The organism is Paucibacter sp. PLA-PC-4 (assembly GCF_026241155.1).
Lineage (GTDB): Bacteria > Pseudomonadota > Gammaproteobacteria > Burkholderiales > Burkholderiaceae_C > Roseateles_E.
In genome coordinates, this window is record NZ_JAPFGP010000002.1 from 1 (window position 1) to 54,735 (window position 54,735).

Here is a 54,735-nt window from a genome sequence, read left to right on the forward strand (position 1 = left end):
TCGGGCGCAAGTTCCTGGGGTACGAACTGTGGGTGGCGAAGGGGCGGGAGGTGAAGTGTGCGGTGGCCGCTAAGGCCCTGAACGACTTCAAGGCTCGCACCCGGCAACTCACACGGCGGTCCGGCGGGCGCAGCATGGAACAGGTGGTGCAAGGGCTGCGGCCCTACCTGCTGGGCTGGAAGGGCTACTTCCGGATGGCGCAAACGCCCAACGTCTGGCGCGAGCTGGACAAGTGGCTGCGGCACCGGTTGAGGGCGATCCAGCTCAAACAATGGCAACAGGGGGCGACCATTTACCGCGAGTTGCTGGCGTTGGGCGCCAGACCTGCAATTGCCAAGCGCGTGGCCGGGAATAGCCGCCGCTGGTGGCGTAATAGTGCGAAGTCGCTCAACAACGTGCTCACGGTGGCTTGGTTCGACCGCCTCGGATTACCTCGCCTCTCATGACCTCAAGCTCTCGAACCGCCCGGTGCGGACCCGCATGCCCGGTGGTGTGGGAGGGGTGGAGTCGATAATGACTCCCCCCTATCCCGATTCAATCTCTCCCTACAATCCGCGCCACCCGTCCCTTCTTGCCCGCGAGACCGCCATGCCCGTCAACCTGAACGCCCCCGACCCTGCCTCTCTTTACCCTGTGCCCGGCGTACGCCTTGGCGTGACCATGGCCGGCGTGCGCAAGGCCAACCGCCGTGATTTGAGCGTGATCGCGCTGGATGAGGGTTCGTCGGTGGCCGGCGTGTTCACGAAGAACCGCTTCTGCGCGGCGCCGGTGCAGATCTGCCGCGAGCATCTGGACGGAGCTCAGGGCATCCGTGCCATCCTGGTCAACACCGGCAATGCCAATGCCGGCACGGGCGAGGACGGCCTCGCCCGTGCCCGATCAACCTGCGCGGCGCTGGCCGGCCTGATGGGCTTACGAGCGAGCCAGATCCTGCCGTTCTCTACCGGCGTCATCATGGAAGCCTTGCCGGCCGATCGCATCATCGCCGGGCTGCCGGCAGCCCTGGCCGCCTTGCGCGCCGATGCTTGGGATGAAGCCGCCGCCGGCATCATGACCACCGATACCCTGCCCAAGGCCGCCTCACGACAGGTGCAGATCGGCGGGCAGACCGTCACCATCACCGGCATCTCCAAGGGCGCCGGCATGATCCGCCCGAATATGGCGACCATGCTGGGCTATGTGGCCACCGATGCCAATATCCAGCCCGAGCTGCTGCAAACCCTGGTGACCGAGGCGGCCGATGCCAGCTTCAATCGCATCACCATCGACGGCGACACCTCGACCAATGACAGTTTTGTGCTGATCGCCACCCATAAGGCCGCTCACGCCCGCATCGAGTCGCTGAGCAGTCCAGAGGGTCAGGTCTTGCGCGCGGCGGTGATCGCCGTCTCTCAGGAACTGGCCCAGGCCATCGTGCGCGACGGCGAGGGCGCAACCAAGTTCATCAGCGTCGTCATCGAGGGTGGCCGCGACGAGGCCGAGTGCAAGCTGGCCGCCTATGCCATCGCCCATTCGCCGCTGGTCAAGACCGCCTTCTTCGCCAGCGATCCGAACCTAGGCCGCATCCTGGCGGCTGTTGGCTATGCCGGCATCGCCGATCTGGACCAGACCCTGATCGAGATGCATTTGGACGATGTGCACGTGGTGACCAAGGGCGGTCGCCACCACGAGTACCGCGAGGAAGACGGCCAGCGCGTCATGAAGCAAAGCGAGATCACGGTGCGCGTGAACCTGAATCGCGGAGCGGCCCAGACCACGGTCTGGACCTGCGATCTGAGCCACGACTACGTCAGCATCAACGCCGATTACCGAAGCTGAGCCGCAGACGGCTACCCGGCGCACCGGATGGTTGTCTGCGTCAGGCGCCAGGCTTTCTGTAGCAGGCGATGTAGTTGACGGACAGTCTCTTGCTCCACCGGGCACGGTGGACGACCGGTAGGTAGCTCATGCCTCGCAAGTCTTGCCGCAGCAAGCCGCAGTCCTGGGCGATCGCCTGCAACTCTTCGGGGCGGACGAACTGGCGCCAGCTGTGGGTGCCGCGCGGCAGGATGCGCAGCACATACTCGGCGCCGACGATGGCGTTCAGGAAGCTGCTCGGCGTGCGATTGATTGTCGAGACCAGCAGCAGGCCGCCGGGTCTGAGATGGCTGATGGCGTCGCGCACGAAGGCCGGGACCTGGTCCACATGCTCGACCACTTCGAGCAGCAGCAGCACATCAAAGCTCTCGTTCTCGCCCAGCGTGGCACCAGGCTCCCCGCAGCGGTAGTCGATGCGCAGGCCTGTTTCGGCCGCGTGCAAGCGAGCCGCTGCGATATTGTTGGCCGCCGCGTCCACGCCCACAACCTGTGCGCCGCGTGCAGCCAGCGGCTCGCACATCAGACCGGCGCCGCAGCCGATATCGGCCATGCGCAGCCCATTCAAGTCGCCAGCCTGGCGCCCGAAGCAGGCGCTGATCTGCGCCAGCACGTAGTCCAGCCGCAAAGCGTTGATCACATGCAGCGGGCGCATCGGGCCCGCGCTGTTCCACCAGGTCGCTGCGAGACGGTTGAAGCGGCGGACCTCTTCATCGCGAACGGTGGTCGCCGGTTCCATAGGGGGATGCTTGCTCGTCATGTTTCAAATTCGGTGAGAGACTTTCACGGCCAGGCGTGATCCGGTGGCGACGAGTTGCGTCCACAGACGCAGTGCAGCGCCGGCCGGGCGGCCGCAGCCAGACAGCAATTCTGCGGCCTCCTCGCGGTGCTCGATCTCGTCATCACGGAAGCTGCGCAGCACGGCGCGCAGCAGCTGCAGAGGCGAATCCTGGCGCTGAGGGTCGTGCCTGTCTATCGCCGCCAACTGCTCGGCGTAGTGCTGGTCAACAAAGGTCTCGACCGATTGGACGGTCGCATACACCGCCCGCGGCCCGACCATGGCAGGCAGTGCACCGGTCAGCCAGCCGGCGATGCGCCACAGCGGCAGCAGGCGGCTGCGCTGTGCAGGCGGCAGTAGCAGCGCGATCTGGGTGCAGTGGCCCTGCTCGGCCGCGAGATGGATGCGCGCAAAGCGTCTGACGTTGACATCGCGCGACACAGCCAGCATGCCTCGGTAGATCATCACCGCGCCAGCTTCGCCGGCGTGATCGGTACGCAAATCGGCGACCAAGAACGCCGGCCAGGATCTGGTCTTGCCATCGACGGGTCCAGCCACTTGCGTTCTCGCGCTCGGACTGTTTTGCGCCTCATCCATGGGTCGAGAGTGCAGCGTGGTTCGGGCGGGGGGCGAGCCCATATACCGCCCTGCAGCAGGGCTCGCTCCGGGACCTCAGCGCTGCGACCATGTGCTCGGCCAAGGCCAGCCCGCTGCGGTGAACCCGGTCGACCTGGCTGACCACGACGCTGTCACCGCAGATACCGAGTCGCGCCTGGCCATCCCACAGATAGCCGGTGCGCCGGGCGGTAGTCGCGGGCGTTTCCACAAATGCTTGAGTCCATTGATGGGCGCAAAGGAAGTTGCTGAGCACCGGGCGCCGCGCATGGGCGCAGAAATTCTCCAGCAGCAGGTCTGCCACCGTGTCGGCATCATGGTCGGCGTGCAGCGCTGACCAGCGGGCATCGGCCTCGACAAACCAGCGCTGCGTCGGGCAGCGGCCGCGACCGGGCTTGCTGTGCATGGCGGCAATCCGTTCTATCGGGCTGCCCTCGAATTCGCGATAGCCGGGTAGCCCGACCGAGCGCTCCGTTCCCAGCAGCAGCACCCAGCGGTTGCCGTAGCGCACTGCGCGCAGCGCCGCGTTGAGCATGGGCGATTCGCTGGTGAGCGGCAGCGCAGCCGGTGCCGGGATCGCGAGCACCAGGGCCTGAAAGCCCTCATCGATGTCAGCGCCGGCATCATCCGCCAGCACCCAGCGGCCGCCGCGCCGCCAGGCCTGCCCTATCGACATGCTCAGGCGAAGCTCCACCTCGCCGGCCACGGCATGAGCCAGCGCAAGCATTGAGGGCACGCCGACCGCACCGACCAGGCGCAGGGTGTGGCGCGCATCAAGATCGCTCTCGTCTTTGTCCTCGCCTCTGCGGTAGCCTCGGCTGCCCTCGTCGGTGGGCGCTTCGGCCACCGTCCATGGGTGGGTGATGGCCAGCTCGTCCGGCCGCTGCGAGGCGCAGCCGGCCAGGCGATCGACCTTGTGGATGACTTGGGCACCGTCGTCGAACCATCCGACCCGGGTGGCGCGAGAGCTGCAACGTCCGCCAGGGCGGTCGCTAGCCTCGAAGACGACGGGGTCGTAGCCTCGGCGATGTAGCTCGCGGGCGCAACTCAGGCCGGCGATCCCGCCTCCGATGACGGCAACACGCGGTAGGCCGCGATTGCTTTGTACACTGCGGCCGGTGTGGATGTTCTGCGCTTGCATGGACATTCCTTTGTGCTCTCAACCTCTCTTACGCCGGACAGACGACAGAGTTGCATGACAGTGCCGATATTTTTTCGACGCAAAAAGATGCTCGCGCACCCTGCAACTTCGCAGCAACTGCTGCGTATGGTCAGCATCGACCGCTGCGCGGCTTCACGCCGGGCTGGACTGCAGAGTTGGAGCCGCGCTTGAACGAAGCGATCTTGGCCGACGGTATCGATGCGGCGCTGGTCGCCCGTGCGAACCAGGGCGAGCCGATCGCTTTTGAGCTGCTGGTGGTCAAGTATCAGCGGCGGGTGGCCGCGACGATCCGGCGCCTCGTCAACGAGGACCGGATCACCGAGGAACTGACGCAGGAGGTTTTCTTGAGTGCTTTCCTTGCCTTGCCGCAGTTCAGGCCCGATGGCAATTTCGCCGCCTGGTTGCTGACGATTGCACGCAACGCCGCAAAAAGTCATCTACGCGGCCTGCAGAACCGGCTGGATGCCCGAGCTCATCAGACGCTGGACGAGAACGAGGAAGACCCGCGCTTCGGCTTGGCGCCAAGCCCGGAGGAAGAAGCCATGGCACAGCAGCTGTTCGAGCACATCGACGCTCAGCTGGCCGGGCTGCCCGATATGCAACGTCGTGCGTTGCTGATGCGCGAGGTCGACGGTCTCGACTACAAAACCATCGCGGCCTCACTCGGGCAGCCGGTCAACACCATCAAATCCCATATTTACCGGGCGCGCGAAGCGATCGCCACCCGTACCCGAGCGCTGTTGGCGCCAAGCCGCAAGCGGCGCTGGTAGGAGAGACGCAGTGAACGAAGCCTCACGACTGCTGGACGGAGATTTGACGGCCGCCGAGCTCACCACGCTGCTCGAGCGCTTGAAGGACGACGCCGCATTGCGCGACGAGATCTCGATCCATCAGCTGATTCGAGACAGCCTGGCAGGCGTGCGAAGCCTTGACGACGGCTACACCTTGCGCATCCTCGCCAGGCTGCGCCCGCAGCTCGATGCGGCTCGCGACGAGTAGCTGCGGGGGCTGATCAGCGGGGCGTTCCTGAGCGGCGGCTTGACGGTGCGACAGTAGCCTGAAACCTGCCAGACCCAATGCCATTATCGAGGCCGCGCCGGGCTTGGTACCGGCCGGGATGGCGCCGGTCAGGCAGTGGCAGATGCAGACGCTCACCGGCTCGCCGGCGACACGGCATTGAGCTGACCGCAGTTGCGGGAGGCGAGGCGTTGATAAGACGCTTGAGCGCTGGCTGTGATGGTTAAGAACGACCGACGATAGCGGCTATGGCCGTGGCCGCCAAGCTCAAGCGCCCCGCCGGCGTGGTCACCGGCGCCACAGCCGCCACCCCCCGCGCCCTTTGTCGGCAAACACCAGGGCCGCCGGCAGGCTGATTTCCACCTGAGTGCCGCCGGCCGGGCCCGCGCTGATCGCCAGCGTGCCGCCCAGGCGCCGGGCGCGCTCGCGCATCGTCCTCAGGCCGTAATGCCCCTCACGGTAGCCGCGCTCAAGGACGGGCGCGGCGATGCCGATGCCGTCGTCGCTGATGCGCAGACGCAGGCCCTGGTCCTCGAAGATCAGCGCCACCTCGACGTTGCCGGCACGTGCATGGCGGGCCGCGTTGCTCAAGGCTTCGCGCACGATCAGCAGCAACTCGTCGCACAGCAGCGGGCTGAGTCGGCGCCGGTCGCCGCTGACGCTGACACGGAAGGCGCAGCCCTCGGCGACCAGGGCCGCGCCCGCCAGCGCCAGCGCGTCCTCCAGCGCGGACCCGAGCTCGGGCAGCTGGCGCAGCTCGTGCATGCGCTCTCGGCCCTCTATCATCGAGGCCTCGGCGCGCTCGATGGCGCGTTCGATCCACTGGCGCAGCTCGAGATCCTGGATACGCTGCGTGGCCGCATGGAAGGACAGGATCAGCCCCTGGAAGCCCTGCAGCAAGGTGTCGTGCAGCTCGCGCGAGATGCGCTCGCGCTCGCGATGGCGCTCTTCCAGCCGCAGCCGCACCTGGGTCGCGATCGCGCGGGCCCGCAGCAGGTACAGGCCCCAGGCCAGCGCCAGCGCGGCCAGCACGGCGGCGACCCGGAACACCGAGCTCTGCCAGAAGTGCGGCGCAATCTCGAAGGCCAGCGTCGCGCCCTCGGCGTTCCAGACTCCGTCGGCATTGGCGGCGATGACGCGGAAGCGGTAGCGGCCTGGTCCCAGATTGGCATAGACCGCCTCGCGCCTGTGGCCGGCCTCCTGCCAGTCGCCATCAATGCCATCGAGCCGGTAGCGAAAGCGGGCCCGGTCCGACACCGCCAAGGTCAGCGCCGTAAAACGGATCGCCAGCGTGCGCGTGCCCTCTGGCAGGCGCATGCCGGCCTGCGGCGTCAGCAGCCGGTCGCCGGCGCGCAGGCTCTGGATCTCGACCGGCGGCGGCCGCTCATTGCGCGGTACATCGGCGGGGTCTATCCAGGCCACGCCGCGGTTGGTAGACACCCAGATGCGACCGGCGCGATCGCGCAGCGCAGTGGGCGTCAGCTGGGCCTGCTGGGCCACACCGGGCAGGCCATCGCGCCAGTCGAGCAGGCGGTAGTTGCGCCGGGCCTGTGGCCCGGCGAACAGCGCGTCCACATCGGCGGGAGCGACCCGCAGCAGGCCGCGGCCACCGTTGAGCCAGAGCTCGCCATCGGGCATCTCGATGATGCCGGTGACATGGGCGAAGGCCTCGTCCTGCGCGGCGCTGACGAGCCCGAAGCGCTGGCCGTCAAAGCGCGCGAAGCCGGCCTCGCCGGCCAGGTATACGCCTCCCCTGCGGGCCGGCGCTATCGTCGTGGCCCGGCCCACCAGCAGGCCATCGGCCGCCGTGTAGCGGCTCACGCGGCCGCCGGCCAGGCGCAACAGCTCGTCGTCGTAGCCGAACCAGACGCTGCCGTCGGCGCCGGTCGCGATAGCGGTCGGCAGCGCGCTGCCACGCTCGACCGAGCGCACGCGGCGCGCGCCGGCGCAGTCGACGTGGAAGATGCCGGCTTCATCCACGGCTAGCCAGGCGCCGCCGTCGGCATCGGGCGCCAGCGCCAGCACGCGGGGGGCGGCGCCCAGCTCGATGCGGCAGCGCCCGTCGGCGCTGCTGCGCCAGATGCCTTCGGTGTCGACCTCCCACAAGGCCCCATCGGGCGCGGCCGTGCCGGCCCGCACTGGCGCCCGGCGTGGGCGCACCTGGGGCGGTGCGGGCGGAGCCAGGTAGAGCGGCTGGTCCCAGTTGGTGGCCAGTACACCGTCGGCATGGGCCATGATGGTGAAGCCATGATGGGGCTTGAGCGCCAGCTCCGGCACCTCGCGCAGCCGCCGCTGCCTGAAGCCGCTGATGCCGTAATTGGTGCCGACCCAGACCTGACCCTCGGCATCCTCGACCAGGGGCACAGCAACATCGGCCGGAAGGCCTTGCTGACGCGTGAAGCGCTCCGGCAGATCGGCCGCCACCAGGGCTTGGCCGCTCGCGATGCGCTGCGGCGCCGGCAGTCGCAGCACGCCGCCGCGCACGTCTGTGAGCCACAGACTACCGTCGCCGGCGAACAGCAGCTGCTTGGCCTGCACTACAGGCTCGACCCCCGGGCCTGCGAGGCGGCGCTGCTCCGGCACCGTCCCCAGCGGGCGCGTGCCCAGCAATGCGTCCGACACCCAGATCCTCCCCTGCAGGTCCTCGGCCAGCACGGCGTGGCGCGAGACCACGGCGGCGCTGCGGCGGAACCGGCGCTCACCGGCCGGTAGGAACCACACCGTGTCCGGCGCCGCAACCCACAGCGTGCCGCGACGGTCGACGAACACATAGTAGGCCGCCGCCGCCGGGTAGGCCCAGTCCGCCCCGACCGTCTGCCAGCGTCCCTGCTCGTAGCGGGCCAGGCCGCCGTTGCTAGCGGCCCATAGCGTGCCATCGCCTGTTTGTGCAAAGCGCAGCACCCGGCCCGGCGGCATGCCCTGCGACTCGCCATGGGGGCTTGCGATGCCGTCGCGCAGCCGCACCGTGCCGCCGGCATACAGGCCGATCCAGACGTCGCCGTTGGGCAGCTCGATCAGCGCATTGATGTTGGTCGAGCGCAGGCGCTCGCCCTCGCGCAGCGGGTAGCGGTCAAAGCGCACCCCATCGAATCGGTAAAGCCCCAGCCCGGTACCCAGCCAGAGGTAGCCGCGCTGCGAGCGCGACAGAGTCCAGACATCTGCCGGCGCCCCTTCGTTGACACTCCAGGCGGTGTGCGAGAAGCGCTCCAGCAGGGCCTCGGCCGCTGCGCCCTGGCAGGCCGCAACGACCAGCAGCAGCGCGGCCAGCCCGCGCATCAGGAGCGGAACAGCCGCGAGTACTGGGCCTCGTGCTGGGCCGACAAGATGGCCAGCATCGGCGTGAAGGCCTGGCGCTGGCTGTCGGGAAGGCTCAGTGCGGCGTCGACGATGGCCGGGATCTCGGTACTCAAGGCCTGCAGCATGCGCTGGCCGGCGCTCTGGCCCAGCGGCACGGCCTTGATCGCCGCGCCCATCATGTTCTCGGCCCAGCCGAAGGCATGGGCTAGCATGGCCTCACGCAGCGGCGCTCCCGTTTGAGCGGCGGCTAGCGCGAAGGCGATGGGCCAGCTCGGCGCCGGTTGCAGCGCGGCCAGATGAGCGAGCTGGGCTCGGCTCAGCGTATCGTCCAGTCCCTTGTTGCGCAACCACTCCAGCAGCGAGCGTCCCATCTGCTCGCTCTGCAGGCGCAGCTCCTGGGTCTCGCGGGTCTGCAGCAGCCAGTCGTTGAGCTGGCTGACCCGTGCCAGATCTTGCCTGAGCCATGCCCGCATTGCGCTGGCGCAGGCCGGCAGGTCGGCTCGGCCCAGGGCCAGGCGCAGTTGGTCCAGCAACCACCGCGTGGCCGTGGCCTCGTTCGTGACCAGGCCGGACTCGACCGCCGACTCCAGGCCTTCCGAGTAGCTGAAGCCGCCCACCGGCAGGGCAGGCGAGGCCAGCTGCATCAGCTGCAGCCAGGCGCTGGCGGTGAGCGGCGCTGGTGCCGGGCGAACGCGCGGCATTGGTCTCAGTGCTTGCAGCCGGGGCCGTGCACATGCGGCGCGGGCGAGGCCGCCGCCACCGCAATGCCGATCGGCTTGCCACGTGCCGGCGCGGGCGCGGCATGACTATGTGCATGGCCATGATCATGGTGAGCATGGCCATGGCCTTCGGCCGCATAGGCGCCGGCCTCGGGCTCGAAGGCGCTGTAGGTCTCGTTGACGACCAGGTGCATCTGGCGCAGCATGTCGGCCAGCACATGGTCGGGCTCCAGCAGCAGACGCTCGGGCTGCAGCTCCAGCTGCACATGGCGGTTGCCCAGATGGTAGGCGGCGCGCAGCAGGTCAAAGGGGCTGCCATGCTCGGCGCAGGTGCGAACTTCGAGCACTGCCTGCGGCGCTGCGATCACGCGCACGAGCGAGCCGTCCTCGGCTACCAGCACATCGCCGCCGCGCACGGCGGTGCCGCGCGGCAGGAACACGCCAAGGTGGCGGCCCTGGCTGTCGGTGGCGTCGAAACGGCTCTTCTGGCGCACATCCCAGTCCAGCTCCACGCTGGCGGCGCGCTTGAGCAGGACCTGGGCCAGGCCCTGGCCTCGGGCGATGAGTTTGTTGACGGTCAGCATGGCCGACATTTTGGAGCAGAAACTAGAAGTCGACGGCCCTGGTTTTCAAGCCCCGCGCAATGAGCGTGGCATTGATCAGCTGGGCCTGCTCGCGGCTTGCAAAAGGCCAGATCGCGGCGCGCCAACCCTCATGGGTCTGGAATACCTGGGCCTGCAAGCTGTCGGGCTCTCGCACGGTCTGGCCCAGCATCGCACGCATGCGCTCCAGCTGCGTCTCGGCCTCGGCCTTGGTGGCCTGCGCCGGTCCGACGAGGGCTACCTGCCTGCCCACTGGCATGGGCCTGGGTTCGCCGCGGGGCAGGGCCTGGGGCGGATCGGGGCGGCGGTTCAGCTCGCGGGACAGCACGTCGGAGGCGGTAGCCGCTGCCGGTGCCGGTGCCGGTGCCACGCTGGGCGCGGCCGGGCGGGGACGCGGCGGCGGCACCAGGCGCGGGCGGATATCCGGCGCCGAAGCGGCGGGCTGGACCTCGGAGGCCGGCAGCGCCGCGCCCGGCTCGGCGGCAGTGGCTGATGCGGCCGTCGGAGCGGCGGGTTCGACCGCTGCGGAGGCCGGGGCAGAAACCGGTGTGGAGATAGGTGTGGGGACTGGGGCGGAGGCCGGGGTTAACACAGCACTGGTCGCCAAGGCCGCCGGTGCCGCCGAGGCCGCCGAGGCCGCCGGTGCTGTCGCGTCTGCCCCCGGCCCTCTGCCCAGCTGCCACCAGGCACCCAGGCCGAGGGCGGCCAGTAGCAACAAAGCCAGCACGGCCAGCGGCAGTGGGTTCAGGCAGCGCCGGCCCAGAACCTCCATGCGACCGCCGGCGCCGCGTGCAAGTAGCACCCGGGTCCGCGAGGCGCCGGCGTCGATGCCGGCGCTCATCAGATAGAGCTCGTAAGGCCAAGCACCGCCGGCCTGGGCCGCACCGCGGGCCATCAGGCGCTCGTCGATTCCGACCTCGCGCTGCGGCCAGTCGGGCTCGCCGGGCGGGTTGGTGTGGCCATGGCGCAGCGCGAAAGCGGCCACACGGCGCGGTGACAAGTTGTAGATGAAGCGCTCGCTGAACAGCGGCCACGCCGCGTCGGCGCCGCGCGCCAGGCCCAGGCGGGCCAGTAGCGGGGTCAGGGCTTGCCACCAAGGCTTGCCGGCCGCTGGCGCGGCGGCCTGCGGCGTGGCAGCCGGTTCGGTGAGCTCCTCGCCCAGCACCGGCTCGATAGGTTCTGCAGCCGCGCCCGGGCGGCCGCTGCGCATAAAGGGCAGGGCCACCACGCCTATGGTGTGGACGTCGTAAATGCTGATCTTTTTGGCAAGCGGGTGGCGGTTATGCCAGGCCACGACTTGCTCGGCCAATCGATCCATGGGCCCTTTCCGAGCTTTGCCACGGCAAGCTGCCGCCCGCGCATGGTGCCTCAAATCCGGCCCCGTGTTCGGGCGACTTGGCCCGGAAAAACGGCCCAAACCGGCGCCGGCCGGCTTGGGCACAATGCCGGCCATGGCCTCGTCGCCCGCACACCGATCCCGCGTCCTGGCCACGCCCTGGTCCGGCGTGTACGGCAGCCTGCTCGACAGCGGCCGCCATTTCGGCCGCCATTGGCACGACAGCTACGGCCTGGGCCAGCTGCTGCAGGGCGCGCAGCGCTCGGCCAGCGGGCGCGGCAGTGTCGACGCCTTTGCCGGCGAGCTGATCACCAGCAACCCCGGTGAGGTGCATGACGGCCGCCCGCTGGGCAGCGACTCGCGGCGCTGGCGCATGCTGTACCTGGACCCGGAGGTGTTCGCGGCCATGGGCGCGGCTTCGGGCTCGGGCACCGCCGAGCTGACCCGGCCGGTGATCACCGATGCCCGCCTGCGGCTGGTGCTGGCGCGGCTGTTCGCGCGGCTCGACGCCTGGCAGGCCGGGCCGACCGCGCTGGCCGCCCTGGCCTGCGAGCAGGCCTTGCTGCGGGTACTGGGCCTGCTGCTGGAGCGCTATTCGACGGCGGTGCCGCAGCCTGCCGAGAAGGCGGCGGCCGAGATGGCGACGGTGCGCGAGCGCCTGGCCGATGCCGGTGGCTATGCCGGCGCTCCGGTGCCCAGCCTGGCCGAGCTGGCCGCGCCGCTGGGCCTGAGCAGATACCAGCTGCTGCGTCGCTTCGAGGCGGTCCATGGTCTGCCACCCCATGCCTGGCTGCTGCAGCTGCGGGCCGAGCGGGCGCGCCGCATGATCGCCTCGGGCAGCGCGCTGGCCGAGGCCGCTGCGGCCGCCGGCTTTGCCGACCAGAGCCATATGACACGGGTGTTTGCCCGTCACTTCGGCCTCACGCCCGGGGCCTGGCGGCCGCAATAGCGTTCAAGACGGGGCCGCCCGGCGTGGCCAGACTGCGAGCCTTCTTCTTGTTTTGATGGGGTTCTCGCATGTCGGACGTGTTGAAGGGCCAGCTGCTGTGCAGCCTGGCGATGCTGCTGGTGGGCAGCACGGTGGCGGTCAGCCAGATCATCGGCGCGGACATCGAGCCCTTTCTGGCCACCGCGCTGCGCCACGCGATGGCGCTGCCGGTGTTCGTCTGGCTGGCCTGGCGCTCCGGCTGCGTGATGCCGCGCCTGTCCCGCCACGACGCGCTGCTCTTGCTGGCGCAGGCGGCGGCCGGCAGCGTCGGCTACACGGTGCTGCTGATCCAGGGGGTGATGTGGTCCAGCGCGGCCGATGCCGGCGTGGTGGCCGGCACGCTGCCGGCGATGGCGGCGCTGCTGGCCGTGCTGATGCTGGGCGAGCGACCGGGGCTGCGCCTGCTGGGCGCGATCACGCTGGCGACGCTGGGCGTGATGGCCCTGGCGCTGGCGCCCGAATCGGCCGCAGCCAAGCCGACCCGGCTGCTGGGCATTGCCGCCGTGCTGGCCGCGATTGCCTGCGAGGCGGTCTTCATCCTCGGCAACAAGCGGCTGCGCCAGCCGCTGCCGCCGCTGCTGCTGTCGACGCTGATGTGCGCGGGTGGCCTGCTGCTGTCGGCGCTGCCGGCCTGCTACCTGGCCCGCAGCACGCCCTCGAGCCTGAGCCCGGCGGCGCTGATGGGCATTGCCTACTACGCCTGGCTGCCGACGGTCGGCGGCTTTGTGCTCTGGTATGCGGGCAGCGCGCGCACCAGCGGCGTCCGCGCCTCGCTGGCCACGGCCTGGCTGCCGGTCTCGGCCCTGCTGCTGTCGGCGCTGCTGCTGGGCGAGACCGTGCAACCCTGGCAATGGGCGGGCCTGGCCTGCGTGCTGGCGGCGGTCGTACTCGCCAGCACCGGCGGCGCTAGAACAGAAAGTAGCGCTGCGCCATCGGCAGCTCGCGCGCCGGCTCGCAGATGAGCAGTTGGCCGTCGGCCCGCACCTCATAGGTCTGGGCGTCGATCTGCATGGTCGGCAGATAGGCGTTGTGCACCATGTCCGTCTTCTTGACGGTTCGACAGCCACGCACCGCGCTCAGGTGCTTCTTCAAGCCGTAGCCGGCTGCCACGCCCGAGTCCAGCGCGCTCTGCGAGACAAAGGTCAGCGAGCCCTGCGCGACCGCACCGCCGAAGCTGCCGAACATCGGCCGGTAGTGCACCGGCTGTGGCGTCGGGATGCTGGCGTTCGGGTCACCCATCGCGGCTGCGGCGATAAAGCCGCCCTTGACGATCAGGCTGGGCTTGACGCCGAAGAAGGCCGGCCTCCAGAACACCAGATCGGCCCATTTGCCCACTTCAACCGAGCCGACTTCATGCGCCGCGCCATGCGACAGCGCCGGGTTGATCGTCAGCTTGGCGATATAGCGCTTGACGCGTGTGTTGTCGTTGCGTTCCGTGTCACCGGCCAGCGGGCCGCGCTGGATCTTCATCTTGTGCGCGGTCTGCCAGCAGCGCATCACCATCTCGCCGACCCGGCCCATGGCCTGGCTGTCGGACGAGAACATCGAGATCGCACCGAGGTCGTGCAGCACGTCCTCGGCCGCGATGGTCTCGCGGCGGATGCGGCTCTCGGCAAAGGCCAGGTCCTCGGCCACGCTGGCATCCAGATGGTGGCAGACCATCAGCATGTCCAGATGCTCGTCCACCGTGTTGACGGTGTAGGGCATCGTGGGATTGGTGGAGGAGGGCAGGAAGTTGTTCTCGCCGACCACGCGCATGATGTCCGGCGCATGGCCGCCGCCGGCGCCCTCGGTGTGGAAGGCGCAAAGCGTGCGGCCCTTTGTGGCGGCCATCGTGTCCTCGACGAAGCCGCTCTCGTTGAGCGTGTCGCTGTGGATGGAGACCTGCACGTCGAACTCGTCGGCCACCGACAGGCAGCAGTCGATGGCGGCCGGCGTCGTGCCCCAGTCCTCGTGAAGCTTCAGGCCGATAGCGCCGGCCTCGATCTGCTGGCGCAGCGCTTCGGGCCGGCTGGCATTGCCTTTGCCGAGAAAGCCGAGATTCATAGGGAAGGCATCGGCCGCCAGCAGCATGCGCCTGAGGTTTTCCGGCCCGGGCGTGCAGGTGGTCGCCAGCGTGCCGGTGGCCGGGCCGGTGCCGCCACCCATCATGGTCGTGACGCCGCTCATCAGCGCCTCCTCGACCTGCTGCGGGCAGATGAAGTGGATATGGGTGTCGACCGCGCCGGCGGTGACGATCATGCCCTCGGCCGCGATGATCTCGGTGCCCGGGCCGATCACGATATCGACGCCCGGCTGCACATCCGGGTTGCCTGCCTTGCCGATGGCGGCAATCCGGTTGCCGCGGAGGCCGATATCGGCCTTGATGATGCCCCAGTGGTCGACGATCAGCGCATTGGTGACCACGCAGTCCATTGCGTCGCCGGGGCCAGGGCCGTTGGCGCGCTGCGACTGGCCCATGCCGTCGCGTATGGTCTTGCCGCCGCCGAATTTGACCTCCTCACCGTAGCCACCGGCGCCTAGGGTCAGGTCTTGTTCGACCTCGATGATCAGCGCCGTGTCGGCCAGGCGGACCCGGTCGCCGACGGTGGGGCCGAACATTTCGGCGTAGGCTCTGCGGCCGATGGTTGCCATTACAAGCTTCCTTGAACGAGGCCGCGAAAGCCCCAGACCTGGCGGTCACCGGCGTAGTCGACCAGCTCGATGCTGCGCTGCTGGCCGGGCTCGAAACGCACGGCGGTGCCGGAAGCGATGTTCAGCCGCATGCCGTGCGCGGCGGCGCGGTCAAAGCGCAGCGCGGCATTGGTCTCGGCAAAGTGGTAATGCGAGCCGACCTGGATCGGCCGGTCGCCAGCGTTCTCGACCACCAGGGCCAGCGTGCGCCGGCCGGGGTTCAGTATGTGCACCGCCTGTTCGTCATCGATCAGCAACTCGCCCGGGCTCATGTCAAAAGCCCCATGCCGAACAGCGCCACTGCTGCACCCGACAAGCGCGGCAGCCACACCGAGCTGCGGCGCAATGCCGACCCCAGCCCAATGCCCAGGCCATGCAGCAGGGCCGTGCCGATCACCATGCCGGCCAGCGCGCTGGTGCCGCTCAGCTCCTCGCCATGGGCCGCACCATGGAAGAGGGCGAAGCCGCCCATCGCCAAGGCGGCCGCAGCGACCGGCAGCTGTTTCGGCGACATCAGCAAGGCACCGACCACCAGCAAGGAGCCGGCGATCATCGGCTCGATGGCGGGGAAGTGCAGGCCGCTCTGCGCCAGCAGCGCACCGGCCAGCAGCATCAGTGTAAAAACCAGCGGCGCCAGCCATTGGCGGCGCGGCGTGCCGGCGCTCCATATGCCAACGGCCAGCATCGCGGCCAGATGGTCCAGGCCGGTGAAGGGATGGCTGAAGCCCTCGGCGAAGCCGTGGTGGCCGATATCGTGATGGCCCACATGGGCGAAGGCCAGGCCGCTGAGGGCGAGGCCCGCGGTGAGGGTCAGGACTTGCTTGCTATTCATCTTGGTGCGTCGCTCAGGCAATGGGTTGGTGCACGGTCACCAATTTGGTGCCGTCGGGGAAGGTGGCCTCGATCTGGATCTCGGGAATCATCTCGGCGATGCCGTCCATCACATCGGCGCGCGCCAGCACGGTCTTGCCCTGGCTCATCAGTTCGGCGACCGTCTTGCCGTCGCGGGCGCCTTCCATGATGGCGGCGCTGATCAGGGCCACGGCTTCCGGGTAGTTGAGCTTCAGGCCACGGGCCTTGCGGCGCTCGGCCAGCAGCGCGGCGGTGAAGATCAAAAGCTTGTCTTTCTCTCTAGGCGTCAGTTCCATGGGGGATCCTGTTGCAGGAGCTATGCCAGGACGCCGTCCTGGGCATGGGTCTTGATAAGGGAGAAGCATGCCCGTCGCGCCGCCCTCCGTCCAGACTGCCGAACCCGTCCAGCGCGTCATCAAGATCCGTCGCGATTACAACGCCTGGGTGGCCAGCGAGACCTTGGAGGACTATGCGCTGCGCTTCACCCCGCACAGCTTCCGGCGCTGGTCCGGCACCCGGGTAGCGAACACGGCTTTTGGCGCGGCCTCCTTTCTGGTGCTGGAGGCGGTCGGCGCGACCCTGCTGGTGGAGTACGGGTTTGCCAATGCCTTCTGGGCCATCCTGGCTACCGGGCTGATCATCCTGCTGGCCGGCTGGCCGATCAGCGTCTATGCGGCGCGCTACGGCGTCGACATGGACCTGCTGACCCGGGGCGCCGGCTTTGGCTACATCGGCTCGACGCTGACCAGCCTGATTTACGCCAGCTTCACCTTCATTTTCTTCGCGCTGGAGGCGGCCATCATGGCCTATGCGCTGGAGCTTGCCTTCGACATCCCGCCGGCCTGGGGCTATCTGATCTGCGCATTGGTGGTGCTGCCGCTGGTGACGCACGGCGTGACGGCCATCGCGCGGCTGCAGGTCTGGACCCAGCCTTTGTGGCTGTTCCTGCTGATCGTCCCCTACGTCTATGTCTTCATGCGCTATCCGGAGTTGCCTAGCCAGCTGCAAAGCTATGCCGGCGCCAATGGCCAGGGCGGAGAGTTCAGTCTGCCGCTGTTCGGCGCAGCGATGACGGTAGGCATCGCGCTGATCACGCAGATGGGCGAGCAGGCCGACTATCTGCGCTTCATGCCTGAGCCCGATGCGAATCCGAAGAAGCGCTGGCGCTGGTGGGCGGCGGTCTTTGTCGGCGGGCCGGGCTGGGTGGTGCTGGGGGTGGCAAAGATGCTGGGCGGCGCGCTCTTGGCCTATCTGGCGATGCGGCTGATGGTGCCGACCGAGCGGGCGGTGGATCCGAACCAGATGTATCTGGTCGCCTACGACACGGTGTTCAGCCGACCCGGCCTGGCGGTGGCGGCCACCGCCTTGCTGGTGATCGTCTCGCAGCTGAAGATCAATGTGACGAATGCTTATGCCGGCTCGCTTGCCTGGAGCAATTTCTTCGCCCGGCTGACGCACAGCCATCCGGGTCGCGTGGTCTGGGTGGTGTTCAACACGCTGATTGCGCTGATCTTGATGGAGATGGAGCTGTTCCAGGCGCTGGACCGGGTGCTGGGCCTGTACGCCAATATTGCGATTGCCTGGATCATGACCGTGGTGGCCGATTTAGTGATCAACAAGCCGTTGGGGCTGTCGCCACCGGGTATCGAGTTCAAGCGCGCCCATCTCTACGACATCAACCCGGTAGGCGTCGGCGCGATGGCGATGGCCTCGGTGCTCTCCATCGCCGCCCATCTGGGCTTGTTCGGACCCATGGCACAGGCATTTTCGGCGCTGATCGCGCTGGTCACGGCCATGGTCTGCTCGCCGCTGATCGCCTGGGCCACCGGCGGGCGCTACTACATCGCCCGGCAAAGCCAGGGTAGCTACCAGCGACTGCGGCGCTGCTGCATCTGCGAGCGTGATTACGAGGGGCCGGACATGGCGCACTGCCCCGCCTACCAAGGTCCGATCTGCTCGCTCTGCTGCTCGCTGGATGCCCGCTGCGAGGACCTCTGCAAGCCCGACGCCAGGCTGGCCGTGCAGGCCCGCGCACTGCTGCAGAAGCTGCTCCCGCGCAAGGTCTGGCCCCTCCTGGACAGCGGGCTGACCCAGTATTTGGGTTTGATGGCGCTGGTTCTGCCGGTGCTGCTGCTTCTGTTCGGCCTGCTCTACCAGCATGAGTTGGGCCGGCTGGGCGCGGCGGCCGAGCAGATGGCGCCGCATCTGCGTGCCTCCTACACCAAGGCGCTGGTCGCGCTGCTGCTGCTGTCGGGCGTGATCGGCTGGTGGCTGGTGCTGACGCACAAGAGCCGCCAGGTCGCGCAGGAGGAGTCGCGCCGCCAGAGCCAGGCGCTGCACGCCGAAATCGAGTCGCACCGCCAGACCGATGCCCAGCTGCAGCAGGCCAAGGTGCAGGCCGACGCCGCCAACGAGGCCAAGACCCGCTACATCACCAATATCAGCCACGAGTTGCGCACGCCGCTGAATTCCATCCTGGGCTATGCGCAGATCCTCGACGAGGACGAGCGCATGCCGGCGCACCGCAAGCAGGCGATCACGGTGATACGGCGCGGCGGCGAGCACCTGCTGTCGCTGATCGAGGGCAGCCTGGACCTGGCCCGCATCGAGGCCGGCCGCTTCAAGCTGGAGCCGGGGCCTTGGGCTTTCGGGCAGGCCATCAAGGATCTGGTCCATCTGCTATCGCTGCAGGCTGCCGCCAAGGGCCTCGACTTTGTCTACACCCCGCCCCACAGCCTGCCGGACTGGGTGCGTGCCGACGGCAAGCGGGTTCAGCAGATCTTGATCAATATTCTCGGAAATGCGATCAAGTTCACGCCGGACGGACGGGTGACCCTGCGTCTGCACTACGCCCGCGAGATGGCGCGCTTCGAGATCGAGGACAGCGGCCCTGGCATGAGCGCCGAAGAGCTCGACCGGGTGTTCGAGCCCTTCGAGCGTGGTGCGGCCGCCGTGGGCTCCGGGTCCGGCACCGGCCTGGGGCTGACTATCGCAAAGATGCTGACCGATCTGATGGGCGGCGAGCTGAAGGTGGCAAGCAAGCCGGGCCGGGGCACGCGCTTCGAGCTGCGCCTGTTCCTGCCCAGCTTGCATGCCGGCGCGATGGCCGCGCAGGCCCGGCGCGCGGCGCGCATCGGTTTCGAGGGGCCGGCGCGGCGCCTACTAGTGGTCGACAACGAGGAGGCTGACCGCAATCTCCTGCGTGCCATCCTGGAGCCGCTGGGCTTCGAGCTTCGGCTGGCGGCCAGCGGCATCGAGGCGATGGCGCTGATCCCCGGCTGGCAGCCCGAGGCCCTGCTGCTGGACCTGGCGATGCCGGGCCTGGACGGCTGGCAGACCCTGGCCGAGATCCGCGTGCGCGGCTTGAGCGAGGCACCGGCCGTCATCATCTCGGCCAATGCCTTTGATCGCGGCCTGGACAACGGCCTGGGCGTCAGCGAGCAGGATTTCATCGTCAAGCCGGTGCGGGTGGATGATCTGCTGGATTGGCTGGGCCGGCGTCTGAATCTGGACTGGCGGCTGCGCGATCCCGCCCAGCCGGCTGCAGCCTATCCGAAGGCGCCGCTGAAGCTGCCCTCGCGCGAGGCCTTGCAGCGCCTGCAGCAGCAGCTCAGCCAAGGCCATGTCAAGGGCATCCATCAGCAACTGGACCAGATCGCCGGCGAGGATCAGTCCTGCGTCGACTTCGTGACCCAGCTGCGCGCGATGGCGCGGCAGTTCGAGCTGCAGGCTATGAGCCGGCTGGTGGCACGCGCCTTGCAGGCTGAGGATCCAGCATGAACGCCCCGACCATTCCCCCCGCGCCTCATCTTCACCACGAAGAGATCGACGCTGCGCTGCCCAGTGGCCCCCAGGTGGCCAGCCACGCCGAGCGCGTGCTGATCGTCGACGACGTGCCCGACAACCTGGCCCTGCTGCATGACGCGCTGGACGAGTCCGGCTACACGGTGCTGGTCGCCTTCAGCGGTGAGGCGGCGCTGGAGAGCGCGGCCATGCTGCCGCCCGATGTGGTCGTGCTCGACGCGATGATGCCGGGCCTGGACGGCTTTGAGGTGGCGCGCCGGCTCAAGGCCGACCCGGCCACGGCCAGCGCCCCCATCATCTTCATGACAGGGCTGTCGGACACCGAGCATGTCGAGGCCGCCTTTGCGGCCGGCGGCGTCGACTATGTGACCAAGCCGATCCGCCCGCGCGAGGTGCTGGCCCGCATTGCCGCCCATCTGCGCAGCGCCCGCGCGCAGCGCCAGGCCCGCAATGCGCTGGACGCCTTCGGCCACGCCAGCATGGCGGTGCACGAGGCCGATGGCCGCTGCGTCTGGCAGACCGCGCTGGCGCGCTCGCTGATGGCCGACTATTTCACCGGCGGCCATTTCGAGCGCGGCCGGCTGCCGCCCGAAGTGCTGGTTTGGCTGCACCGCGAATCGCTGCGCCGGCGCGCCGGCGCCGAGCCCTCGGTGCTGACCGTGCTGCCGCAGCCGCGTGCCGATGCCCCGCCCGTCAGCGGCGCGGCCTTGGCCACGCGCGGCGCCAAGCGCCTGTCCTTCACCTTGCACGCGGTCGACCCCGATGCGCTGGGCGAGGGCCAGTGGTTGATCGTGATGCGCGAGGCCGACGACGCGGCCCTGATGGACGGCCTGATCCACGGCTTCAGGCTGACCGCCCGCGAGGCCGAGGTGCTGTACTGGGTGGTCAAGGGCAAGACCAACCAGGACATCGGCGACATCCTCGGCTCCAGCCCGCGCACGGTGCAGAAGCACCTGGAGCATGTTTTCGAGAAGCTTGGCGTCGAAACCCGCACCGCGGCAGCGGCGATGGCGATGGGGCGGGTCAGGGGGCTGGAAGCGGGGCGCTGAGGGCAGTCCTCAATCGGCGTCGCTGGTCATGAAAAACACCAACCGGTTGCCGAAGGGGTCGATCACCGTCATCTCGCGCGCCCAGGGCTGGGTCTCGATGCCGGGTCGCATATAGGCATAGCCGCTGGTGATCAACTGCTGTTGATAGGCATCGAGTTCATCGGTCGGGATGCGCAGCTTGGCGCCGGGGCTGCAGTCGCCATGGTGCTCGGATAGATGCAGCAGGCAGTCGCCTTTGGAGAGCTGCAGGTACAGCGGTAGGCCGTCGGCGAAGCGATGCTCCCAATCGATCGTGAAGCCGAGGAAATCAACGTAGAAGGCGCGGGCCTTGCTCTCGTCGAAGATGCGCAGGATCGGTGTGGCCTTGCCAAAGCTCATGACCTTTGCCCCTTTGCATTTGGTTCAGTCGGCCCCGCCCAGCAGGCTGCGGCCCAGCGCCTCGGCCACCTCGATGCCGTCGACGCCGGCCGACATGATGCCACCGGCATAGCCCGCGCCTTCGCCAGCCGGATACAGGCCCTTGACGTTGAGGCTCTGGTAGTCGCGGCCGCGGGTGATGCGCAGCGGCGAGGAGGTCCGGGTCTCGACCCCGGTCAGCACCGCATCGGCCATGCTGAAGCCCTTGATCTGGCGCTCGAAGGCGGGCAGGGCCTCGCGGATCGCGTCCAGGCAGTAGCCGGGCAAGCTGCCGAAGTTCTTCTGCTGCAGATCGGTCAGCGTGACGCCGGGCTTGTACGAGGGTTCGACGCTGCCCAGCGTCTTGCTGCGCTGACGCTTGATGAAGTCGCCCACCAGGGCACCCGGGGCCTTGTAGCCGCCTTCGCCGAGTTCGTAGGCTCGGCTCTCCCAGATGCGCTGGAAGGCCATGCCGTCCAGCGGGCTAACCGGGCCTTCGCTCAACCCGTCCTGGCGATAGTCCTGTGGCGAGATGCCGACGACGATGCCGGCATTGGCATTGCGTTCGTTGCGCGAGTACTGGCTCATGCCGTTTGTGACGACACGGCTAGGCTCGCTGGTCGCCGCGACCACGGTGCCGCCGGGGCACATGCAGAAGCTGTAGACCGAGCGACCGTTCTTGGCGTGGTGCACCAGCTTGTAGTCAGCCGCGCCGAGGATCTCGTTGCCGGCGTTCGGGCCGAAGCGGGCCGCGTCGATCAGGCTTTGCGGATGCTCGATGCGATAGCCGATCGAGAAGGGCTTGGCTTCCATGAAGACCCCGCGCTGGTGCAGCATCGTGAAGCTGTCGCGCGCGCTGTGGCCCAGGGCCAGCACCACATGGTCGGTGGCGATCTGCTCGCCCGATTCCAAGGTCAGGCCCCGGATGTGTTTGCCATCGGGGCCGCCCTCGATCAGCACGTCCGTGACCTTCTGCTCGAAGCGGATCTCGCCACCCAGCGCCTCGATCTCGGCGCGCATCTTGATCACCATCGAGACCAGGCGGAAGGTGCCGATATGCGGTTTGCTCACATACAGGATCTCTTCGGGCGCGCCGGCCTTGACGAACTCGGTCAGCACTTTGCGGGTCAGAAAGCGCGGGTCGGAGATCTGGCTCCACAGCTTGCCGTCCGAGAAGGTGCCGGCACCGCCCTCGCCAAACTGCACATTGGACTCCGGATGGAGCTGGCTTTCGCGCCACAGACCCCAGGTGTCCTTGGTCCGTTCACGTACCGACTTACCTCGCTCTAGCACGATGGGCCGCAGGCCCATCTGGGCCAGGATCAGCGCCGCGAAGATGCCGCAGGGCCCGAAGCCGATCACTACCGGCCGCCTGCGCTCGGCGGTGAAGAAGTCCACCGGCGCCTGGCCGACGAAGTGGTAGCCGGTGTCCGGTGTTGGCCTGATGTGGGCGTCGCCGGCGAAGCGGGCCATCACGGCAGCCTCGCAGGCCTCGTCTGCGAGTTCGCAGTCCACCGTGTAAATCAGCACGATGGCCGTCTTCTTGCGCGCGTCGTAGCTGCGCTTGAAGACCGTGAAATTGAGCAGTTCGGCATCAGTCACACCCAGCCGTGCAGCAATGGCGGGGCGCAAGGCGTCCTCGGCGTGATTGAGCGGCAGGCGGAGTTCGGTGATGCGGAGCATGGTGATGGCTCAAATCGAACGGTTTTACAAAAAAGTACAGGCCCTGCCGGAAGGCGCGGGCCTGTCAGATTCGAAGCAGGCCCGGACGGGCCTCGACTTCAACCCGAGTGCGGACGCTTGCCCGGGTTCTTCTTGCTGCGGGTGTGCGAACCGCGCTCCAGGCTGGATTTTTGGCCACGGCCGTGGGTGAAAGCGGTCAGGCCGGCAGGACGCGGGGTGGCGCGACGATCGGCTTCGGTTTTGATCTTGTTGCCCATGATGGCTCCGTTGGAAAAATGACTGGCGGGGGCCGAAAGGGCGCGCCAAGACGAATCAAGCCCGACATTTTAACCGAAGGCCGCAGGTCGCCCGGGCGACAGCCCGAATCCGGGCTCTGGCCGATGATGCGGCGCATGGGAACGCTTTATCTCGTGCGCCATGGCCAGGCCAGTTTCGGCGCTGCCGACTATGACCAGCTGAGCGAGCTGGGCACACGCCAGTGCCGGCTGCTGGGTGATTACTGGCGTGCGCGCGGCCAGCGCTTCGACGCGGTGCTGACCGGCTCGCTGAAGCGTCATGCGCAGTCCTTCGCGGCGATTGCCGAGGGTCTGGGTGCTGCGCCCGAGCCTGTGGTTTGGCCGGGGCTGAACGAATACGACAGTGAGGCGGTCATCCATGCGATCCATCCCGAGCCACTGGCCAAGCCGGTGGATGCCGAGATGGTGCGCCACCATTTCCGGCTGTTGCGCGCGGGTCTGCTGGCCTGGATGCGCGGTGAGACGCGGCCGGCGGGCATGCACAGCTATGCGGAGTTCGCGGCTGGCGTGGCTGGTGCGCTTGAGCATGTGCGGCAGCACTGCAAGGGCGAGGTGTTGATCGTCTCCAGCGGTGGGCCGATCGCGACGGCGGTGGGCCAGGTGCTGGGCACCAGCGCCGAGATGAGCATCGAGCTGAACCTGCGCATCCGCAACAGCGCGGTGAGCGAATTCAGCTTCAACCCCAAGCGCCACCTGCTGCAGAGCTTCAATCATGTGCCGCATCTGGACTCGCTGGAGTACCGCGAGATGGCGACTTACGCCTAGTCCTCTCTGACGAGGCGGATGCCGACCAGGGTGTAGCGGGTGTCGGGCGCGTTCCAGTTGCGATAGGACGAGCGGGCATAAAAGGCCCAGGTATGCCAGGAGCCGCCGCGCCGCACCTTGACGCCGCCGTCGGCCGGTTTCTCCGGGCCTTGAGGGTCCACCAGCGGCGACCGGGCGTAATAGTCGTCCTCATACCAGTCCGCCACCCATTCCCAGACATTGCCGTGCATGTCATGAAGCCCCCAGGCGTTTGGCGCGAAGCTGCCGACCGGAGCGGTGAAGGTAAAACCGTCGCTTCCTTTGAGGGCCATGTCTTGCCAGCGCTGCCACAGCCGGGCGCTGTCGGCGTCGAATGTGTTGGCGGCCTTCAAGAGGCTTTGCGGATCGTCGCCCGATGAGTAGCGCGTGCGGGTGCCGGCCCTACAGGCGTACTCCCATTCGGCCTCAGTGGGCAGGCGGTAGCGTCGGCCCTCAGTCTTCGTCAGCCAGGCCGCCAGCGCCTGTGCGTCGTTCCAGGTGACGTTGGTGACCGGGTGGTCGTCGCCCTGGGCGAAACCTGGATGACGCCACGAGTAGCGCGCATCGCGGCCCTCGAAGGCGTCGCCGCGCTGGGTGGTGGCCGGGTCGTAGTCAGCACGCCAGCCATAGCCGCCGGTACCGTCGGCCTCGGACTCGGGGCGGTAGCCCGAGGCTTCGATGAAACGGCGGAACTGTCCGACAGTCAGCTCATGCTGGCCCATCCAGAAGGGTTTGCTGATGCGCACCAGGTGGACCGGACCCTCGTCCTGCAGCAGTTCGAAGCGCTCGCGCGGCAGGGCGGGGTAGGCCTGAGCCTGCGCCGCTTGGCTTTCCGCGCTACCCATCAGGAACTCGCCTGCGGGCAAGCGGACAAAGCTCATGCCCAGGCTGTTGCGTTCGGCGACCTGGGCTTGGATGAGGCCGCTGAGTAGCAGCAGGATGAGGGGCGATTTTTCTCTCATGCGGCGATGCTGGCGTCGCGCGGGGCGCTGGTCAACCGGCACCGTTGCCGGGGCGTTCTGGGAGCTGTTGCCTCGCCGCAACTCGGTAGCTGTCGCCGCGTCCCTCTTGTGGGGGATAAGTCCGGGTTTGTCCGGCAAGGCACCCAGTGTCATAGGTAATGGCGTGCTAGCCTCGGGGCCGCTGCATTCCTGCGCCTTGCGCGGGCAGCGCACAGTCGGGCGGTGTCCACCGCTCATCGCAACCGAGGCTTTGGAGGCTTGCCGCTCGGGCTCATGTCGCTGAGGACTTGTGTTGCATCCTGCCAAGGGGCGTCTCAGGTGTTCAGTGCTGGGTCGGCGACCCTTCGAGGCGAGGTCCGGGAGAAAGTCTTGAACAAAAGTATGACAAGCGCGCTGTCCTTGGCGGCAGCGCTTGCTTTGGGTGGCTGCGCCACGACCAAGAGCCATAACCAGCATACCGATTCTGTCCAGAGCGCGGCGCGCAACGGCGGCTTGCCGGCCGCACTCGCCCAGCATGAGGGCTCGGCCAAGAGCGTCGAGGATAAGGCGGAGCTGCTGTACAACCTGGAGCGAGGCGAGCTGCTCTGGCTCAACAAGCGCTACGCCGATTCGACCGAGGCCTTTCTGGCCGCAGATCTGAAGGTCAAGCTGTGGGAAGAGACGGCCAAGACCAGCCCCGACAAGCTGCTGGGCATGGTTGGGGCGGCGCTGGTCAGCGAGCGCCTCAAGCCCTACGAGGGCCAGGACTATGAGAAGGTTTGGCTGACCACTCGCCTGGCGCTCAGCCGCGTTGCCGCTGGAGATCTGGAGAAAGCCCGGGTCGATATCAAGCGCACCCATGAGCGGGAAGCCGTGATCGCCGAGTTCCGCGCCAAGGAAGTGGTCAAGGCCGAGGAGGAGGCCAAGGCCAAGGGCGCGAACACATCGGGCAAGGAGCTCAATGGCTACCCGGTGGAAACGCTCAACGATCCAGAGGTGCTGCAGCTCAAGAATGGCTACCAGAATGCCTTGAGCCACTACCTGGCCGGCTATCTCTACGAGGTCCTGGGCGAGTCGGGCTTGGCTGCGCCGGGCTACCGCAAGGCCATCGAGCTCAGGCCCGAGACGGGAGTGCTGGAAGAAGGCCTGCGGGGCCTGGACGACCGGACCAGCTTTACCCACCGGCGGCGCCAGAAGATGACCGACGTGCTCTTCTTGGTCGAGGCCGGCAGCGCGCCTGCGCGCAAGCCGCATGCCTTCACCTTGCCAGTACCCATGGGCGGGAGTGTGCGGACGATCAGCGTGTCTTACCCCACGATCGAACCCTCGAACGAGCCGCTTCTCAGCGCTTTGGAAGTCGGCGGCCGGCAGTTCAAGCTCGAGCGTGTGGTGGATGTCAATGTGATGGCACGACGTGCACTGAAGGACGAGATGCCGGGCATGGTCTTGCGCGGAGTGACACGTGCGCTTGCCAAGGGCGCAGCCCAGGAAGGCCTGCAGCGCGCCGGCGGTCTGTTCGGTGCGATCGCCGGAGTTGCTGGCTCGGTGCTCACCGAGCAGGCCGATGACCGCATCTGGCGCAGTCTGCCGGGCCGTGTCTACCTGGCGCGCGGCTACCTTCCGCCGGGTGAGCACCGGGTGAGCATCAACGGTCAGCCGGTTGGCGAGCCTGTTCAGGTCGATGGCCAGTACCTGGTACTACCACTGCGCCTGTATGAGAACCAAGTCATCACCGGCCAGGTGGCCAGCTTCGGTCAGCTGCCGGCCGTCGCAGCAGCGCCTGCCCCGGCGACACCCGCTGTCCAGCCAGCCGCTAAGCCGTCGACCCGGCCGGCAGCCCGCAGGCCGGCCACCGCCGGCGCAAAGACCAGCACGCCGGTGAGCGTCAAGCCGGCCGCCACCCAGACCAAGCCTTGATGGGATCCGAGTACATGATGAACAAGATGATCAAGACCACGCTGTCGTACTGCTTCGCCGCCGCAGGAGCGCTGACTTTGCTGCTGACCTCACCGGCTTTTGCAGCCGACGAGGACGCCAGCTCTCCGGCTATCGCCGCCAAGATGCTGCTCAGGGGTAAGCCCAACGGAATCAAGGTTAGCGAGATGCGCCTGGTGCGCAAGAACGATGTGCTCGTGGTTCAGGCCGATCTGCAGAATGTGCAGAACAAGGACCGCGTAGTGTTTCACCGCTTCAAATGGCTGGATGCCAATGGCAACCAGGTCGGTGACGGCGAGTCATGGAAGCAGACGCCGGTGATGGGTCAGCAGATCCAGACCATCAAGAGCGTGGCCCCGCATGCCAATGCGGTGGATCTGCGCCTGGAAATGAATGTTGAGGGCAAGTAAGCCCACAGCCAGCAAGGAAGCAACCATGAACAAGTTCAATAACAAACGTTTGATGATGAAGCTCGGCGCCGCGGCGCTGCTGCTGACCCTGGCTGCCTGCGAGACCACGGTCTCGTCTCCGGTGGTGCGCTTTCAGCGCCAGGTTAACTACGGCGATGCCAAAGGTGTGGAGCTGGTGACCAACGAGTTCGGCTCCTCCGATCTGCAGATGATCGCGGAGAAGATGGTCGGCAGCCTGCTGGAGACCGGCATCTTCCAGGGGCGCCCCACAGTGACCATCTCCACTGTCAAGAACAAAACCAGCGAGTACATCGACACCACCAATGTGATGAACTCGATCCAGACTCAGCTGGTCAAGTCGGGCAAGGTGCGCTTCACCCGCTCGATCCAGGAGATGCAGACGGGTGTTGATGAGCTGCAACGCCAGACGCAGAGCGGCCTGTACAAGCAAAAGACCCAGGCTAAGGTCGGGCAGATGACCGCCGCCAAGTTCAGCCTGGAAGGCGAGCTCACCAGCATCGTGAAGCAGAACAACAACACGAAGGATGTGTTCTACAAGTTCACCCTGAAAATGTTCGACGTTGAAGAGGGCACGATTGAGTGGGCGGAGGAAAAGGAAATCCGCAAGACCAGCAAGCGTTGAATCGGGAGGACGCCATGATGCAAAGAAGAATTTTGTCTCTGGGCCTGCTCACGCTGGCTTGCGGGCTTGCGCTACCTGCCCAAGCCTCGCGTATGGGCAAGACGCCGCCCAAGGTGGCCGTGACGGATCTGGCCTACACCCAGCGCGTGGCTGAGTACTTCGAGGCGGCGACGGTGAAGAGCTCCGGTGGCGTCAGCGCCAACCAGCACGGCATTGTTGCCACGCACCAAAGCGCAGGCACCTATGTGGCTGGGACCCACAGCTATATGGAGCAACGCGAACTTCGCAGCTTCAGCAGCGATATCCGTGGCTCCTTGCTCAAGGGCGGCGCGGTGCGGCTGGTGCAGGGCAAAGTCTTCGACGACGGGGGCCCGCAGCACACCAAAGCCGAGCAAGCACTGAACCAGATCAAGACCGGCAAGATGGCCAAGCTCGTGCGTCAGCCCGAGGTGCACGACATCATCGCTCGCATCAAAAAGGGTGAATTCAGCGGCGCCGACTATGTCTTGTTCGGCACGTTGACCAGCATGGAGTTTCGCGACCAGCTCTCGCCGCTGCAGGGCACGACCAGCGCCTCTTATCTATTTAGCCTTGACCTGGTGGCCGACTTCTCGCTGATTAACACCCGTACTTACGAGATCGTCGCGGCCTTCTCGGCGCAAGGTGAGGGCAACGACACCAAGCTTCTGTCCAACCGCGGCGACATAGTCCGCCCCAATCGGGGTCAGGTCATGCGCGACACCTCGCGCAGCTTGGCTGCCAATGTCTACGAGCAACTGGTCGAGCAGCTTGACCTGCCCGAGCTGCCGGAGTCCGGCGCCGAGGCGCGCGGCAATGCCGGAGCCAAGCAGCCCAAGCCTCAGCAGCAGCCTGAAACGGCCGTGATCCTGCGTTGATGGGGCGCAAAGGCCAGCATGGCCTTGCGGCCCTGCTGCTGACCCTGGCACTGGACGGCGCTGCGGCGCCGTCCGCTTTTGTGGCTCAGGCTCTGCCTTTGGCCAGCGATGTCGGCGACAGCCTGATGGCGCTGCGACGCGGCGCCTTGCAGGAGCCGGCGCGCTACCGCGTGGTGGTGGTGCCGGGCTCGGGCTGCAGCGGCCTGGCTGAGCTGGCCGACCGCATGTTTGCCGGCTTGCGCAGGGCCCATGTGCTGTTGCTGCACAAACCGCGCGTGCAGCTTGACGCCGGTGCTAGCCCCAAGCGCTGCATGCCTGGTTTTGCCGAGGCCGATGATCTGGGTCAATGGCTTGCGGACGCGCGCTCCGCGCTGCTTGCGCATGAGGCCTCGGCGCCGCCGGCGGTGCGCGCTCTACCGCTGCTGCTGCTTGGCATCTCCGAGGGCGGCGAGCTGGTACCCTTTCTCGCCGATGTGCTGCCGCAGGCCCGAGCCATCGTGCTGATCGGTGCGGCGGGCCTGGACCCGCTAGAGGCCGGCACGATGCAGGCCGAGCGCCTGGGTGAGCTGGCGCAGTGGCAGCTGCTGGCCGAGGTCCAGGCTTCGCAGCGCCCTGATCAACTGATGGTAGACGGACGCAGCCTGCGCTATTGGCGCAGCCTGTGGCGCTGGCGCAGCCAGGACGCGCTGCTGACCAGCCCGCTGGAGCTGGTGCAGGCCTGGGGTGATGCGGATGCGTCGCTGCCGACCGCCGCCTACGAGCTGTTTGCCCGACGTGCCCGGGAACGGCGCGCGAGCGGCTTTTGCAGTCTGCGCTTGCGCGGTGCCGACCACGGCCTGCAGCGGGAGGACTACGACGGCTTGCAGCTGATCTGGGCCGGCTTTGAGCGCTGGGCCGTCGACCCTGGGCGCACCGTCTGTGCCGCTCTGCGTGCCCCGGCGACGGACGCGCAGCGCTGAGCCTTCCTCGCGCTGTGCCCAAAGTGGCGGAGAATCCTGGCTTCGCCGCCCACGCCCAGCTACCCGTGTTCACCCATCTCGTCTCCAATGCCACCAAGCCTGACGCCGCCCAGCGCTTTGCAGTGCTGCTGAGTACCGCTTTGGTCGAGGGCCGCTTTGTCAAGCTCTTGCTGAGCAAGTACAGCGGCAGCGAAGAGACGCTTGAACGTCTGACGGTGCGCGAGGTGTTGCTGCGTGGCGAGCGTCTGCTGTCCTTTGTGTGGCGCCACCGGACCAAGGACATTACGAAAAACCACGGCATGAAGGAGGGCCTGGATCTGATCGCAGGCATGCTGGGCAGCCAGTTCCAAAACGCCCATCTGCTGACTCAGGGCCAGGAGATCCAGCTGGCCTTCAGTCGCAAGGGCAAGCCAAGCCTGCGGGTCGGCAAGGCCGAGACCACCGAGGCGGCGCCCGCCGGGCATGACAAGGATAAACAGCGCTATCTGGCGCTGGACCGGGCATTCTGGGTCGACCTGGGCGTGACGCACGACGTCAAAGGCGAGCGCCAGTTGGTGCCGGCGATGTCCCGCAAGTGGAAGCAGATCAACAAATTCATCGAGGTGATGAACGCCGCGCTGAAGAGCAGTCCGCTGGCCGATAGCCCCGCCGTCCATGTGGTCGACTTCGGCTCGGGCAAAGGCTATCTGACCTTTGCAATGCATGACTGGCTGGCCAGCCAGGGCAAGCAGCCCCAGGTCACCGGCGTCGAGTTGCGCGACGATATGGTGAAGCTCTGCGGTACGGCGGCGGCCAGGCACGGGATGGACGGGCTGCGGTTCGACCAAGGCGATGTGCGCTCCTACACCCCGGCCCAGCTGGACGTGATGATTGCACTACATGCCTGTGATATCGCTACCGACTACGCCATCCATCTCGGGCTGCGCGCCGGCGCTTCCATCATCATGTGCTCGCCCTGCTGCCACAAGCAGCTGCGCCCGCAGATGCAGACGCCGCCGGTGCTGCGTCCGCTGCTGCAGCACGGCATCCATCTGGGCCAGGAGGCCGAGATGGTGACCGACAGCCTGCGCGCGCTGCTGCTGGAGGCGCAGGGCTATGACACCCAGGTGTTCGAGTTCATCGCGCTGGAGCACACCAGCAAGAACAAGATGATTTTGGCCGTCAAGAAGTCGGGCGCGGCGCTGGTTGCAGCCCAGAAGCGCAGGCCCGAGGTGCTGGCCCAGATCGCCGAGGTCAAGCGCTTTTACGGGCTGCGAGAGCAGTGCCTGGAAACCCTGATCGACAACGACGCCGCGCTGCCTGGCCCTGTGTGAGCGCGGTGCTCCGTCGTCAACGCGACGGACTGCTGGTCGAGGCGCGCTCGATGATTCGGAAGCCCACGTCGATGATGCGCTGGTCGACCGTCTCGCCGCGGCAGCGCGCAATGATCAGCTGGGCCGCATGCAGGCCGATGGCGGCGCCGTCGATGTGCACCGTGCTCAGCGAGGGATTCAAATGCGCCGAGAAGTCGGCACCGCCAAAGCCGAACACCGCCAGGTCTTCAGGCACGCGGATGCCGCGAGCCTGCGCTTCGGTGAGCACGCCCTCGGCCAGTCCGTCCGAGCTGCAGAAGACGGCGCGTATGTGCGGATCGATGTGCAGCAGCTCAGTCAGTGCGCGCCGCCCATGCGGAACACCGGTGGGCGGCTTGACGGTTGCGGTAGGGATCTCGCGGCCCAGGGTTGACACAAAGCCCTCGCGCCGCAGGCCGGCGCGCTGGTCGTCGGCAGTCGCAAGGCCCACCCGCTGCCAGCCCTTGCTGAGGAAATAGCCTGCCACCGCGCTGCCCACCTTGAGGTGCGAGAAGCCCACCAGCGCATCCAGGGGTCGGTCTGTCATGTCCCAGGTCTCGACCACGGGAATGCCCAGCCGCGCCAGCCGTTTGGCTGCATCGCCCGGCTGCAGCAGGCCGGCGGCGACGATGCCGTCAACACGCCGGCCCACCATGGTGTTCAGCAGCGCCGCCTCGCGACCATGGTCGTAGCCGGTCTGGCCCAGGATCAGCTGGTAGCCGGCTCGGTCCAGTTCTTCCGTCAGCGTCTGAATGGTGGGCAGGAACTGCGGCACCGAGATCACCGGCACCAGGGCCGCTACCGTCATGCTGCGCTTGGACTTGAGCCCGCCGGCCAGCAGATTGGGGATGTAGCCGGTAGCCTCCACCGCCGCCCGCACCTTCTCTATGGTGCCCTGCGACACCAGCTCCGGGCTGCTGAGCGCGCGCGAGGCGGTCATCGGCGAGACCCCGGCGCTGCGGGCGACATCTTGCAGGGTGACGGACTTGGGGCGGGAAGCAGGCGGCATGCGGACGGGGTCGGGGCGGTGGGCGGGATTGTCCGAGCTTTGCATCGAGGGGTTTGACGAATTGGCGATGATATCGATATCATTTGCTTCAACGAAACAGAGCGACCGCAAACGCCTTGGTTGCTGACGTTTTCGACGATTGCCTCTTTCAATTGGTAGCGTTCACATGAATCAAACCGCCAGCGCCGACCGGATCGCTTGGATCCGCGTCTCCTCCTGCTACTTGCCGCTGGCCACGCCGATCAGCGATGCGAAGGTGCTGACCGGTCGGCAAAAGCCTATGACTGAGATCGCGATGCTCTTCGCCGAGATCGTCACGGCTGACGGTCACCAGGGCCTGGGCCTGAGCTACGCCAAGCGCGCCGGCGGCCCCGGCCAGTTCGCCCATGCCAAGGAGATCGCACCGATGCTGCTTGGCGAGGACCCCTGCGACATCGCAAGGCTCTGGAACAAGCTCTGCTGGGCTGGCGCCTCGGTGGGCCGCAGCGGCCTGTCGGCCCAGGCCATCGGTGCCTTCGATGTCGCGCTGTACGACCTAAAGGCGCGCCGCGCCGGGCTGTCGCTGTCCAAGCTGCTGGGCTCTTACCGCGACTCGGTGGCCTGCTACAACACCTCGGGCGGCTTTTTGCACACGCCACTGGAACAACTGCTGGTGAACGCCGAGGCCTCCGTCGCGCGCGGCATCGGAGGTATCAAGCTCAAGGTGGGCCAGCCGGACCGCGCGCTGGACACTCGGCGCGTCGAGGCGGTGCGCAAGCATCTGGGCGACGGCGTCGCACTGATGGTGGACGCCAACCAGCAATGGGACCGCCCGACCGCGCAGCGTATGTGCCGCCAGTTCGAGCCCTATGGTCTGGTCTGGATCGAGGAGCCGCTGGACGCCTACGACCACGAGGGTCATGCCGCGCTGGCCGCCGCCTTCGACACGCCGATTGCCACCGGCGAGATGTTGACCAGCGCGCTGGAACACGCCGACCTGATCCGACACCGCGCCGCCGACTACCTGATGCCGGATGCCCCGCGCGTGGGCGGCATCACGCCCTTCCTGAAGATCGCTGCGCAGGCTGAGCAGGCCGGCGTGATGCTGGCGCCGCACTTCGCGATGGAGCTGCATGTGCACCTTGCTGCGGCTTACCCGACCGAGCCCTGGGTCGAGCATTTCGACTGGTTGGAGCCGCTGTTCAACGAGCGGCTCGAGATTCAGGACGGCCGCATGCGGGTGCCGACGCGGCCAGGCCTGGGCCTCAGCTTGAGCGAGCAGGCGCGCGCCTGGACGCGCGAGCAGTGCGAGCTGGGTCAGCGACCCTGAAGAACCGATTCCCCCACCGCGATTGCCCCTAGACAACAACGGAGACAAGCCATGAAAACCACATCGAGCAAGAAGAAGATCATTGCCGCCCTGGCGCTGGGCTTGCTGGCCGCCGGCGGCGCCATCGCCCAGGCCTGGCCCGCCAAGCAGCAGGTCACGCTGCTGGTGCCCTTCCCGCCGGGCGGCTCCACCGACATGATCGCCCGCACGCTGGGCCCGAAGCTGCAGGAAAAGCTGGGTGGCAGCTTCATCGTCGACAATAAGGCCGGCGCGGGCGGCACGGTCGGCGCCACGCAGGCCAAGCGCGCCGCGCCGGACGGCTACACCGTCTTCGTCTCCTCGCTGGGTCCCTTCGTGATCGGCCCGCACCTGCTGAAGAACGTGGCCTACGACCCGCTGAAGGACTTCGACTACATCACCATCGCGGTGCAGGCGCCGAACGTGCTGGCCGTGCCGGCCGGCTCGCCGCACAAGAGCTTCGCCGAGCTGCTGGCCTTCATCAAGGCCAATCCGGGCAAGATGAGCTTCGCCTCGGCCGGCAACGGCACCTCGGACCACCTGACCGCCGAGCTGTTCTGGCAGGAAACCGGCACCCAGGCCAGCCACATCCCCTACAAGGGCGGCGCGCCGGCGATGGCCGACCTGCTGGGCGGCCAGGTCGATGCCAGCTTCATGAACATCAACACCGGCCTCTCCAATATCAAGGGCGGCAAGCTGCGCGCGCTGGCCATCACCAGCGCCAAGCGCTCGCCGCTGCTGCCGGACGTGCCGACGATGGAAGAGCTGGGCCACAAGGGCGTGACCGTCTACTCCTGGCAGGCCTTTGCCGCGCCCAAGGGCATCCCGGCCGACATCAAGGGCAAGCTGCACGAAGCCCTGGTGGCCGGCCTGAACGACCCGGCTGTCAAGCCCAAGCTGCTGGAGCTGGGTTTCGAGATCGTCGGCAACACGCCCGAGCAGTTCACCGCCTTCCAGGCCGCGGAGTTCGCGCGCTGGAAGAAGGTGATCGAGACCGGCAAGATCACCGCGGACTGACCATGGCTTCCAGGACGCCGCTCTACATCAAGATGCACGAGGCCGACAACGTCGCTATCGTGGCCAACGAGGGCGGGCTCGATGCCGGCACGCGCTTCGCCGACGGGCTGACGCTCGTGGACCGGGTGCCGCAGGGCCACAAGCTGGCGCTGACGGACCTGGCCGCCGGCGCGGCCGTGCGGCGCTACAACGTCGTGATCGGCCGCATGGTCAAGGCCGTGCCGGCCGGCAGCTGGATCCACGAGCGTTTGCTGGAGATGCCCGAGGCCCGCTCGCTGGAGGGCCTGCCGATTGCCACTGCGCAGCGCGAGCCGCTGCCGCCGCTGGAGGGCCACAGCTTCGAGGGCTACCGCAATGCCGACGGCTCGGTCGGCACGCGCAACATCCTGGCGATCACGCAGACCGTGCAGTGCGTGTCCGGCGTGGTGGACTTCGCGGTCGAGCGCATCAAGCGCGAGCTGCTGCCGAAGTACCCGAACGTCGACGACGTGGTGGCGCTGGAGCATGGCTACGGCTGCGGCGTCGCGATCGACGCGCCGGATGCGGTGGTGCCGATCCGTACGCTGCGCAATATCACCTTGAACCCGAATTTCGGCAACGAGGTGATGGTGGTCAGCCTGGGCTGCGAGAAGCTGCAGCCGGAGCGCCTGTTGCCGCCCGGCACCTTCGCCATCGCGCCGGAGCAAGCGAAGGGCGAGGGTGTTGGCGCCGATGTCGTCTGCTTGCAGGACGGCGCCCATGTCGGCTTCATGAGCATGATCGACTCCATTCTGCGCACCGCCGAGCAGCACCTGAAGCGCCTGGATGCGCGCCGGCGCGAGACCGTGCCGGCCAGCGCGCTGGTGGTGGGCGTGCAGTGCGGCGGCAGCGATGCATTCTCCGGTGTCACCGCCAATCCGGCGGTGGGCTTTTGCACCGACCTGCTGGTGCGCGCTGGCGCCACCGTGATGTTCTCCGAGACCACCGAGGTACGCGACGGCATCGCCCAGCTGACCGCGCGGGCCGCCAGCCCCGAGATTGCCGACGCGATGATCCGCGAGATGGCCTGGTACGACGCATACCTGAAGCGCGGCAGCGCCGACCGCAGCGCCAACACCACACCCGGCAACAAGAAGGGCGGCCTCTCCAATATCGTCGAGAAGGCCATGGGCTCCATCGTCAAGAGCGGCAGCGCACCGATCAGCGGCGTGCTCTCGCCCGGCGAGAAGCTCAGCGACCGCGGCATCCGCGCCGGCCTGGTCTACGCCGCCACACCCGCCAGCGACTTCATTTGCGGCACCCTGCAGCTGGCCGCCGGCATGAATCTGCATGTCTTCACCACCGGCCGCGGCACCCCCTACGGCCTGGCCGAATGCCCGGTCATCAAGGTGGCGACGCGCAGCGAGCTGGCGCGGCGTTGGCACGACCTGATGGACATCAATGCGGGCCGCATCGCCGACGGCGAGGCCACGATAGCGGAGGTCGGCTGGGAGATGTTCCGCCTGATGCTGGACGTGGCCAGCGGCCGCAAGAAGACCTGGGCCGAGCAGTGGCAGCTGCACAATCAGCTGGTGCTCTTCAACCCGGCGCCGGTGACCTGAACGCCTTGTTTCAGCCCTGTTCGGCCGGCGGACCGATAATCGCGACCCCTTCACCGGGACTTTCCCCGTATCTACTGGATAACTGATGAACAAAAGTGAACTGATCGAAAGCATCGCCACCAAGAGCGGCGTCACCCGTGCTGCCGCCACCACGATGCTGGACGCCGCCCTGGGCACGATCACCGAAGCCCTGGTTGCGGGCGACTCCGTGGCCCTGGTCGGCTTCGGCACCTTCAAGGTCGGCGAGCGCGCCGCCCGCACCGGCAAGAACCCGGCCACCGGCGAAGCGCTGGAAATCGCCGCCGCCACGGTGCCCAAGTTCACCGCCGGCAAGGCCCTCAAGGACGCCGTGAACAGCAAGTAAGGCATCAAGACCTCGGTCTTGATCAGAAGGGCGCCGTCATCGCGACGAGCGCCCTTTTTTATCGCCGCTACAGCAGTGCTTTGGCTGCCTCGATGCGCAGATGCAGGGGGGCGCTGGCGTCGTTCATCACGCCCAGCAGAAAGCGGCGCGGCGCGTCCTGGCCGGCAACGGCCGACGGGGTGGGGGCGGCCGACGCGGCGTCAGCCCTTGGCACGGGCGCATCCGGCACCAGCCGTTCCAGCGCGGCGCGAAAGTCGGCGCTCTTGATCGGCTGGAGCCGGCACAGCAGGTCCGCCTGGCCCTCGGCCCCGGGCTCGGTGTCGAGCCAGGGCTCGTCGGCAAAGACCGGCGCCAGATCGGGGGCCAGCAAGGCCGACCACAGGCCGCTGGGCAACTGGCGGGGCGGTAGGTCCCGGGCCGTGGGTGCCAGCGTCAGCCGCTGTGCTGCGATGCCGTCCAAATAGCGCCGGCGCAGCCCCTCCAGAAAGTCCAGGGCCTGCGCGGCCGGCACCGGCTCGGCGAGCGAGAACCAGAGCTGGTAGCCGTCGATGCCGTTGACGGCGATGGCCGGGGCGGGCAGTTCCAGATCGGCCTGCACTCCACGCCAGACGGCACCCAGTGCGTCCCAGTCGGCCGGCCGGGCCAGCTCCAGCAGCATTGCCCGCACCCGGCCCTCGGCAGGTTCGGCTGCAGGTAGTGCGTAGAGACGCCGCAGTTCGGTGAGCAGTCTGTTCATCGGCGGAACTCTACCGCGTCGGCCGCCAGCAACTACGCCAGATGGCGTATTCCTGAACCGGCGCCACCTCGTGAGACTGGGTCCAGTTCCAAGCCTGACCCCAACCCCCTCCTGGAGACCCCGCCATGAAGCTTGTATCGCGCCGCACCCTGAACCTGTCCGCCCTGGCCTTGGGCATTGCCGGCCTGGGCCTGCCCGTGTCCTCAGCAATGGCCGCCGACACCATCAAGGTGGGCGTGCTGCACAGCCTGTCCGGCACGATGGCGATCTCGGAGACGGTGTTGAAGGACACCGTGCTGATGGCCATCGACGAGATCAATGCCAAGGGCGGCCTCCTGGGCAAGAAGCTGGAGCCGGTGGTGGTCGACCCGGCGTCGAACTGGCCGCTGTTCGCCGAAAAGGCCAAGCAACTGATCTCGCAGGACAAGGTCGCCGCCGTATTCGGCTGCTGGACCTCGGTGTCGCGCAAATCGGTGCTGCCGGTGTTCGAGGAGCTCAACGGCCTGCTGTTCTACCCGGTGCAGTACGAAGGTGAGGAGCTGAGCAAAAACGTGTTCTACACCGGCGCCGCGCCGAACCAGCAGGCCATTCCGGCCGTTGAATACCTGATGAGCAAGGATGGCGGCTCGGCCAAGCGATTTGTGCTGCTGGGCACCGATTATGTGTATCCGCGTACCACCAACAAGATCCTGCGCGCCTTCCTGAAGAGCAAGGGGGTGGCCGACGCCGACATCATGGAGGAGTACACCCCCTTCGGTCACTCAGACTACCAAGGCATCATCGCCAAGATCAAGAAGTTCAGCGCCGAGGGCAAGAAGACGGCCGTGGTGTCGACCATCAACGGCGACTCCAACGTGCCCTTCTACAAAGAACTGGGCAACCAGGGGCTGAAGGCGACCGATGTGCCGGTGGTGGCCTTCTCGGTCGGCGAGGAGGAGCTGCGCGGCGTCGACACGAAGCCGCTGGTGGGCCACCTGGCCGCCTGGAACTATTTCATGTCGATCAAGAACCCGGCTAACACTGAGTTCACGAAAAAGTGGGCAGCCTATGCGAAGGCCAAGAACATCCCTGGCCACAAGGACAAGCCGCTGACCAATGACCCGATGGAGGCGACCTATATCGGCTTCAATATGTGGGCCCAGGCGGTCACCAAGGCCAAGAGCACCGATACCGACAAGGTCATCGCCGCGATGGCCGGCCAGACCTTCAAGGCCCCGGGCGGCTTCACCAGCACGATGGACGCGAAGAACCACCATCTGCATAAGCCCGTCTTCATCGGCGAAGTGAAGGCCGACGGCCAGTTCAATGTAGTTTGGAAGACGCCGGGCCCGGTCAAGGCCCAGCCGTGGAGCCCATACATCCCCGAGAACAAAGGCAAGAAGGACGAGCCCGTGACGAAGTAATCAATCTCATCGCCACGGAGTCGTGATGATCAAGCGCCTGCTCAGAGCAGGTGCTTGGCTGCTGTTTTTCGGCAGCCAAGTACCTCTTGCCCACGCCCTGACCCTGCAACAAGCCCGCGCCATCGCCAGCGGCGAGACAGATGAGCGCATTGCTGCGCTCAATGCGGCGGCCGCCGGCGCCGAGCCGGGCTTGGCCGCGTTTGTGCAGGCCTTGCTAGACGATGAGGTCAAACTGACGCCCGAACAGGTACTGGTCATCAAGGGCGACCAGACCGTGCCTGAGGGTGCCGAGGATGTGACGAACAACAACCGCATGCGCGGCGCGCTGCAGGCCGCTCTGGCGGCGCTGAAGCTGTTTTCTCCTGAGCTCACGACGCGCCGCGAGGCCGTGGTCGAGCTGGGCAAGCAGACGCTGGACGAGTCCCAGCTGCCGCTGCTGGACAAGGCCTTGGCCAGCGAGAGCGACGATGGCATCAAGACAAAGTTGTCCTTGATGCGTGCGGCCCTGGTGATCGCCTCGCCCGACAAGGCCAGGCGCCTGGAGGCCGCGCAGCAGCTGGCGGGCGCCAGCGACCCGGCGGTGCGCAGCCTCTTGATCGAGCGCATTGCGGCCGAGGCAGATGCCGAGGTCAAAAGCGCGCTGTCGCAGGCTCTGTCCAAGCTGGAGGGCCGCCTGGCCTGGGGCGAGCGCCTGGGCCTGATATTCACCGGCGTGAGCCTCGGCAGCATCCTGCTGCTGGTCGCGCTGGGCCTGGCCATCACTTACGGACTGATGGGCGTGATCAACATGGCGCACGGCGAGCTGATGATGATCGGTGCCTATGCAACCTATGTTGTGCAGAACCTGTTCCGCAGCTATCTGCCCGGCGCGTTTGACTACTACGTGCTACTGGCGATCCCCGCCTCATTTTTGGCTGCAGCAGTGGTCGGGGCGGTGCTGGAGCGCAGCATCATCCGCTGGCTCTACGGCCGGCCGCTGGAGACCCTGCTGGCCACCTGGGGCATCAGCTTGGTGCTGATGCAGGCGGTGCGCAGCCTGTTTGGCGCGCAGAACGTACCGGTGGAAAACCCAGCCTGGCTGTCCGGCGGCTTCGCTCTGATGAGCAATCTGACCCTGCCCTACAACCGCATTGCCATCATCGGCTTTGCCTTGCTGGTACTCGCCGGCGTGGCGCTGCTGATTGCAAAGACGCGGCTGGGTCTGTTCGTGCGCGGCGTCACGCAGAACCGCCGCATGGCCGCTTGCATGGGCGTCAACACCGCCCGCATCGACACTTATGCCTTCTCGCTGGGCGCCGGCATCGCCGGTCTGGCCGGCTGCGCGTTGAGCCAGGTCGGCAATGTCGGACCGGACCTTGGCCAAAGCTATATCGTCGACAGCTTCATGGTCGTGGTGCTGGGCGGCGTCGGCCAGCTGGCCGGCACCGTGATCGCGGCGCTGGGTCTGGGAATCCTGAACAAGCTGCTGGAGGATTGGACCGGTGCGGTGCTGGCCAAGATCATGGTGCTGGTCTTCATCGTCGTCTTCATCCAGAAGCGGCCACAAGGACTGTTCGCGATGAAGGGCCGGAGCGCGGAAGCATGATGAACAAACCCGTCACTCCCAACTCCACCGCATTGCTGCAGCCGCCACGCGGCCTGCTGTCCCCCGCCGGCTGGCTGGCCGTGGCCACGTGCCTGCTGGTTGTGGCCATCATCGTCCCGTTGTTGAACCTGGCCATGCCAGAGGGTCATGTCTTGCACATGAGCGACTACGCGGTGGGCCTGGTTGGCAAGATCATGTGCTACGCGATCTGCGCGCTGGCGATGGACCTGATCTGGGGCTACACCGGCATCCTGAGCCTGGGTCATGGCCTGTTCTTCGCGCTGGGTGGCTACGGCATGGGCATGTACCTGATGCGCCAGATCGGCCGCGACGGTAATTACCAGAGCGATCTGCCCGACTTCATGGTCTTCCTGGACTGGAAGGCGCTGCCCTGGCACTGGGCCCTGAGCGAATCCTTCGTGCTGCAGATGTTGCTGGTGCTGCTGGTGCCGGGACTCCTGGCGTTTGTGTTCGGCTATTTCGCCTTTCGCTCACGCATCAAGGGCGTGTACTTCTCGATCATCACGCAGGCGCTGACCTTTGCCGCGATGCTCCTGTTCTTTCGCAACGAGACCGGTTTCGGCGGCAACAACGGCTTCACAGATTTCAAGCGCATCCTCGATGTGCCGCTGGCGCAGCCGTCCACCCGTATGGTTCTTTTTGTCATCACCGGGCTTGTGCTGATTGCCTTCTTCCTGATGGCGCGCTGGATTGTGCAGAGCAAGTTCGGTCGCGTGCTTCAGGCCATCCGCGATGCCGAGAGTCGCGTGATGTTCACCGGCTACAACCCCTTGGCCTACAAGCTCGCGATCTGGGTGCTGTCGGCGCTGATGTGCGCTGTGGCGGGCGCGCTCTATGTACCCCAGGTCGGCATCATCAATCCCGGGGAGATGTCGGCGGCAGCCTCGATCGAGATCGCGATCTGGACGGCAGTCGGTGGCCGCGCGACGCTGATCGGCCCCATCGTCGGCGCCTTCTTCGTCAATGGCGCCAAGAGCTGGTTCACCCAGGCCTTCCCCGAGTTCTGGCTGTACTTCCTCGGCGCGCTCTTTATCGCGGTGACCCTGTTCCTGCCGAACGGCATCGTCGGCCTGTTCAGGAAAATCACGGGCAAGCAGGGAGAGCGCGCATGACGCCCGAGCTGATGGAAGAGGGCAGCAAGCTGCGCAGCGAGCATGAGAGCAAGCTCGCCGCGCTGCAGGCGGGCTCGTCGGGCGGCTCGGCATCGTTTGGGCGCCTGCTGACGGCCGGTACCCCCGACTTTGCCCACGGTGTGGCGCTGTATCTGGACGACATCACCGTCTCCTTCGATGGCTTCAGGGCGTTGAATCAGCTGAGCCTGGCGATCAATGTCGGCGAGTTGCGCTGCATCATTGGTCCCAACGGCGCCGGTAAGACCACGATGATGGATGTGATCACCGGCAAGACCCGGCCCGATCAGGGCACGGTCAGTTTCGGCCAGAACATCGACCTGTTGCGCCTGCGCGAGAACCAGATCGCCCAGATCGGCGTCGGCCGCAAGTTTCAGAAGCCGACCGTCTACGAGCAGCTGAGCGTCTTCGAGAACCTGGAGCTGGCACTCAGCGCCGACCGCCGCGCCCGCGCCAGCCTGTTCGCGCGACTATCGGGCGCGCAGCTGGACCGTATCGCCGAGATCCTGCAGCTGATCCACCTGTTGCCCGAGGCGCATCGCCAGGCCGGACTTTTGTCACATGGCCAAAAGCAATGGTTGGAGATCGGCATGCTGCTGATGCAGGACCCCAAACTACTGCTGCTGGACGAACCGGTGGCAGGCATGACCGACGAAGAGACCGAACGCACCGCCGAGCTGTTCCTCTCGCTGGAGGGGCAGCATTCGCTGGTGGTGGTCGAGCACGATATGAAGTTCGTCGACCAACTGACCGAAGGTAAGAAGAAGGTCACGGTGCTGCATGAGGGCTCAGTGCTTGCTGAGGGCTTGTTGTCCGAGGTGCAGGCCAATGAGAAGGTGGTGGAGGTGTACCTTGGGCGTTGATCACATGCTGAAAGTCGACAACATCCACCAGGCCTACGGCGGCTCTCACATCCTGCGCGGCCTCAGCTTCGAGGCCAAGCTTGGCGAGATCACGGTGATACTCGGGCGCAACGGCGTCGGCAAGACCACGTTGCTGAAGAGCCTGATGGGCGTGGTGCCGATCAAGAGTGGTGGGTTGAACCTGGACGGGCAGGACATCGCCAAGCTGACGTCCTACGAGCGCGTGCGGCACGGCATCGGCTATGTGCCGCAAGGCCGCGAGATTTTTGGCCGGCTGACAGTCGAGGACAATCTGCGCATGGGCCTGGCCTACAAGAGTGGCAGCACGGCGATCCCGGCGCAGCTCTTCGAGCTGTTCCCAGTGCTCAAGGCCATGATCAATCGTCGCGGTGGCGACCTCTCGGGCGGTCAGCAGCAGCAGCTGGCAATTGCCCGCGCGCTGGCGGCTGGCCCCAAACTCATCATCCTTGACGAGCCCACCGAAGGCATCCAGCCCAGCATCATCAAGGACATCGGCCGCGTACTTCGCCAACTGGCTGACGAAGGCTTGGAGATCGCCGGCCGGGACGGTAAGAAGAAGCATCGCATGGCGGTGATCCTGGTCGAGCAGTACTACGATTTTGCCGAGGAACTGGCCGACCAATACCTGGTGATGGAGCGCGGCGAATTCGTCGCTCGCGGCCGTGGTGAGGACATGCAGCGCGACGGCGTGCGCGAGCGCGTCTCGATCTAGTCGCCCGCAAAAAAGCCCCATGACCGGGAGGCCACGGGGCAAAAGCGCTGCAGACACCGCCCGGGACACCGGACGAATCCGGCGTGGGGCTGCGGTGCGGATACAAAGTGGGTCAGCGCGGGTAGCGCAGGGCCGGGCGTGAGGACAGGCCTGCCTGCTGCTCACACAGCCTGGGCGCTATCAGTGAAGCAACCGTGTCAGAAGCTGCTCCAGTCGCCATCGGCGGCTGCCGCTGGATGAGGTTTGCTGGACATGGCCGGCTTGGGCGCTGGGCGGGGCGTTGCCGATTTGAAAGCTGCAGCCTTGTGGGCTGGGGCGGCCTTTGGGGTCGGTGCGGCGACCGGGCGGGCGCGGGATTGATGGCCGTCAAGCTTGAAGCTGGCCACCGACTCCAGCAGCCGCACCGCTTGGTGCTTCAGGCTTTCACTGGCGGCTGCGCTTTCCTCCACCAGCGCGGCGTTCTGTTGGGTGGCGCGGTCCAGCTGGGTCACCGCCTCGCCCACCTGGGCGATGCCGGCGCTCTGCTCGACGCTGGCGCTGCTGATTTCGCCGACGATATCGGCCACCCGCTGCACCGAGTTGACGATGTCCTGCATGGTCTGGCCGGCCCGGTCAACCAGCTGGGTGCCGCTTTGCACCCGCTCGACCGAGTCGTTGATCAAGCTCTTGATCTCCTTGGCCGCGTCGGCGCTGCGCTGGGCCAGGCTGCGTACCTCGGAGGCAACGACCGCAAAGCCGCGGCCCTGCTCGCCGGCGCGGGCCGCCTCGACGGCTGCGTTCAGCGCCAGGATATTGGTCTGGAAGGCGATGCCGTCGATGGTGGAGATGATGTCGGAGATGCGCTTGGAGCTGTCCTCGATGCCGCGCATCGTCGTGACCACCTCGCCGACCACCTGGCCGCCGCTACGCGCCACCTCGCTGGCGCTTTGGGCCAGTTGGTTGGCTTGCTGGGCGCTGTCGGCGTTCTGCCGGACGGTGGCGCTGAGCTCTTCCATCGTCGCCGAGGTTTCCTCCAGCGAAGAGGCTTGCTCCTCGGTGCGGGCCGACAGGTCGGCATTGCCCTGGGCGATCTGGGCGCTGGCGGTGGACACAGACTCAGCCCCCTCGCGCACGCTGCTGACCGTGCCGGCGAGGCTTTGCTGCATGCGCTGCATCGCCTCCAGCAGCCGCGCGGTCTCGTCCTTGCCCTCGAAGCTGATCGGCTGGCTCAGGTCGCCACCGGCAACACGGTCGGCCGCGCTGACGGCCTGGGCCAGCGGCCGGGTGATCGCGCGTACCAGGGCCAAGGCCATCACGATGGCCAGGCCGCCGGCAGCCAGGCTGACGATCAGCAGCCACAGCGCGGCCGCGCTATAGGTGTCTTCGCTGTGAGCGGCAGACGCCGCGGCACCGTCGGTATTGAGTTTGACCAAATCAGTCAAGGCGCCATTTGCTTCCAGATAGGCCTGACGTGCCGCGCCAGCTTGAATCTGTCGCGCATCATCGAGCTGACCATTGCGAACGGCGTCGACGGCCTTCCTCACATGGCCCTGGTAGGTGGCCCAAAGTGCCAGGAACTTGTCGTGCAGCTTGCGTTCTTCGTCGCTGCTCATCAGCTTGGCATAGGCGCTGTCGTTGTCGGTCAGGCTTTTGCTGGCATCGGCCATGTTCTTCTCGGCGATGCTGGTTTGCTCAGGCGTCGACGCTGCGATGGCCTGCAGGAGCCCGATCCGGAACTCGGCGATGGCGACATCCATCGCTCCGGCATAGCTCACGGCAGGCAGCCAGTTGCCGCTGATCGTGCGCGACTCGGCTTGAACCACTTGCAGTCGCGAGAACGCGAACAAGGCCAGGATGGCCAACAGTCCCAGCATGATGGCAAAGGCCGCGGAAAGTTTGGCGGCGATGCTCATATTCTTCAGAACCTGCATGAAGCGCTCCCTTGTGTTGAGCCGGACGGCTCATGTGACAGGGCTGAATCATCCGAGTTTCGCCGTCGCCCGAAGCCCCGATCAAGGCGGCGGATGCTGGGCATCTTCCGCGCTTGGGTGCTGGCCGGCAAGCGCTTTGTTCAGGTTCGCCAGACGCGCGGCGAGCATGCCGGCATGCCCCATGCCTGGGTTCGCCAAGCAGCCCAGACCCGCGTCAGCAAGGCCATCGCCGGTTCGACCTTTGGCGCCAGCACGCGCAGCACCACCACGCCCGGCTCGGGCGCGGTGCAGCCGGCCGTGGCGCGCAGCCCGTCGGCCGCACAGAGCTCGCGGGCGGCTTCCAGAAGGGCTTCGCGGCGGGTGTTCGGCAAGACCTGACCCGCCGCGAACCACAGGCTGGCCATCACCTTGTGGCCGGCCAGGCCTAGCGGTGAGTCCAGCAGGCCATGGTCATCGGCCGCGAGGCGGCCGCGCTCCAGCCAGCGGCCGGGCAGCTCCAGGTGTTGGGTGTAGTGGCCGCGCGCAAAGGGCAGGCCGGCGGCCGGCAGGCCCAACGCCAGCACATCCCAGCCCAGCATCTCGGCGCCAGGCGCCAGCTCGAACACCATGCGGTTCTCGGCCAGCGCGGCGTCGTAGATCAGGGTCTCCAGCGGCAGCCATTCCAGCCGTGCGCCCTCGGCGACCCGGGCGCGCAGGCGCTGGCTGGCCAAGTCGCCGGCGCTGCGGTAGTAGCGGGTCGCGCCCGGTGTGGTGAGCAGGGCATGGCTGCCGGTCTGCAGATCGATTTCGATCTCCAGCCGGTCGCCGCCCACAATGCCGCCGGGTGGGTGTACCAGCACATGGTGGCAAACGCCAGGGCCCTCGGGATAGAGCCGCTGCAGTACACGTAGCGGACCGTGGTGTTTATCGAGGGCCGTGGTGCGCCCTTGCTCGTCGCGCCGGTAGTCCAGCTTCAGATGTCCATGCCATGCCATGGGCGGCAGCTTAGCAAGACAGAAGGAGGGCGCGGCGCAAGCGAGATCAGAAGCGGTGACGGATGCCCACCGAGTAGCTGCTGCCGCCCGACAGACCGTCGAGCTTGTCGCTCATTGCCACTGCATAGACATCGGTGCGCTTGGAGACAAAGTGGTCGTAGCCGAAGCTGAAGGTCTTGCGGTCCGGGCCAACCGAGGCGCTCAGATGGCCGTACTGGGCCAACAGCTTGCCGTCGCCAATCGGAACGGCAGCGCCCAAGCCTGCGATCTTGTAGTCGCGGCCGCTTGTCGTGTTGTCTACCTTGCCGTACTGGCCGAACAGCTTGGCCGCGCCGAAGTCGTAGGAGGCGGCGGCCTGCCATGTCTTGGTGTCGGCCAGCGGGGCAGCGCCGTCCTTCTTGACGTTCTGGTAAGTGAAACCTACGGCCAGCGGCCCGCCACCATAGTTGGCGTTGAAGCCGAAGTTCCTGCCGCCCGCACCTTCGCCTGCTGCGACAAAGGCCCCGGCATTGAAGCCGCCGAACTTGGGGCTCAGATAGAGCACCGAGTCGCTCCAGCCGGTGTCGCCGGTGGCCGTGGTGCCGCTGGCCGTAGCGCCGGCACTGAAATACTGGCGGATGCTGGGCGAGTAGCCGAAGGAGTCGCCGAAGGCATTGAAGGCCAGCGTCTGCACGAACAGCGGCGTGGTGTTGCGGCCCAGGCGCATCGTGCCCAGTTCCTTGCTGCTCAATGCCACCCATGCATTGCGGGCCCAGAAGTTGTCGCCGTTGAAGCGGCCGTTGTTGCCGACGTCGGCGCGCAGAAAGCTGTCCAGCGTGAACGAGGCCGCCAGGCCGCCACCCAGGTCTTCGCTGCCCGACAGGCCGAAATAGCTTGTCGTCATCTTGCCGCTGTCGACTCCCTTGATGGACTTGCCGCCCGGCGCCTTGGCCGCGCCGACGCTCATGTCGAGCAGGCCATACAGCCTGACCTGGGCCTGGGCCAGGCCGGTGGCCATCAGCAGGGCAGCAGCGGCCAGCAGATGCAGTTTCTTGTTGTTCACTCTAGAAGCTCCTCGATTCAGGTTGGGAATTCAATGGTTGTCACTGCGGTGGGCCCAGCCGGTCAGGCGGCGCTCCAGTACCGCGAACAGCTCGTACATCAGCATGGCCATCGCGCCAACGACGACCAGGCCTGCAAAGGCCAGGCCCATTTGCATCGAGGCGCCGGCCGAGATCAGCAGGTAGCCGATTCCCTCGTTGGCTGCCGTCATCTCGGACACCGTGGTGCCAACAAAGGCCAAGGTGATCGCAACCTTCAGCGCGGCGAAGAAATAGGGCAGCGAGCGCGGCAGTCCGACCTTGACCAGCACATCCCAGCGCTTGGCGCCCAGCACCCGCAACACATCCTCCAGCTCGGGCTCCAAGGTGGCCAGCCCGGTGGCGATGTTGACCATGATTGGAAAGAAGCTGATCAGAAAAGCGGTCAGGATCGCGGGCCCGACGCCGATGCCGAACCACACCACCAGAATCGGGACGAAGGCCGCCTTGGGCAGTGCGTTGAAGCCGGTCATCAGCGGGTACATGGCCTTGTAGGCCAGCTGCGAGCTGCCCATCAGAAAGCCGAGGAGCACGCCGACAACGATGGCGATGCCGAAGCCCGCCAGGGTCACCCAGAAGGTGCGCCAGGCGTGGCCGAGGATGACCTGGTGATAGTCGGCCAGGGCCTGGGCAATGGCCCAGGGGCTGGGGAAGATGAATTCCGACACCTGCAGCGCGCTGCAGATCAGCTGCCACAGCAATAAGATGGCCAGCAGCAGCAGGGAGGAGGCATAGCGCTGGAATAGCCGATGCGGTTTCTTCTTGGCCGTCATTGCGCCACCTCCGCGCCACTTTTTCTCAAGGCACCGATATGTCCGCGCAGCTCGTGGACGATCTCGGTGAAGGCCGGCGTGTATGTCAGCTCGAGCTCACGCGGGCGCGGCAGCTCGATGTCTCGGCGATGCAGCAGGCGGCCCGGGCTTTTACTCATCACATAGACGGTGTCGGCCAGGAACACGCTCTCGCGCAGATCGTGCGTCACCAGGATCACATTGAAGCCCTTGGCCGCCTGCAGATCACGCAGCGCGCACCAGAGCTCCTCGCGGGTGAAGGCGTCGAGCGCGCCGAAAGGTTCGTCCAGCAAGAGCAACTGAGGCTCGTGGATCAGCGCGCGGCAGATGCTGGCGCGCTGTTGCATGCCGCCGGAGAGCTGCCAGGGGAACTTGTCCTCATAGCCCGACAGGCCAACGCTGGCCAGCAGCGCGCGGGCGCGCCCGATGTACTCTGCCTTCTTGGCACGCAGCTGGCTGCGGTGCGGCTCGACGATCTCCAGCGGCAGCATCACGTTCTGTAAGGTCGTGCGCCAAGGTAGCAGCGAGGCGGCCTGGAAGGCCATGCCGCTGATCTTGAGCGGCCCGTTGACCGGCTGACCGTTCACATGGATCTCGCCACGGCTGGGCTTCTTCAGCCCGGTGGCCAGCTTCATGAAGGTACTCTTGCCGCAGCCCGAGGGCCCGACGATGGCCGCGAACTCGCCGCGCTTGAGCGTCAGCGAGATGTCCTCGACCGCGAACTTGCCCTGTTCCCAGAGCTCATCGTTGTAGGCGAGCCAGACCCGCCTGAAATCGACAAAGTTGTCCATACTTTCCCCCGCGCTCAGCGCTTGGGTGGCAGCACGTCCAGCTCGGCCTTGCTGGGCAGGAAGGCGCCGTTCCATACCGCCTCAGGCACGACGCGGGTCTTGGTGCCATAGGCGTCCGAGATCTGGCTGGCCATCAGCGCCAGGCGCGGGGCCACGACTTGCCCGAAGCCCTCGGCGCGCGCATCGGGGCTGGCGATCACCGCGTCAATGGCCAGGCGCAGGCGGCGCTTCTCCAGCGCCTCGTTGATGATGCCGTCGCGCTGCTTCACATAGGCAATCGAGGCATCCGGATTGGCCATCACCTCTTTCGCGCCCTTGGCAAAGGCCAGCAGAAAGGCCTTGACGACTTCGGGCTTCTCCTTGAGGAGCTTGGGGCTGGCGATGATGGCGTTGCCGTAGAGCTTCACGCCGTGGTCTGCATAGGGAAAGATCTGCACATCGGCGGCCTTGATGCCTCGCGCTTCCAGGTTCAAGAGCGAGGTGAACGAGAAACCGGTGATCGCATCGATGTCCCCGCGCACCAGCATGGTCTCGCGCAGCGGCGGGTCCATGCTGGTCCAGGCCACATTGCTGATCTTGTTGGCCTGGGCAAAGATGGGGAAGCCCTTGCGGCCGGCGTCGAACACCGGTGCGCCCAGCTTCTTGCCGCTGAGCTGCGCGACGCTGCTGATGCCGGACTTCTTCAACGTCAGCACTGCGGCGGGCGTGTTGTTGTAGACCATCATCACCGCGACCGGCTTGTTCGGCGCATCGGGGTTGTTGGCATGGAACTCCATCAGCGCGGCCAGGTCGGCAAAGCCCAGGTCATAGGAGCCCGAGGCCACCCGGGTCACCGCGCCGCCGGAGCCGTTGCCGGCGTCCAGCGTTACATCTAGGCCGGCCGCCTTGAAGTAGCCTTTGGCAATGGGCTGCAGAAACAGCGCCGACGGACCTTCGAAACGCCAGTCGAGCTGGAACTTGATCGGCGTGGTCTGGGCCTGGGCGGCGGCGCCGAAGCCGCCAAGGGCGGCCAGGGTGGCGGCTGCCAGCCAGTGGCGGCGGGTGCTTGTTGTCAGCATCGGGATGTCTCCGTGAATCTTGCGATGGATAGGGAAGGGCCAGGTCTTGCCGACCTGACGATCCACTCTACGGAGCAATCTCCATGCCATCAACCGTGGAGATGCCAGGCGCGTCGGTTCTATGCTGCATACAAGGCTTTGTTAAAACTGTATGCAATCTGAATGCACCAAGATGGGGTGCGCCGCCCCTTTGTGTGGCGTTCTAGGGTTTGACGCCCGGGCGCGACCGCTCCAGACTGCGGCATCGCGACAAGCGGAGCCCTGGCATGAGCGGTACGGTGGAAGAACGGCTGGCGCGCATCGAGCAACTGCTGCAGGCCAAGCCGGCGTCGGCGTCGGAAGCGGCGGCACCCCGGTCAGTTCTGACCCGCGCCGCCGCCTGGATGGGCGCCGAGTTGCCCAAGCTGGTCGCAGCGGCGGTCGTGCTGGTGCTGGGCTTTGCGCTGAAGGACTCGGTGGACCTGGCGATCAAGCAGCGCCAGCTCGACCTCTCCTACACCAAGGAGATGCAGGGCCTGCTGATACAGCTCGGCGGCAAGGGCAGCGAGGCCGAGCTCGGGAGTGCAGCCACCTTGCTGGCCTCTTATGGCGAGCCGGCGCTGCCGGGGCTGATGAGCCATCTGCGCCAGAGCGGCATGGGTGGCGCGGCGGCGGCCGAGGGCCTGAATGTGCTGGCGCTGCGCGAGCCCGAGCTGGTTTGCGCGGCCTTGCCCCGGGTGCTGAGTCTGCGCCAGCAGTATGAGTGGCAGGCGCAGGAAAAGGTCGTGCTGATGCTGGGCCAGCACGGCTGCGGCAACGCCCGGGAGGCGCTGCGGCGCTATCGCGGCCTGGTCGAGGCGGCGCTGGCCGGGCGGGCGGCCGGCTTCGAGGCCTTGGTGCGGGTCAAGCCCGAGGGGGCGGCCGAGGTTTATCCGCGGCTGCTGAAGTCGGTCGACGCGGCGCTGGCGATGCTGGACGAATGAAGGAGACCCCGATGAGCAATCACTGGCTGAGCTGGCTTGTGGCCGTGGGCACCGGCGCGGCCCAGGCCGCCATCGTCGATTGCCAACCGCAGGCCGGCAGTTTCACGGTCTTGCTCAGCGAGCCCACCGGCGGCCTGCTGAAGGCGGCCGAACTCAAGCCCTATCTGGAGCGGCTGCAGTTCGAGCTCGACCAGAACCGCAACGCCCAATGGATCAATCTGCCCGACACGCCGGTTCGCTTCGTTAGCTGCCCGGGCCGCGCGCCGGCGTTGGACGGCCGCGACCACAGCCCCGCCCTGGTCGACGGACTGCACACGCGGCGGGTGCTGCTGGAGATCTGGGGCCAGCTGTCCAGCGAGCCCGGACCGGGCGGCGCGAGCCTGCCTAGCGCCCAGCTGAACTATCTGCTGGTACCGCTGCAGCAGGCGGCCAATCAGCGCGAGGCGGCTGCGGGAGCCTTGCAGCGCCTGCGCTATCCGGAGGCCGGTACGGCGCCCACCCAGGACCCGGTCCAGCTGGTGGCACGCTCCAGCGACATCGATGCCTTTGTTGCCAGCGCCTTCGGCGTCAAGCTGCTGCGCGAGCGCAGCTTCGACCCCGCGCACCGCAATCTGTGCCGCGCCGATGTGCTGCTGGCGGCGCTCGCCAAGCGGCCACTGGCGGGGCGGGCCAAGAGCGAGCTGGAGGGCTTGCGCGCCTTTGTGCTGACATCTGCCGGGCGCGCGATCAGCGAGGCCAAGGCCGACGCAGCCTATTCGAAGACCGGCCTGCTGCGGCTGCGAGCCAGCGCCAAACCTTGCGACGAGGAGGCCAAGCCATGATGCGCCGCCTTCTATACGTCCTGGTGAGCCTGCTGGCGGTACTGGCCGGCCCGGCGAGATCGGCCGGCATGGAGCCCTGCAGCTATGCCTCGGTGTTCGAGGGCGCGGCGTTGAATGCCCTGGTCCTGCCCTATCAGGCCGAGACCCGCGACGGCCGGGCGCCACCGCCCGAGCTGCAGCTCGCCAGCCGCCAGATCGCCGCCCTGGTCCATCTGGAAGTGCTGATGGGGCTGCTGAAATACCCCTCGATCGGCGCCAAGCATCTATGGGCCGAACCCGGCGAGGTCTGCGATGTGGATGTGATCATCGGCCGTATCACCCGCGCCGGAGCCGCCGGAGCGCTGCGGCCGGGCCAGGGCGCGGTGCTGGTCTGGGGGCGCTTGTTCGAGCAGGCCGGCGAGTTCTATCTGCAGAGCTATCTGCGCTTTGTGCGCCAGGGTGGTGAGGGCAGCGGCGGGTCTGAACAGCTGTGGTTCAAAAACGGGCCGCTGCAGCTGCGCGGCAGCCTGCCGACCCAGGCCATCGCCTTTGCGCCGCGCCGCATCAGCCGCGCCGAGCTGGCCCAGGTGGACCGCGATTTCCGCCAGGCCATGGTCTTGCGGCCCCGACCCGAGCGCAGCGCTGCCGGCCGGGCCATCGAGTTCTCGCCTCACCAGGCGCTGGCTTTTTGGGTCAGTGAGGTGCGCGGTGAATGGTTGAAGCTGCAGTCGCAGCAGGGCGGCCCGGGCGGTTGGGTGCATGTGACCAGCCAGCCCCAGGCCGCCTGGTCGCTGCAGCGCTGGCTGCCCGAGCTGGCTTATGTGGATGCGGTCTCGGCCTTTGTGCGGCTGCGCGTCGACGGGCTGACGGCTGCGCAGCGCACCCGCACGGCCGCCCTGATGGAGCTGGGCCTGAGCCGCTACGAGCGCGCGGTGCCGGCCGATCTGGCGCCCGGCGCCTGGGGGCTGGCCAGCGCCTTGCGCGGCTGGCAGGCCTGGGAGCAGGGACGTTACGAAGCCGCGTTGGCCCTGTTCGAGCTGGCCCAGGCGCAGTTGCCGGCTTATGCCGGCGCGCGCCAGTTGGCGGCGCTGGCGCGGGTGGCGGTCAGCCCCGAGGCCTTGAATGCCGACAGCGCGGCGCGGCTGTCGCGCGAACTGATGGCCGCGCTGGCGCTGGCGCCGGACAACGGGCTGCTGCTGGGCAACCTTGAGCGGCTCTATGCCTTCTACGAGCAGCAGCGCCCCGACTGGAGTCCCTTCGAGCCCGAGGCACTGCGTGAGCGCCAGCTCATCGTGCGGGCGGCAGCGCGGCGCCCATGAAATCCACCAGCTCGCGCACCACCGGCCCGGGCGCCGAGAACGAGCGCGCGCGCTGGTGTAGCCGGGCCAGGCCCGGGGTCTGCAGCGAGGCGATGGCGGTGGCCAGCGCGAGCGCGATGCTGTCGGCGTCGCCGGGATAGGCGCGCGGGCAGTGGTCGCCGAAGTTCAGCGCGTAGGCCACGTCCAGCGTCGGTTCGGTGATCGCGCCTATGCAGCCGCCAAAGCCAAGGCCCACCGCCGCGCAGCCGCGCATCAGGCCTTCCATCAGCGCATAGCCGGCACCGGTGATCACATCGATGCGCTCCAGCAGCGGCGCCGGGTCGGCCACCATGCCGCTGAACTCGGCGTTCAGTCCCAGCGCGGCGGCCTTGGCCTGCAGGGCCTGCAGATGGCTGCCGCCGCCTATCACCAGCACGCGGTAGCGCTCGCGCCCAGGCAGCCTGGCGATGGCCTCCAGCCATGCCTCGCAACGCGGGCCCTTGTGGCCGCTCAGCCGCGAGCAGTAGCCCAAAGTGATCGGTCCATCCGCGCGGCGCTCGCGCAGCGCCGGCATGTCTATCGGCAGCCGACTGCCCAGCACCGGGGGCTGGTGGGCGCCGCCGCCGTCCGCGATCAGCTGGGCATAGGTAGCGCGCAGGGTCTCGCACATCGTCACCACGCCGTCGGCGTTGCCGAACAGCTGCAGCCACTGGGCCATGCGTTCGGGGCTGTGGCCGTTGTGCATACAGGCCAGCCAGGGGATGCCGGCCCTGGCCCTGAGTCGGTGGGCGAAGCGGGCCTGGGTGTAGCTGTTGACGAAGAGCAGGTCGGGTTTGAGCCGATGCCTGAGCCAGGGCCTGGCCAGCGGCTCCAGCAGCGGATGGGCCGGCGGCAGGCGCAGCGCCCGGCCGGCGCCGAAGTCGCTGCGGGCCGGCCAGACATGGACCTCATGGCCCTGCGCCACCAGCTCCCGCGCCAGTATGCGGTTGTAGGTGGTGATGCCGTTGGGCGAGGTGTCGCGGAGCAGGAGTAGGAGGCGCATGGGGCACGGCGGGCGGGCAGGGCTGCACTGTAGCGCAGGGCTCGCGGCCCGGGCCCCGCAACGACGGCCTTGCGCGAGGCACTGCATCGGCTGGCGGCGGCGCCGCGATTGATGGATAACTACAGTGTAGTTAGACTTGCCGCACGAGCGCGCTTCGCTTTGGATGGCATGAGAAGAAGGCAGCGGCGAAGGCCCAAAAGCATAGCTTCACTTTCGAGGAGGGCCGCTCTGTTTTCGTTGACGAGCGTGCCGAGTTGATCGATGGCCCGGATCACTCAGAGGACGAGGAGCGCTTTGGCCTTCTTGGCTTGAGCAGCGCCTTGCGCAGGCTGCTTGTCTGTCATTGCTGGCGCAGCGGTGGCAACGTCATTCGCTTGATCTCGGCGCGCAAGGCCACAGCCAGGGAGTCCCGGGCCTGTCCGTAGAGGGTTTTGTTTATGCGCAAGGAATACGACTTCAGCACTGCAAGGAACAATCCCTATGCAGCGCAACGCAAGAAGCAGATCACGATCAGGCTCGACGAAGAGTTGATCGCCTACTTCAAGGCGATCTCGGAAGATGTTGGCATTGCGTATCAGAGCCTGATCAATTTGTACCTGCGTGACTGCGCGGCCAAGCACCGCAAGCTGGATCTGAGCTGGAAGTAGCCACCTGCTGTTCAGCTCCCCAACCTAGCAGTGCCTTGAGACACAGAATTTGTTCTGTTGATTGCAAGCCGGGAGGCGCGCAAGAAAGCCGAATTTTCATGGAAGTCGCCCGATGAACACCACCCCCGAAGCCCTTGTCCGCGAGTTTTGGCGCCTGATGGCCTCCAACGATTTCGACTCGGTCAGGCAGGTCCTGTCCCCAGACTTTGTGATGGAGTGGCCGCAATCGCGCGAGCGCATCCGGGGTGCCGATAACTTCGCGCGAATGAACAGCGAGTACCCGAGCACCGGCCGCTGGCAGTTCCAGATCAACCGCTTGCTGAGCCAGGGCGAGGCCGTCGTGACCCAGGTCAGCCTCACGGACGGCACGCAGTCCGCCGAGCCGATCTCCTTCTTCACCGTCGAGCAAGGCCGTATCACCCGGCTGGTCGAGTACTGGCCCGATCCCTTCGAGCCCCAGGCCAATCGCAGCCACCTGGTGGAGCGCATGGACTGAGTGCAGCAGCGCGTTCCGCTGCGCGGCATTGACAGGGCTCTCGATCCGATGCAGTTCGATCTCAAGCAGCGCTCGCAGCGCTTGGCCCAGCGGCTCGGTC

54 protein-coding genes and 1 pseudogene (1 of these 55 only partly in view) are annotated in these 54,735 nt (G+C 67.0%); 30 read left to right on the forward strand and 25 right to left on the reverse strand.

Annotation, left to right across the window (positions count from 1 at the left end):
• Together OOZ63_RS02890 and argJ are read left to right on the forward strand one after the other, a co-directional pair.
• The coding region (locus OOZ63_RS02890; protein WP_323055718.1) for a group II intron maturase-specific domain-containing protein at positions 1 to 446 on the forward strand (446 nt) is incomplete at its 5' end.
• A 142-nt stretch (positions 447 to 588) separates the two neighbouring features.
• A complete protein-coding gene (argJ, locus tag OOZ63_RS02895; protein ID WP_266003800.1) occupies positions 589 to 1,818 on the forward strand; it encodes a bifunctional glutamate N-acetyltransferase/amino-acid acetyltransferase ArgJ in 1,230 nt (409 codons plus the stop codon).
• 40 nt (positions 1,819 to 1,858) lie between these two features.
• Here argJ and ubiG read toward each other — a convergent pair whose 3' ends face one another.
• The 3 genes from ubiG to OOZ63_RS02910 are packed head-to-tail and all read right to left on the reverse strand — an operon-like array spanning position 1,859 to position 4,388.
• Positions 1,859 to 2,614, reverse strand: coding sequence for a bifunctional 2-polyprenyl-6-hydroxyphenol methylase/3-demethylubiquinol 3-O-methyltransferase UbiG (ubiG, locus tag OOZ63_RS02900; protein ID WP_266003801.1), 756 nt, complete (start codon positions 2,612 to 2,614; stop codon positions 1,859 to 1,861).
• A gap of 3 nt (positions 2,615 to 2,617) precedes the next feature.
• Complete coding sequence (locus OOZ63_RS02905; protein ID WP_266003803.1) at positions 2,618 to 3,190, reverse strand: demethoxyubiquinone hydroxylase family protein; 573 nt, start codon at positions 3,188 to 3,190, stop codon at positions 2,618 to 2,620.
• Positions 3,191 to 3,221: 31 nt separating this feature from the next.
• Positions 3,222 to 4,388, reverse strand: a complete 1,167-nt coding sequence (locus OOZ63_RS02910; protein ID WP_323055719.1) for an NAD(P)/FAD-dependent oxidoreductase — start codon at positions 4,386 to 4,388, stop codon at positions 3,222 to 3,224.
• Between the two features lie 188 nt (positions 4,389 to 4,576).
• Here OOZ63_RS02910 and OOZ63_RS02915 point away from each other — a divergent pair, with 188 nt between their 5' ends.
• Both OOZ63_RS02915 and OOZ63_RS02920 read left to right on the forward strand, forming a co-directional pair.
• Positions 4,577 to 5,179, forward strand: a complete 603-nt coding sequence (locus OOZ63_RS02915; protein ID WP_266003804.1) for a sigma-70 family RNA polymerase sigma factor — start codon at positions 4,577 to 4,579, stop codon at positions 5,177 to 5,179.
• Positions 5,180 to 5,189: 10 nt separating this feature from the next.
• Positions 5,190 to 5,408 carry a hypothetical protein gene (locus OOZ63_RS02920; RefSeq protein ID WP_266003805.1) on the forward strand — a complete coding sequence of 73 codons (219 nt, stop codon included), beginning with the start codon at positions 5,190 to 5,192 and terminating at the stop codon, positions 5,406 to 5,408.
• A 306-nt stretch (positions 5,409 to 5,714) separates the two neighbouring features.
• Here the strand turns inward: OOZ63_RS02920 and OOZ63_RS02925 are convergent, their stop codons facing one another.
• The 4 genes from OOZ63_RS02925 to OOZ63_RS02940 are packed head-to-tail and all read right to left on the reverse strand — an operon-like array spanning position 5,715 to position 11,362.
• Entirely contained in the window at positions 5,715 to 8,702 is a 2,988-nt protein-coding gene (locus OOZ63_RS02925) for a sensor histidine kinase (protein WP_266003806.1), read from the reverse strand.
• A complete protein-coding gene (locus tag OOZ63_RS02930; RefSeq protein ID WP_266003807.1) occupies positions 8,702 to 9,424 on the reverse strand; it encodes an urease accessory protein UreF in 723 nt (240 codons plus the stop codon). Before OOZ63_RS02930 ends, OOZ63_RS02925 begins: the two co-directional genes overlap by 1 nt.
• A 5-nt stretch (positions 9,425 to 9,429) precedes the next feature.
• On the reverse strand, positions 9,430 to 10,026 hold the full coding sequence (ureE, locus tag OOZ63_RS02935) for an urease accessory protein UreE (protein WP_266003808.1): 597 nt from the start codon (positions 10,024 to 10,026) through the stop codon (positions 9,430 to 9,432).
• Positions 10,027 to 10,048: 22 nt separating this feature from the next.
• Positions 10,049 to 11,362 carry a hypothetical protein gene (locus tag OOZ63_RS02940; protein ID WP_266003809.1) on the reverse strand — a complete coding sequence of 438 codons (1,314 nt, stop codon included), beginning with the start codon at positions 11,360 to 11,362 and terminating at the stop codon, positions 10,049 to 10,051.
• A 133-nt stretch (positions 11,363 to 11,495) separates the two neighbouring features.
• Here OOZ63_RS02940 and OOZ63_RS02945 point away from each other — a divergent pair, with 133 nt between their 5' ends.
• Entirely contained in the window at positions 11,496 to 12,329 is an 834-nt protein-coding gene (locus tag OOZ63_RS02945) for an AraC family transcriptional regulator (protein ID WP_266003810.1), read from the forward strand.
• A 68-nt stretch (positions 12,330 to 12,397) separates the two neighbouring features.
• Positions 12,398 to 13,330, forward strand: coding sequence for a DMT family transporter (locus OOZ63_RS02950; protein ID WP_266003811.1), 933 nt, complete (start codon positions 12,398 to 12,400; stop codon positions 13,328 to 13,330).
• Here the strand turns inward: OOZ63_RS02950 and ureC are convergent.
• Genes ureC through ureA form a run of 4 tightly spaced genes read right to left on the reverse strand, consistent with a single transcriptional unit; the run spans position 13,275 to position 16,189 of the window.
• Complete coding sequence (gene ureC / locus OOZ63_RS02955; RefSeq protein WP_266003812.1) at positions 13,275 to 15,002, reverse strand: urease subunit alpha; 1,728 nt, start codon at positions 15,000 to 15,002, stop codon at positions 13,275 to 13,277. The two genes, OOZ63_RS02950 and ureC, sit on opposite strands and share 56 nt — an antisense overlap.
• Positions 15,002 to 15,313, reverse strand: coding sequence for an urease subunit beta (locus OOZ63_RS02960; protein WP_266003813.1), 312 nt, complete (start codon positions 15,311 to 15,313; stop codon positions 15,002 to 15,004). The genes ureC and OOZ63_RS02960 overlap by 1 nt, the downstream gene beginning before the upstream one ends.
• Positions 15,310 to 15,873 (reverse strand): HupE/UreJ family protein, encoded by a 564-nt coding sequence (locus OOZ63_RS02965; RefSeq protein ID WP_266003814.1) that lies wholly within the window; start codon positions 15,871 to 15,873, stop codon positions 15,310 to 15,312. Before OOZ63_RS02965 ends, OOZ63_RS02960 begins: the two co-directional genes overlap by 4 nt.
• Positions 15,874 to 15,886: 13 nt before the next feature.
• Positions 15,887 to 16,189 carry an urease subunit gamma gene (ureA, locus tag OOZ63_RS02970; RefSeq protein WP_266003816.1) on the reverse strand — a complete coding sequence of 101 codons (303 nt, stop codon included), beginning with the start codon at positions 16,187 to 16,189 and terminating at the stop codon, positions 15,887 to 15,889.
• 67 nt (positions 16,190 to 16,256) lie between these two features.
• Here ureA and OOZ63_RS02975 point away from each other — a divergent pair, with 67 nt between their 5' ends.
• Together OOZ63_RS02975 and OOZ63_RS02980 are read left to right on the forward strand one after the other, a co-directional pair.
• Positions 16,257 to 19,673 carry an ATP-binding protein gene (locus OOZ63_RS02975; RefSeq protein WP_266003818.1) on the forward strand — a complete coding sequence of 1,139 codons (3,417 nt, stop codon included), beginning with the start codon at positions 16,257 to 16,259 and terminating at the stop codon, positions 19,671 to 19,673.
• On the forward strand, positions 19,670 to 20,746 hold the full coding sequence (locus OOZ63_RS02980; protein WP_266003819.1) for a response regulator: 1,077 nt from the start codon (positions 19,670 to 19,672) through the stop codon (positions 20,744 to 20,746). Before OOZ63_RS02975 ends, OOZ63_RS02980 begins: the two co-directional genes overlap by 4 nt.
• 9 nt (positions 20,747 to 20,755) lie before the next feature.
• On the opposite strand, the gene OOZ63_RS02985 is transcribed toward OOZ63_RS02980, so the two are convergent.
• The 3 genes from OOZ63_RS02985 to OOZ63_RS02995 all read right to left on the reverse strand — a co-directional run bounded on the left by OOZ63_RS02985 (position 20,756) and on the right by OOZ63_RS02995 (position 23,082).
• On the reverse strand, positions 20,756 to 21,124 hold the full coding sequence (locus tag OOZ63_RS02985) for a glyoxalase superfamily protein (protein ID WP_266003820.1): 369 nt from the start codon (positions 21,122 to 21,124) through the stop codon (positions 20,756 to 20,758).
• 24 nt (positions 21,125 to 21,148) lie between these two features.
• A complete protein-coding gene (locus OOZ63_RS02990; protein WP_266003821.1) occupies positions 21,149 to 22,825 on the reverse strand; it encodes an NAD(P)/FAD-dependent oxidoreductase in 1,677 nt (558 codons plus the stop codon).
• 98 nt (positions 22,826 to 22,923) lie between these two features.
• Positions 22,924 to 23,082: a hypothetical protein gene (locus OOZ63_RS02995; RefSeq protein WP_171018102.1), complete on the reverse strand. Its 159-nt coding sequence runs from the start codon at positions 23,080 to 23,082 to the stop codon at positions 22,924 to 22,926.
• 135 nt (positions 23,083 to 23,217) lie between these two features.
• On the opposite strand from OOZ63_RS02995, the gene OOZ63_RS03000 reads away from it, so the two are divergent.
• Positions 23,218 to 23,886, forward strand: coding sequence for a histidine phosphatase family protein (locus OOZ63_RS03000; protein WP_266003823.1), 669 nt, complete (start codon positions 23,218 to 23,220; stop codon positions 23,884 to 23,886).
• On the opposite strand, the gene OOZ63_RS03005 is transcribed toward OOZ63_RS03000, so the two are convergent.
• Positions 23,883 to 24,866: a formylglycine-generating enzyme family protein gene (locus OOZ63_RS03005; RefSeq protein ID WP_266003824.1), complete on the reverse strand. Its 984-nt coding sequence runs from the start codon at positions 24,864 to 24,866 to the stop codon at positions 23,883 to 23,885. The genes OOZ63_RS03000 and OOZ63_RS03005 overlap by 4 nt on opposite strands.
• A gap of 369 nt (positions 24,867 to 25,235) precedes the next feature.
• On the opposite strand from OOZ63_RS03005, the gene OOZ63_RS03010 reads away from it, so the two are divergent.
• From OOZ63_RS03010 to OOZ63_RS03035, 6 genes are all read left to right on the forward strand, one after another.
• A complete protein-coding gene (locus tag OOZ63_RS03010; protein ID WP_266003826.1) occupies positions 25,236 to 26,762 on the forward strand; it encodes a COG3014 family protein in 1,527 nt (508 codons plus the stop codon).
• 17 nt (positions 26,763 to 26,779) lie between these two features.
• Positions 26,780 to 27,190, forward strand: a complete 411-nt coding sequence (locus OOZ63_RS03015) for a YcfL family protein (RefSeq protein WP_266003828.1) — start codon at positions 26,780 to 26,782, stop codon at positions 27,188 to 27,190.
• A gap of 49 nt (positions 27,191 to 27,239) precedes the next feature.
• The gene (gene lpoB / locus OOZ63_RS03020) at positions 27,240 to 27,833 is read left to right on the forward strand and encodes a penicillin-binding protein activator LpoB (RefSeq protein ID WP_416234689.1); all 594 of its coding nucleotides are present in this window, start codon (positions 27,240 to 27,242) and stop codon (positions 27,831 to 27,833) included.
• Positions 27,834 to 27,850: 17 nt separating this feature from the next.
• Positions 27,851 to 28,729, forward strand: coding sequence for a hypothetical protein (locus OOZ63_RS03025; protein WP_266003830.1), 879 nt, complete (start codon positions 27,851 to 27,853; stop codon positions 28,727 to 28,729).
• The gene (locus OOZ63_RS03030) at positions 28,729 to 29,688 is read left to right on the forward strand and encodes an alpha/beta hydrolase (protein WP_266003831.1); all 960 of its coding nucleotides are present in this window, start codon (positions 28,729 to 28,731) and stop codon (positions 29,686 to 29,688) included. The genes OOZ63_RS03025 and OOZ63_RS03030 overlap by 1 nt, the downstream gene beginning before the upstream one ends.
• 65 nt (positions 29,689 to 29,753) lie before the next feature.
• The gene (locus tag OOZ63_RS03035; protein ID WP_266003832.1) at positions 29,754 to 31,001 is read left to right on the forward strand and encodes a class I SAM-dependent methyltransferase; all 1,248 of its coding nucleotides are present in this window, start codon (positions 29,754 to 29,756) and stop codon (positions 30,999 to 31,001) included.
• A 16-nt stretch (positions 31,002 to 31,017) separates the two neighbouring features.
• Here the strand turns inward: OOZ63_RS03035 and OOZ63_RS03040 are convergent, their stop codons facing one another.
• The gene (locus OOZ63_RS03040) at positions 31,018 to 32,028 is read right to left on the reverse strand and encodes a LacI family DNA-binding transcriptional regulator (protein WP_266003833.1); all 1,011 of its coding nucleotides are present in this window, start codon (positions 32,026 to 32,028) and stop codon (positions 31,018 to 31,020) included.
• 166 nt (positions 32,029 to 32,194) lie between these two features.
• Between OOZ63_RS03040 and OOZ63_RS03045 the strand changes: the two genes are divergently transcribed.
• From OOZ63_RS03045 to OOZ63_RS03060, 4 genes are all read left to right on the forward strand, one after another.
• On the forward strand, positions 32,195 to 33,337 hold the full coding sequence (locus OOZ63_RS03045) for an L-talarate/galactarate dehydratase (protein WP_266003834.1): 1,143 nt from the start codon (positions 32,195 to 32,197) through the stop codon (positions 33,335 to 33,337).
• Between the two features lie 51 nt (positions 33,338 to 33,388).
• Positions 33,389 to 34,372 (forward strand): Bug family tripartite tricarboxylate transporter substrate binding protein, encoded by a 984-nt coding sequence (locus OOZ63_RS03050; protein WP_266003835.1) that lies wholly within the window; start codon positions 33,389 to 33,391, stop codon positions 34,370 to 34,372.
• A 2-nt stretch (positions 34,373 to 34,374) separates the two neighbouring features.
• Complete coding sequence (gene garD, locus OOZ63_RS03055; protein WP_266003836.1) at positions 34,375 to 35,952, forward strand: galactarate dehydratase; 1,578 nt, start codon at positions 34,375 to 34,377, stop codon at positions 35,950 to 35,952.
• 85 nt (positions 35,953 to 36,037) lie between these two features.
• Positions 36,038 to 36,316, forward strand: coding sequence for an HU family DNA-binding protein (locus OOZ63_RS03060; RefSeq protein WP_137941041.1), 279 nt, complete (start codon positions 36,038 to 36,040; stop codon positions 36,314 to 36,316).
• Between the two features lie 67 nt (positions 36,317 to 36,383).
• Here OOZ63_RS03060 and OOZ63_RS03065 read toward each other — a convergent pair whose 3' ends face one another.
• Positions 36,384 to 37,052 carry a hypothetical protein gene (locus OOZ63_RS03065; protein WP_266003837.1) on the reverse strand — a complete coding sequence of 223 codons (669 nt, stop codon included), beginning with the start codon at positions 37,050 to 37,052 and terminating at the stop codon, positions 36,384 to 36,386.
• A 125-nt stretch (positions 37,053 to 37,177) separates the two neighbouring features.
• On the opposite strand from OOZ63_RS03065, the gene urtA reads away from it, so the two are divergent.
• From urtA to urtE, 5 genes are read left to right on the forward strand one after another with little or no spacing between them, the layout of a single operon-like run.
• On the forward strand, positions 37,178 to 38,455 hold the full coding sequence (gene urtA, locus OOZ63_RS03070; RefSeq protein WP_266003838.1) for an urea ABC transporter substrate-binding protein: 1,278 nt from the start codon (positions 37,178 to 37,180) through the stop codon (positions 38,453 to 38,455).
• A 25-nt stretch (positions 38,456 to 38,480) separates the two neighbouring features.
• A complete protein-coding gene (gene urtB, locus OOZ63_RS03075; RefSeq protein ID WP_266003840.1) occupies positions 38,481 to 40,040 on the forward strand; it encodes an urea ABC transporter permease subunit UrtB in 1,560 nt (519 codons plus the stop codon).
• Entirely contained in the window at positions 40,040 to 41,173 is a 1,134-nt protein-coding gene (gene urtC, locus OOZ63_RS03080; protein WP_266004274.1) for an urea ABC transporter permease subunit UrtC, read from the forward strand. Before urtB ends, urtC begins: the two co-directional genes overlap by 1 nt.
• Entirely contained in the window at positions 41,170 to 42,054 is an 885-nt protein-coding gene (gene urtD, locus OOZ63_RS03085) for an urea ABC transporter ATP-binding protein UrtD (RefSeq protein WP_266003841.1), read from the forward strand. Before urtC ends, urtD begins: the two co-directional genes overlap by 4 nt.
• Before the next feature lie 4 nt (positions 42,055 to 42,058).
• Positions 42,059 to 42,787 carry an urea ABC transporter ATP-binding subunit UrtE gene (urtE, locus tag OOZ63_RS03090; protein WP_266003843.1) on the forward strand — a complete coding sequence of 243 codons (729 nt, stop codon included), beginning with the start codon at positions 42,059 to 42,061 and terminating at the stop codon, positions 42,785 to 42,787.
• 197 nt (positions 42,788 to 42,984) lie between these two features.
• On the opposite strand, the gene OOZ63_RS03095 is transcribed toward urtE, so the two are convergent.
• The 6 genes from OOZ63_RS03095 to OOZ63_RS03120 form a co-directional block, all read right to left on the reverse strand.
• Positions 42,985 to 44,697, reverse strand: a complete 1,713-nt coding sequence (locus tag OOZ63_RS03095; RefSeq protein ID WP_323055720.1) for a methyl-accepting chemotaxis protein — start codon at positions 44,695 to 44,697, stop codon at positions 42,985 to 42,987.
• Positions 44,698 to 44,837: 140 nt separating this feature from the next.
• A complete protein-coding gene (locus tag OOZ63_RS03100) occupies positions 44,838 to 45,671 on the reverse strand; it encodes an urease accessory protein UreD (protein WP_266003846.1) in 834 nt (277 codons plus the stop codon).
• Between the two features lie 46 nt (positions 45,672 to 45,717).
• The gene (locus OOZ63_RS03105; protein ID WP_266003848.1) at positions 45,718 to 46,713 is read right to left on the reverse strand and encodes a porin; all 996 of its coding nucleotides are present in this window, start codon (positions 46,711 to 46,713) and stop codon (positions 45,718 to 45,720) included.
• A gap of 30 nt (positions 46,714 to 46,743) precedes the next feature.
• Positions 46,744 to 47,523, reverse strand: a complete 780-nt coding sequence (locus OOZ63_RS03110) for an ABC transporter permease (protein ID WP_266003850.1) — start codon at positions 47,521 to 47,523, stop codon at positions 46,744 to 46,746.
• Entirely contained in the window at positions 47,520 to 48,332 is an 813-nt protein-coding gene (locus tag OOZ63_RS03115) for an ABC transporter ATP-binding protein (protein ID WP_266003852.1), read from the reverse strand. The genes OOZ63_RS03110 and OOZ63_RS03115 overlap by 4 nt, the downstream gene beginning before the upstream one ends.
• 14 nt (positions 48,333 to 48,346) lie before the next feature.
• Positions 48,347 to 49,390, reverse strand: a complete 1,044-nt coding sequence (locus OOZ63_RS03120; protein ID WP_266003854.1) for an ABC transporter substrate-binding protein — start codon at positions 49,388 to 49,390, stop codon at positions 48,347 to 48,349.
• 266 nt (positions 49,391 to 49,656) lie between these two features.
• On the opposite strand from OOZ63_RS03120, the gene OOZ63_RS03125 reads away from it, so the two are divergent.
• The 3 genes from OOZ63_RS03125 to OOZ63_RS03135 are packed head-to-tail and all read left to right on the forward strand — an operon-like array spanning position 49,657 to position 52,471.
• Entirely contained in the window at positions 49,657 to 50,352 is a 696-nt protein-coding gene (locus OOZ63_RS03125; RefSeq protein WP_266003855.1) for a hypothetical protein, read from the forward strand.
• An 11-nt stretch (positions 50,353 to 50,363) separates the two neighbouring features.
• A complete protein-coding gene (locus OOZ63_RS03130; protein WP_266003856.1) occupies positions 50,364 to 51,173 on the forward strand; it encodes a hypothetical protein in 810 nt (269 codons plus the stop codon).
• Positions 51,170 to 52,471: a hypothetical protein gene (locus OOZ63_RS03135; RefSeq protein WP_266003857.1), complete on the forward strand. Its 1,302-nt coding sequence runs from the start codon at positions 51,170 to 51,172 to the stop codon at positions 52,469 to 52,471. The genes OOZ63_RS03130 and OOZ63_RS03135 overlap by 4 nt, the downstream gene beginning before the upstream one ends.
• Here the strand turns inward: OOZ63_RS03135 and OOZ63_RS03140 are convergent.
• Positions 52,440 to 53,492, reverse strand: coding sequence for a glycosyltransferase family 4 protein (locus OOZ63_RS03140; protein WP_266003859.1), 1,053 nt, complete (start codon positions 53,490 to 53,492; stop codon positions 52,440 to 52,442). The genes OOZ63_RS03135 and OOZ63_RS03140 overlap by 32 nt on opposite strands.
• A gap of 176 nt (positions 53,493 to 53,668) precedes the next feature.
• On the opposite strand from OOZ63_RS03140, the pseudogene OOZ63_RS03145 reads away from it, so the two are divergent.
• The 3 genes and pseudogenes from OOZ63_RS03145 to OOZ63_RS03155 all read left to right on the forward strand — a co-directional run.
• Positions 53,669 to 53,917: pseudogene (locus OOZ63_RS03145) on the forward strand (BrnT family toxin); the annotation flags it as partial.
• Positions 53,918 to 53,929: 12 nt separating this feature from the next.
• Positions 53,930 to 54,139 carry a BrnA antitoxin family protein gene (locus OOZ63_RS03150; RefSeq protein ID WP_266003860.1) on the forward strand — a complete coding sequence of 70 codons (210 nt, stop codon included), beginning with the start codon at positions 53,930 to 53,932 and terminating at the stop codon, positions 54,137 to 54,139.
• A gap of 112 nt (positions 54,140 to 54,251) precedes the next feature.
• Positions 54,252 to 54,635 (forward strand): nuclear transport factor 2 family protein, encoded by a 384-nt coding sequence (locus OOZ63_RS03155; protein WP_266003861.1) that lies wholly within the window; start codon positions 54,252 to 54,254, stop codon positions 54,633 to 54,635.
• 61 nt (positions 54,636 to 54,696) lie between these two features.
• Here OOZ63_RS03155 and OOZ63_RS03160 read toward each other — a convergent pair whose 3' ends face one another.
• On the reverse strand, positions 54,697 to 54,735 hold the end of the coding sequence (locus OOZ63_RS03160; protein WP_266003863.1) for a glutathione S-transferase. The gene runs 696 nt beyond the window's last position; only the last 39 of its 735 coding nucleotides appear in the window; the start codon falls outside the window, past its right edge; it ends in the stop codon at positions 54,697 to 54,699.

Excerpts from the sequence above, each read along its gene's own strand:
- OOZ63_RS03060 (WP_137941041.1), top strand. The coding sequence starts at position 36,038 with ATGAACAAAAGTGAACTGATCGAAAGCATCGCCACCAAGAGCGGCGTC.
- garD (WP_266003836.1), top strand. The coding sequence starts at position 34,375 with ATGGCTTCCAGGACGCCGCTCTACATCAAGATGCACGAGGCCGACAAC.
- OOZ63_RS03130 (WP_266003856.1), top strand. The coding sequence starts at position 50,364 with ATGAGCAATCACTGGCTGAGCTGGCTTGTGGCCGTGGGCACCGGCGCG.
- urtA (WP_266003838.1), top strand. The coding sequence starts at position 37,178 with ATGAAGCTTGTATCGCGCCGCACCCTGAACCTGTCCGCCCTGGCCTTG.
- OOZ63_RS02925 (WP_266003806.1), bottom strand. The coding sequence starts at position 8,702 with ATGCGCGGGCTGGCCGCGCTGCTGCTGGTCGTTGCGGCCTGCCAGGGC.
- OOZ63_RS02960 (WP_266003813.1), bottom strand. The coding sequence starts at position 15,313 with ATGAGCCCGGGCGAGTTGCTGATCGATGACGAACAGGCGGTGCACATA.
- ureC (WP_266003812.1), bottom strand. The coding sequence starts at position 15,002 with ATGGCAACCATCGGCCGCAGAGCCTACGCCGAAATGTTCGGCCCCACC.
- argJ (WP_266003800.1), top strand. The coding sequence starts at position 589 with ATGCCCGTCAACCTGAACGCCCCCGACCCTGCCTCTCTTTACCCTGTG.
- OOZ63_RS03015 (WP_266003828.1), top strand. The coding sequence starts at position 26,780 with ATGAACAAGATGATCAAGACCACGCTGTCGTACTGCTTCGCCGCCGCA.
- OOZ63_RS02980 (WP_266003819.1), top strand. The coding sequence starts at position 19,670 with ATGAACGCCCCGACCATTCCCCCCGCGCCTCATCTTCACCACGAAGAG.
- OOZ63_RS03115 (WP_266003852.1), bottom strand. The coding sequence starts at position 48,332 with ATGGACAACTTTGTCGATTTCAGGCGGGTCTGGCTCGCCTACAACGAT.
- urtE (WP_266003843.1), top strand. The coding sequence starts at position 42,059 with ATGCTGAAAGTCGACAACATCCACCAGGCCTACGGCGGCTCTCACATC.
- OOZ63_RS03040 (WP_266003833.1), bottom strand. The coding sequence starts at position 32,028 with ATGCCGCCTGCTTCCCGCCCCAAGTCCGTCACCCTGCAAGATGTCGCC.
- OOZ63_RS02930 (WP_266003807.1), bottom strand. The coding sequence starts at position 9,424 with ATGCCGCGCGTTCGCCCGGCACCAGCGCCGCTCACCGCCAGCGCCTGG.
- OOZ63_RS03100 (WP_266003846.1), bottom strand. The coding sequence starts at position 45,671 with ATGGCATGGCATGGACATCTGAAGCTGGACTACCGGCGCGACGAGCAA.
- OOZ63_RS03125 (WP_266003855.1), top strand. The coding sequence starts at position 49,657 with ATGAGCGGTACGGTGGAAGAACGGCTGGCGCGCATCGAGCAACTGCTG.
- OOZ63_RS03135 (WP_266003857.1), top strand. The coding sequence starts at position 51,170 with ATGATGCGCCGCCTTCTATACGTCCTGGTGAGCCTGCTGGCGGTACTG.
- OOZ63_RS02995 (WP_171018102.1), bottom strand. The coding sequence starts at position 23,082 with ATGGGCAACAAGATCAAAACCGAAGCCGATCGTCGCGCCACCCCGCGT.
- urtD (WP_266003841.1), top strand. The coding sequence starts at position 41,170 with ATGACGCCCGAGCTGATGGAAGAGGGCAGCAAGCTGCGCAGCGAGCAT.
- OOZ63_RS03030 (WP_266003831.1), top strand. The coding sequence starts at position 28,729 with ATGGGGCGCAAAGGCCAGCATGGCCTTGCGGCCCTGCTGCTGACCCTG.
- OOZ63_RS03005 (WP_266003824.1), bottom strand. The coding sequence starts at position 24,866 with ATGAGAGAAAAATCGCCCCTCATCCTGCTGCTACTCAGCGGCCTCATC.
- ureE (WP_266003808.1), bottom strand. The coding sequence starts at position 10,026 with ATGCTGACCGTCAACAAACTCATCGCCCGAGGCCAGGGCCTGGCCCAG.
- OOZ63_RS03065 (WP_266003837.1), bottom strand. The coding sequence starts at position 37,052 with ATGAACAGACTGCTCACCGAACTGCGGCGTCTCTACGCACTACCTGCA.
- OOZ63_RS03140 (WP_266003859.1), bottom strand. The coding sequence starts at position 53,492 with ATGCGCCTCCTACTCCTGCTCCGCGACACCTCGCCCAACGGCATCACC.
- OOZ63_RS02975 (WP_266003818.1), top strand. The coding sequence starts at position 16,257 with ATGCCCGTCGCGCCGCCCTCCGTCCAGACTGCCGAACCCGTCCAGCGC.
- OOZ63_RS03155 (WP_266003861.1), top strand. The coding sequence starts at position 54,252 with ATGAACACCACCCCCGAAGCCCTTGTCCGCGAGTTTTGGCGCCTGATG.
- OOZ63_RS02985 (WP_266003820.1), bottom strand. The coding sequence starts at position 21,124 with ATGAGCTTTGGCAAGGCCACACCGATCCTGCGCATCTTCGACGAGAGC.
- OOZ63_RS02940 (WP_266003809.1), bottom strand. The coding sequence starts at position 11,362 with ATGGATCGATTGGCCGAGCAAGTCGTGGCCTGGCATAACCGCCACCCG.
- OOZ63_RS02950 (WP_266003811.1), top strand. The coding sequence starts at position 12,398 with ATGTCGGACGTGTTGAAGGGCCAGCTGCTGTGCAGCCTGGCGATGCTG.
- OOZ63_RS03150 (WP_266003860.1), top strand. The coding sequence starts at position 53,930 with ATGCGCAAGGAATACGACTTCAGCACTGCAAGGAACAATCCCTATGCA.
- urtC (WP_266004274.1), top strand. The coding sequence starts at position 40,040 with ATGAACAAACCCGTCACTCCCAACTCCACCGCATTGCTGCAGCCGCCA.
- OOZ63_RS03050 (WP_266003835.1), top strand. The coding sequence starts at position 33,389 with ATGAAAACCACATCGAGCAAGAAGAAGATCATTGCCGCCCTGGCGCTG.
- ureA (WP_266003816.1), bottom strand. The coding sequence starts at position 16,189 with ATGGAACTGACGCCTAGAGAGAAAGACAAGCTTTTGATCTTCACCGCC.
- urtB (WP_266003840.1), top strand. The coding sequence starts at position 38,481 with ATGATCAAGCGCCTGCTCAGAGCAGGTGCTTGGCTGCTGTTTTTCGGC.
- OOZ63_RS03095 (WP_323055720.1), bottom strand. The coding sequence starts at position 44,697 with ATGCAGGTTCTGAAGAATATGAGCATCGCCGCCAAACTTTCCGCGGCC.
- OOZ63_RS03045 (WP_266003834.1), top strand. The coding sequence starts at position 32,195 with ATGAATCAAACCGCCAGCGCCGACCGGATCGCTTGGATCCGCGTCTCC.
- OOZ63_RS03025 (WP_266003830.1), top strand. The coding sequence starts at position 27,851 with ATGCAAAGAAGAATTTTGTCTCTGGGCCTGCTCACGCTGGCTTGCGGG.
- OOZ63_RS02910 (WP_323055719.1), bottom strand. The coding sequence starts at position 4,388 with ATGCAAGCGCAGAACATCCACACCGGCCGCAGTGTACAAAGCAATCGC.
- OOZ63_RS02945 (WP_266003810.1), top strand. The coding sequence starts at position 11,496 with ATGGCCTCGTCGCCCGCACACCGATCCCGCGTCCTGGCCACGCCCTGG.
- OOZ63_RS02990 (WP_266003821.1), bottom strand. The coding sequence starts at position 22,825 with ATGCTCCGCATCACCGAACTCCGCCTGCCGCTCAATCACGCCGAGGAC.
- OOZ63_RS03120 (WP_266003854.1), bottom strand. The coding sequence starts at position 49,390 with ATGCTGACAACAAGCACCCGCCGCCACTGGCTGGCAGCCGCCACCCTG.
- OOZ63_RS02965 (WP_266003814.1), bottom strand. The coding sequence starts at position 15,873 with ATGAATAGCAAGCAAGTCCTGACCCTCACCGCGGGCCTCGCCCTCAGC.
- ubiG (WP_266003801.1), bottom strand. The coding sequence starts at position 2,614 with ATGACGAGCAAGCATCCCCCTATGGAACCGGCGACCACCGTTCGCGAT.
- OOZ63_RS03110 (WP_266003850.1), bottom strand. The coding sequence starts at position 47,523 with ATGACGGCCAAGAAGAAACCGCATCGGCTATTCCAGCGCTATGCCTCC.
- OOZ63_RS03000 (WP_266003823.1), top strand. The coding sequence starts at position 23,218 with ATGGGAACGCTTTATCTCGTGCGCCATGGCCAGGCCAGTTTCGGCGCT.